This is a genomic window from Methylocella sp., assembly GCF_044226135.1.
Classification (GTDB): domain Bacteria; phylum Pseudomonadota; class Alphaproteobacteria; order Rhizobiales; family Beijerinckiaceae; genus Methylocapsa.
Genome location: NZ_JBGAHM010000008.1, coordinates 57,672 through 115,342 on the forward strand (window position 1 = coordinate 57,672; position 57,671 = coordinate 115,342).

Consider the following 57,671-nt stretch of genomic DNA (forward strand, 5'->3'; position numbering starts at 1 on the left):
CGCGAGCCAGACGCGGCCGCCCTGACGCTCGACGAGCTTTTTCACGATCGCGAGGCCCATGCCGCTGCCCTCGACCTCGTCGCGCGGGCGCAGCGTCTGGAACATGCCGAACACCCGTTCGCGAAAGCGCGTCGGAACGCCCGGCCCGTCGTCGCTCACCGAAAATTCGATCATCTCGCCGCGTTTCGTCGCGTCGACGACGACATGGCCCTGATGCGGCCGGTCATGATGCTTGATGGCGTTGCCGATGAGATTCTGCAAGGCCTGAGTGAGCGGCGCGCGCGGCGTGACGAGCGTCGGCAGGCGAGACGCGCCCGAGATCGAAAAACCTTCGGGCGGGCTCACCAGTGCGGCGAGCTCGGCGACGAGCGCGCCGACGTCGACGCTTTCGGCGCTGAGATCGCCGCGGCCCGAGCGCGAATAGGCGAGCAGGTCGTCGAGCAGGCTCTCAAGCCGCCGCACGCGGCTCTTCAAAAGCTCCATGTTCGAGGCGACGTCGCCCTCGAGCGCGCCCTCGAGGTCCTCCTCGATCCAGGTGACGAGATTCTCGATGCCGCGCAGCGGCGCCTTGAGGTCGTGCGAGGCGACATAGGCGAACTGTTCGAGCTCCTCGTTCGAACGGCGCAGGTCCTGCGTCTGGCGCGCGAGGCGCAGCTCCATCTGCTTGCGGTCGGTGATGTCGGTGAACAGGGTGACGACGCCAAGCGTCGCGCCGCCCGGCCCTTTGTGCGGCTGGAACACCGCCTCGAGCGAGCGCCAGCCCACGCCGCGCCTCAAAAGGCGGCATTCAAAGCGCGCCGCCTCGCCGCCAAGAGCCGCAGGCAGGGCCTCGTTCGCGCCCGGAAAGCCCGAAACGCCGAAGAGATCGTCGAGCGCGCGTCCGCGCGCGTCCTCGACGCGCGTCGCGCCGAAGTCGAACCAGCGCGAAAACTCGTCGTTCAGAAAGCCGACGCGCCGTTGCGCGTCGACATAGCCGACGAGCGCCGGCAGCGTGTCGGCGGTGGCGCGCAGGAGCGAGGCGCGGTCGAGCTCGATCAGCTTCAGGCGGAACACTTCGACCGCGCGGGCCATCGCCCCGACCTCGTGGTCAGCGGGTCGACGATCAGGCGACGCACGGCGAGGGCGACGAGGCCGCAGATGACGAGCACCACCAGCGCGCCGAGCACCGAGACGACCGTCGCGCGGCGGGCGACCCGCGCGACCGTTTCGCTCTGAACCGTGAGATTGCGGTTCTCGGCCCGCTCGATCGCGGCGAGCTTTTCGCGGAAGGCGTCGAAGCGGCGCCGGCCCTCGCCCGCCCGCTCGATGTCTTCGGCGAGGCCGCGCGCCTCGCTTTCGGGCGCCGCCAGAATTTTCTGGGCGACGTTGACCTGCCATGCGCGCGCCGCCGCCTCGGCCTCGGCGAAGAGCGCCGATTGCGCCGGCGCGTCGGCGAGCTTTGCGCGAAGGTCGACGACGGCGCGCTCGAACGCCGCCGCGCCGTCGCGATAGGGCTCGAGGCTGTTTGCGTCCCGGGCGAGCAGATGGCCGCGAATCCCCGCCTCCTGGTCGAGCATCGACGAGCGCAGCGCGTCGAGCGCGCGGATCATCTCGAGCGAGCGGGTGCGCGCGTCGATCGCCGCGCTCAGCTCGCGCAGCGCGCCGAAATTCGCGACGCCGGTGAGAATCACGGTGAGGGCGATCGCCGCCATGGCCGCGCCGAGCGTGCGCGAAAGGCTGAAGACTTGCGCCTGTTTCATGCCGGGGAACACCATCGCCGCACAAGGACTTCCCGCTCTACCACGCCGGATCGGGCGCGCAAGCGCGGGGCGCGCGGCAAGGCGGCGCTTGCGCTCCGTGACTACACATGTAATGTTATTACATTACATCATGCCGGAGACGCCGCCATGTCCCTCATCCGCCCTCTCTCCGTCTTCGTCCTTGCGGCAGGCGCGCTCGCGGCCGCGCCGCGCGCGGCCCTGGCCGATCCGGCGGCGGCGGACGCGATCGCGCTCGACCCTGTCGAGGTCGCGTCGCGCGAACTCGACGCCGCGCGCACGGCGATCCAGCCAAGCCTCGGCGCCGCGACCTACAGATTCGACGAAAACGACGTCAAGAACATGCCGCAGGGCGAGAACGCCGCCCTGAACCGCGTGCTGCTGCGCGCGCCGGGCGTGGTCCAGGACAGCTTCGGCCAGATCCATGTGCGCGGCGACCACGCCAACGTGCAATACCGCATCAACGGCGTGCAGCTGCCCGAGGGCCTGTCGATCTTCGGGCAGGTCCTGCAGACGCGGATCGCGCGCGAGATCACGCTGATGACCGGCGCGCTGCCGGCGCAATACGGCTTCCTGACCGGCGCGGTGGTCGACATCGAGGCCAAAACCGGCCGGTCGAACCCTGGCCTTGGCGTCACGGCCTATGGCGGCTCCTTCGCATGGGCGCAGCCGAGCGTTGAATATGGCGGGCGTCATGACAATGTCGACTGGTTCCTGACCGGCGAATACCTGCAAAACCGGCGCGGCGTCGAAAATCCCGCGCCGACCTTCGACGCCGCGCACGACCAGACCTCGCAGCTGCGCGGCTTCGCGATCATGAACGCGACGCTCGACGCGGACACGCGCGTCAGCGTGTTCGGCGGCGCCTTCAGCGGCTATTTCCAGATTCCCGCCGTCGCCGGCCTGACGCCGGAGCTCGGCTTTTCGCTCGGCGGCCGCGATTCGGCCGACAGCGCGCGCCTCAACCAGTCGCAGGTCGAGAATACGCAGTTCGGCGCGTTGGTCTACCAGAAGAGGCTCGGCGAGGTCGACGCGCAGATTTCGGCCTTCGTGCGCAACAGCGCTCTCTCCTATGCGCCGGACACGGCCGGCGAACTCCTGTTCAACGGGATCGCGCAGTCGGCGAACCGCGAGAATTTTTCGGGCGGCGCGCAGGGCGACGCAAGCTGGCGCGTCGCGCCGGACCACACGCTGCGCGGCGGATTTCTGGGCCAGGCCACGCGCGTGAGCTATGGCGCGTGGACCAACGCCTTCGCCGTCGACGCCGAGGGCGCGCAGGCCGCCGGCGCTCCGCTCGCCTTCTCGTATGGCGAAGCGCGCACGGGCGGGCTCTACGGCGTCTATCTACAGGACGAATGGCGAGTCGCGCCTCAGCTCACGCTGAACTACGGGCTGCGCTTCGACGGATTTGACGGTCCCGTGAGCGAGACGCAGCTGAGCCCGCGCGTCAACGTCGTGTGGACGCCGACGCCGGCGACGACGCTGCATGCGGGCTATGCGCGCTATTTCGTGCCGCCCGCCTTCGACCGCATTTCGTCGGGCGCGATCGCGCTTTACGCCGGCACGAGCGCCGCGCCGGCTCTCTATCTGAACGATCCGGTCCGCAGCGAACGCTCGCATTATTTCGACGCCGGAATTTCGCAGGCGCTCGCGCCGGGCCTCGCCATCGGCGTCAACGGCTATTACAAGCTCGCCCGCAACCTGCTCGACGAAGGCCAGTTCGGCGCGCCCATCATCCTGTCGGGCTTCAACTATGCGCGGGCGCAGGTCGGCGGCGCCGAATTCACGGCCAGTTATTCGGGCGAAGGCTGGACCATCTACGCCAACGCCGCGTGGTCGCGCGCGATGGGAGAGGACATCAACTCCGCGCAGTTCAACTTCGATCCGCAGGATCTCGCCTACATCGCGCAACACTACATCCATCTCGACCATGACCAGACCTGGACCGCCTCGGCCGGCGCCTCCTACGCCTTCAACGCGGACAGCCCGTTCGCGACGCGCGTCTCCGCCGACGTGCTGGTCCAGAGCGGCCTCAGGACCACCATCTCGAACGTGCCGAACGGCGCCTCGCTGCCGCAATACGCCGTGGTCAATCTCGGCTTCGTGCAGAAGCTCGGGCGCGGCTTCGGCGAGAGCGCGGAGGCGCGGCTCGACATCCTGAACGTGGGCGACGCGCGCTATCAGATCCGCGACGGCTCCGGCGTCGGCGTCGGCGCGCCGCAATGGGGCCTGCGCCGCGCCGTCCTCGCCGGTCTGACGCAGCGTTTTTAAGTCCGCCGGCAGGGCGGAACGACCGCCGCCGCATCCGACTTGTGACAGTTTTATAACGCCTTTCGCCCCGTTTTTCGTCCTGCCGCCACGGCCTGACCTCTGCTAAGAAGCGGGGCGGGCGTAACAGGCGCCAGCGGAGGGCGACATGGATTTTTATCGGCGCTTCACCTTTCTCGTCTGCGCGCCGGCCTTCGACGAGAAAGACCTCGAAGGGCTGCGCGTGCAGCAGATCGTGGCCGCGGTCGAGCGGCTCGGCATCGAGGTCGTGCGCGCGCGGCGCATCGAGGACGCGGAGCTCGCCGTGCAGACCGACGCCGCGATCGGCTGCATGGTGATCGACTGGGGCAAGAAGGGCTTTGAGGGCAAGACCGCCTCGCTGATCAACCTCATGCGCCGGCGCGGCCTTGACATGCCGATCGTCATTCTGGTGCGGCGCAAGCAGTTCGAGGACATTCCGGTCGAAGTGCTCGACTTCATCGACGGCTATGTGTTCCTTGCCGAAGAGACGCCGGAGTTCATCGCCCGCAACCTCGTCAGCCGGCTCAAGCAATACGCCGACACGCTGAAGACGCCGTTCTTCGGCGCGCTCGTCGACTACGCCGAGGAAGGCAACCAGCTGTGGACCTGCCCCGGCCACAATGGCGGCGTGTTCTACAGCCGCAGCCCGATCGGGCGCATTTTCGTCGAGCATCTCGGCGAGGCCGTGTTCCGCGACGACCTCGACAATTCCGTGCTGGAGCTCGGCGATCTTCTGACCCACGAAGGCCCGGCGCTGCGCGCGCAAAAGGAGGCGGCCGCGATCTTCGGCGCCGAGAAAACCTATTTCGTGCTGAACGGCACCTCGACCTCGAACAAGATCGCGCTCTCCGCGCTCGTCGCCGAAGGCGACCTTGTATTGTTCGACCGCAACAACCACAAGGCCGCCCACCAGGGCGCGCTGGCGCTCGCCGGCGGCGTGCCGATCTATCTCGAGACCGACCGCAACGCCTATGGCCTGATCGGCCCGATCTACGCCGAGGCGCTCGACGAAACGCGCCTGCGCGAAAAGATCCGCCTCAACCCGCTCGTCAGGGACCCCGAAGCCTGGCGGCGCGAACGCCCCTTCCGCGTCGCCGTGATCGAGCAGTGCACCTATGACGGCACGATCTATGACGCGCGTCAGATCCTGCGCCGCATCGGCCATCTGTGCGATTACATTCTTTTCGACGAAGCCTGGGCCGGCTTCATGAAATTCCACCCGCTCTACCGCGGCCGTTTCGCCATGGACCTTTCCGATCTCGGGCCGGCCTCGCCCGGGATCCTCGCCACGCAATCGACCCACAAGCAGCTCGCGAGCTTCTCGCAGGCCTCGCAGATCCATGTGAAGGACGAGCATATCAAGGGCCAGGACCGGCGCGTCGGACACCGCCGCCTCAACGAGGCTTTTTTGCTCTACGCCTCGACCTCGCCCTTCTACCCGCTGTTCGCCTCGCTCGACGTCGGCGCGCAGATGATGAAGGGCCGCTCGGGCGTGGTGTTGTGGGACGACACGATCCGGCTCGGCGTCGAATTGCGCAAGAAGCTGCGCGCGGTGCGCCGCGAGTTCATCGAGAAGGAGGTCGACCCGGCGCGCAAATGGTTCTTCGACGCCTTCACGCCGGACCGCGTGCCGGCCCCGGGCGGCGAGGGCGAGATCGCCTGGGAGGAGCTCGCCACCGACACGCTCGTCGGCGACGCGCGCCTCTGGGCCTTCGCGCCCGGCGCCCGCTGGCACGGCTTCGCCCATGTCGAGCCCGATTTCGCCATCACCGACCCGAACAAGCTGACCATCCTGACGCCGGGCTTCGACGACGCCTCGGGCGACTATCAGGCGCATGGGATTCCGGCGCCGGTCGTCGCCCAATATCTGCGCGAGAACCGCATCGTCGCCGAAAAGAACGACCTCAACTCGCTGCTCTTTTTGCTCACGCCGGGCGTCGAATCGAGCAAGGCCTGGACGCTGCTCGGCGCCCTCGTCGCCTTCAAGAAGCTGCATGACGACAACGCCCGGCTCGAGGACGTCTTTCCCGAATTCGTGCGCGCCCGGCCGGCGCGCTATGCCGGCCTGCGGCTGCGCGACCTCTGCGCCGAGATGCACGCCTTCTACCGCGCCTGCGGCGTCAGCAAGCTGCAGAAGGCGATGTTCGAGCCCGCCCGCCTGCCGACGCCGGTCCTGACGCCGATCGAGGCGACGCGGGCGCTGACGCGCAACAGGGTCGATTATCTGCCGCTCGACGAGATCGCCGGCCGGATCGCGACCACCCTGTTCGTGGTCTACCCGCCGGGCATCGCCAGCGTCGTTCCGGGCGAGCGCATTTCCGCCGATTCGCCCGCCCTCGCCTATCTGAAAATGTTCGAGCGCTCGGCCAATCTCTTTCCGGGCTTCGAGGCTGAGATCCAGGGCCTCTACCGCGAGCGGGCGGCCGACGGGACGATCCGCTTCTTCACCTATGTCGCGCGCGAATAGGCCTCAGCCCTTCAAACCGTCGCGCGAAAAAGCTAGGCTTTGGCCATGCACACACCTGTCAAAGCCTTCATCTTCGACCTCGGCGGCGTCCTCGTGCGCCATGACAACGCCCTGCTCTATGACCGGCTCGCCGCCTGCTGCCCGGACCCCGCAGGGGGGCGCGCCGCGCTGATCCGCGCGCTCGAGGACGAGGCGATCGGCACGGGCGCGCTCGGCGTGCCCGAGCTGCACGCGCGCCTTGTCGCGGAACACGGCTTTTCGCAGGGCTTTGCGCCGTTCCTCGACCTGTGGAGCTGCCATTTCAGCGCCGAGCCCGACATGGAGGATTTGCTAGGCGCGCTCAAGACGCGCTACCGCGTGTCGATCTTCTCGAACACCAACGCCGCGCATATCGAGCATATCCGCGCGCGCTATCCGGCCTTTGGCGCGGTCGACGCGGTTTACCTCTCCTATGAGCTCGGGCTCGTGAAGCCGCATGCGGCGGCCTTCCGCAAGGTGCTGGAGCTTGAAGGCCTCGCGCCGCAGGACTGCGTGTTCGTCGACGACCGCGCCGACAATACGGCGGCGGCGGCGGCGCTCGGCATGAAGGCCGTGACCTTCACCGACCGCGCCGCATTGGAGGCGGCCGTCGCCGAATTCGGCGTCGCCGTCGACGCGTGAAAAAGGCGCGGCTTCCGGCCGCGCCCCGCAGTTTTCAGACTGTCCGGACGTTTCAGACCGGCGGAGGCCGCTCAGGCCGCCGCCCGCTTCGGCGCGATCAGCTTGCGGTTGACGAGCGTCTCGGCGATCTGCACGGCGTTGAGCGCCGCGCCCTTGCGCAGATTGTCGGAGACGCACCAGAGCTGCAGGCCGTTCTCGACGGTCGGGTCCTCGCGGATGCGCGAAATATAGGTCGCGTCCTCGCCCGCCGCCTCATGCGGCGTGACATAGCCGCCCGGCTCGCGCTTGTCGATCACGAGGCAGCCCGGCGCCTCGCGCAGGATGTCCCGCGCCTCGTCGGCGGTGATCGGCTGCTCGAACTCGATGTTGACCGCCTCCGAATGGCCGATGAACACCGGCACGCGCACGCAGGTGGCGGCGAGCCTGATCTTGGGGTCGAGGATCTTCTTCACCTCGACCATCATCTTCCATTCCTCCTTGGTCGAACCGTCCTCCATGAACACGTCGATCTGGGGAATGACGTTGAAGGCCATGCGCTTGGGGAACTTCTTCGATTCGACCGGATCGGACACGAAGACGGCGCGGGTCTGGGCGAACAGCTCGTCCATCGCCTCCTTGCCGGCGCCCGAGACCGACTGATAGGTCGAGACCACGACGCGACGGATCTTCGCCCGGTCGTGCAGCGGCTTCAGCGCGACGACGAGCTGCGCCGTCGAGCAGTTCGGGTTGGCGATGATGTTCTTCCTGCCGAAGCCCGCGATCGCGTCGGCGTTGACCTCGGGCACGATCAGCGGCACGTCCGCGTCATAGCGCCAGGCCGAGGAATTATCGATCACGACGCAGTTCTGCGCGCCGATGCGCGGCGAGAATTCGGTCGAGACCGAGCCGCCGGCCGACATCAGGCAGATGTCGACGCCGCTGAAGTCGTAATTGTCGAGCACCTTGCATTTCAGGACCTTGTCGCCGAAAGAGACTTCCGTCCCGATCGAGCGCGAGGAGGCGAGCGCGATCACCTCGTCGACCGGAAAGCGGCGCTCGGCCAGAATGTCGAGCATCTCGCGGCCGACGTTTCCCGTCGCGCCGACGACGGCGACCCTGAAACCCATCTTGATCGTCTCCATGCGGCTGCGGCCGCCGTGCGCGTCAGGCCGCTCCGGCGCAAAAGCTGGAACGGCGCATGCGCGGCGCCCGCAGGCGGTCCGCGCGTCTTACGCAATAGGCATGCTCCGCAAAACTTTCAAGGTTTTGCGAAGCGCCGCAAGACGCGTCGAGGCGCGGGACGACGCGCTCAGGCGCGCGGCGCGACGCTTCCGCCGCGCCCAAGCATGGCGGCCGCGGCGTCCGGGCGGATGACGAGGCCAAGCGCCTCGCCGGTCCGGTTGAGCGCGAGCAGGCCAAGGAAGGCGGCCGCGTTGATCGCGAAGACCTGCCCCATGATCTCGGCGGTAAAAGCGCCGTGGCCGCCGCCCGTGGCGATGGCCATGGCCAGCAGCGCGGCCTCATAGACCGCGAAGGCCGCGAGAAAGGCGAGCGCGTAGCGCAACGGCTCGGGCGCCGGGAGCGCGCGCGCGGCCGCCCGCGCGGCGAAGGCGCCGCCCACGGCGCCGACGCCGATGGCGAGGCCCCAGCCGATGGAGTCGGCCGGATAATGCAGGATGAGGAAGCCGACCGCCTGGTTGGCGAACCAGACGAGGCCGATGAGCGCCAGCGCGGGCCGCGCCGGCATGGTCAGCGCGGCGAGCGCCGCGAAGGCGGCGAAGGGCGCGGCGCAGGCGAAGCCGAGGCTGAAGGCGACGCTCGCCGCGACGAGCGTCCCGATCCAGATCGGACGACGCCAGTCGGCCGAATGTTCGACGGAAAGCGGCATGATGGGGATTCCTCGCGAAGATGCTGGTTCGGCTCTCATAATAGACCATTCTGGCCGAAGGCGAACCTCACGCCTCCGAAAACGCCAAGGCCCGGCGCCTGAAACCCCAGCGGGTTCTGGTAGCGCAGGTTGAGCGCGTTCTCGATGCGCCCGAACGCCGTCAGCCCATGGCCGAAATCATAGGCGCCCGTGAAGTTGAGCAGCGTATAGCCGGGCGTCAAGATATAGCTCTCGCTTCCCGAGCGGTTCACGTCGCGCCACGGGCCCACGTAAAGCAGGTTGGCGGTCAGGAGCAGCCGCTCGGTCGCCTGCAGCGTCGCCGTCAGGCTGACCTTGTCGCGCGGGCGGCGCAGCAGGAACAGATCGTCGTCCTCGTTGATCGCCACCGTATAGGTGTAGTTGGCGACCACGCTGAAGCCGTCGAAGGGCGAAAGGCTCATGAAGCTTTCGAGGCCCTGGGTGCGCGCCTGGCCGACGTTCACATAGGACGTGAAGGTGCTGTTAAAGTCGATGAGATTTTTGATGTCGTTGTTGAAATAGGTCGCGCCGAAGGAGATGCGGCCCGGCAGCAGCGTCTGCTCGACGCCGGCGTCCCAGCCGACGCTGGTCTCGGGGCCGAGATCCGGGTTGCCGTAGAAATTGAACGCCGGATAATTATTGTAGAGCTGGTCGAGCGACGGCGCCTTGAAGCCCGTGCCGACGCTCGCCTTGAGCTTCGTGCCGGTTTCGGGAAACAGCAGCGCCGGCGCGACGCGGAAGGTGGCGCGGCCGCCGAACTGGTCGTTGGCGTCGTAGCGCACGCTGGCGGCGTTGAACAGGCGGCCGCCGAAATCGGATTGCAGCGTGACATAGCCGGCGGTGTCGCCGTTCGCCGCCCACAGCGGACTGCTGTTCGAGACGCGATTGGATTCGCGTTCGGCGCCGAAGATCAGCGTCTGCCCCTCGATCACGTTGAACCGGCCGAGATAATCGACCTTCACGCGCGAGCCGCTGTACAGGTTGCGCGAAATCGGATCGAAATTCGGGTCCATGACGTTGCGCGCGTAATCGACATAGGAGACGCCGACCGTATTGTCGAAGCGCCCGTCGAGCAGGGAGGCGTGGACGAAGACGCGGCTGAAGTTCTGGTTGGTGAAGCTGCCGGTCAGCATGCTTTGCGGGCCGACGAAATCGTCGCTCGTCGACCAGAGAGTCGCATTGGTGTAGCGCCCGACGAGACCGACGTCGAAGATCTCCGTGAGCTTCGCGCCGAGCCTGACCGAGAAGGTGCTGTTGTCATAGATGTTCGGATTGATCCCGCGCCCGGGCGGCACGAGGTTTTGCGGCGTCACCTCGACGTCGTTCGAGTAGAAATGGCCGTAGCCCAGGAAATAGCTGATGCGGTCGGTCGAGCCCGACACGCGGCCGAACTGGTTGAACAGGCCGAAGGATCCGGCCTCCGCGGTGACCTTGGCCTTCATCGGGCCCTCGCCCGGATCGGTGATGATGTTGACGACGCCGCCGATCGCGTCCGAGCCGTAAATGCCGCTCTGCGGCCCGCGCAGCACTTCGATCTGCGAGACGTCGAAATTGAGCACATGGGCGAAATCGAACGAGCCGTTCGGCGTCGACGGGTCGCTCACGTCCATGCCGTCGATCAGCACCTTGGTGTGATTCGAATTCGTGCCGCGGATGAACACCGAGGTCTGGCCGCCGGGCCCGCCAGTCTGCGCCACGTTGAGGCCTGGCAGGTCGCGCAGGGAATCCGGCAGGAGCCGCTGCTGGCGCGCCTCGATCTCTTCGGAGGTCACGACCGACACGCTGGTGCCGAGATCGCCTTTGGGCGTCGGCACGCGCGTCGCGCCGACGACCAGGATCTCCGGCAGTTCGGCCGGCTGCGCGGCCGCGGGCGCCGCGTCCTGCCGGGCGAGCGCCTGCGCGTCGGCGTCCGGCGAGACGCCTTGCGCGGCGGCGGCGGAGCCCAGGGCAAGAAGGGAGAGGGAAGATAACAGGAGGCGCCGGCGCGCGGCCGGCGAAAACAGGGAAAGACGGGTCATGGGCCTGCGGCGACGTGGTTGCGCGTCACTGCGAGCCAAGGCCGGCGCGGCGCCCTTGCGGGCGTGCGCCTGTCTCCGCCGGGGCACCCCGCCCGACGCGCCCGCGCGTGACCACGGTCGATGGCAGGTCTCCTGGCTCGCGGGTCGTCGCTTCGCGCCGCCTTCCCGGTTTCCCAGTGGCGTCCTGGCGCGTCGCTCGCCGCTTACAGTTGCGGGGGCAGCCGCGGAATTGAGCGCAAGGCCCGCACCGCGTTCCCTTTTGATCCCTTGACGGGAACCATCGAACGGATGATGGCGGAGCTTCACGGAAGCGTCAACGCGGCCGCGGCGGCGCGCCGCAAAGACGCGCGCAAGCGTGGCGCCGCGGGCACAGCGCAGGCCTTGCGCGCACCGTCATCAAGCCGTGACAAGTCCCCGGCGGCAGGGCTAGATTGACGCCGCCGCGCAAGGCGGCGCACCGAAGCTCGATCGAACGGGCCGGCGACGAAAAATGAACAGGCGCTCCTTTCTGCGGCTCGGCCTCGCCGGCGCGTTCGTCGCGGCCCGGCCGCCCGGGTTGGAGGACGCCGCAGGGAGAACGCCGGTGAAGACGCTGTTCGTCACCCATCCCGCCTTTCTCGAACACAAGCCGGGCGTCGGCCATCCCGAGCGGCCCGAACGCGTCTCCTGCGTCGAGGCGGCGCTCGCGGCCCCGGCCTTCGACGGCCTATGCCGCGCCGAGGCTCCGCTGCGCGACGACGTCGAGGCGGCGATCCTGCGCGCCCATGGCCCCGAGCATCTTTTGCGCGTCAAGGCGGTGGCGGGGGCCGGCGAATTTCCCTACGCCTTCGACGGCGACACGTCAGTTTCGACCGGCTCCTTCGAGGCCGCCTATCGCGCCGTCGGCGCCGGGCTCCTCGCCGTCGACCGGCTGTTCGACCCCGCGCGCGAGACGGTCAACGCCTTTCTCGCCGTGCGCCCGCCCGGCCATCACGCCGAGCGCGGCCGCGTCATGGGCTTCTGCCTGTTCAACAACGTCGCCTGCGCCGCGCTCTATGCGCGCAAGCGCCATGGCGTCGGCCGCGTCGCCATCGTCGATTTCGACGTGCACCATGGCAATGGCACGCAGCAGATCTTCTGGGAGGACCGCGACGTCTTCTTCGGCTCGACGCATCAGATGCCGCTGTTTCCCTATACGGGCGAAGTCTCGGAGACCGGCGTCGGCAATATCGTCAACGCGCCGCTGCGCGCGGGCGACGGCGGCGACCGTTTCCGGGAGGCGATGGCGGCGCGCATCCTGCCCGCGCTCGACGTCTTCCGGCCGGACCTGATCCTCATTTCGGCGGGCTTTGACGGACATTTCGCCGATCCGCTCGGCGACCTGCGCCTGCGCGAGGAGGATTTCGCCTGGATCACGATGAAGCTCCTCGACGCGGCCGACCGGCTCTGCCACGGGCGGATCGTGTCCTTCCTCGAAGGCGGCTACAGCCTCGACGCGCTGGAGCGCGCCAGCGCCGCCCATGTCGGGGCTCTGATGCAGGCGGGTTGAGGGCGGGGCGGGCCGCGCCCTATTCGTCGTCCTCGGGGTCGCCCTGCGGCATCAGCATCACCGCCATGGCCATCTGCAGCCCGCCGAAGGTGAAGCAGAAGGACGCGCACAGGATGAACATCCACAGCCAGCGCTGCGACGAGGTCGAGATCAGCGTGCGCAGACGCGCGACGTCGGCGACGACCAGCACGAGCACCACCGCAAGCCCGATGGCGACGCCGATCAGCGCGTGGCGCAGCAGGAATTTCACATGGTCGGGCATGACGCTGAAACCTCGTCCGCGCCGCTCGCGACGGCGGTCCGCGCCGCGCTTACGTCCCGCCGGCGCCTCAGGGTCCGTCCCACTCTAGCACGGCGCGCGCAGGCCGGCAGGGCCATGCGCGCCGCGCGCAAATGCGTTATGAGCGCTGATCGACGATCTTTCCAGGAGACCTGCGCCATGTTTATCGCCATGAACCGTTTCAAGGTGCTGAAGGACGAAACCGCCGCCTTCGAAAACGTCTGGCTGACCCGCGATTCGCACCTCAACGAAGTGCCGGGCTTCATCGCCTTCCGTCTCCTGCGCGGCCCGGAGCGCGAGGATCATGTTCTTTACGCCTCCCACACGCTGTTTGCGAGCGAGCAGGACTTTGTCGACTGGACGAAGTCCGAAGCGTTTCGCGCCGCCCACGCCCAGGCCGGCGAGCGCAAGCCGCTGACGCTCGGGCGCCCCGAATTCGAGGGCTTCAACGTCGTGCAGTCGCTGGAGAAGGTTTCGGCCTGAGGGCGCAGCGCCGCCGGCCGGTGCTCAGCCGGCTTCGGCGCGCGCTGCTGAGCGGCGTCAGCGACACGCTCGCCTCGCTGCGCTTTGCGACCATCCTGCCGATCCCCGTGTTCGCCTTCGAGCGCGCGGATGGGGCCGATCTGTGGAGCTACGCCCGGGCGCTGCGCCTGCTGCCGCTCGCCGGCGCCACGGTCGGCGCGCTCGGCGCGACGACGCTTCTCGCCGGGCTCGGGCTCGGGCTCGGGCCGACGCTCGCGGCCGCGCTCGCCGTCGCCACCCTCGCCGCGGCGACAGGCGGCCTGCATGAGGACGGGCTCGCCGACTGCGCCGACAGCTTCGGCGGGTCGACGCGCGAGCGCCGGCTCGAGATCATGTCAGACAGCCGCGTCGGCTCTTATGGCGCGCTTGCGCTCGGACTTTCGCTCATCCTGCGCGTCGCCGCGGCGGCGACGCTCGCCGAACGCGACGCGGGCCTCGCCGCCGCCGTGCTCGTCGCGGCCGGCGCGCTCTCGCGCGGGGCGGGCCTCGCCCCGCTGGCCCTTCTGCCGCCGGCGCGCGACCGCGGCCTCGCCCATTCGGCCGGACGGCCGACGCCTAGAAACGTCGCCGCGGCGGCGGCGCTCGGGGCGCTCGCCTGCGCCCTGCCCCTCGCATTCGGCGCGCCTCTGGCGCAGGCGGCGCTCGCTCTCGGTCTCGTCGTCGCCGCGGTCGCCTGCGCCTGCGCGCTCGCCCGGCGCAGGCTCGGCGGCCATACCGGCGACGTCGCCGGCGCGACGCAGCAACTGGCCGAGATCGCCACGCTCGTCGCCTTCTGCGCGCGTCCCTGAAACGAAAAACGCCGGAAAGACTCTTTCCGGCGTTCATTCAGGATCAAGGCTGGCCGCCGGCGGGGGCTCAGAGCCCCGCGAGATATTGCGTCGGATCGACCGGCGTCGCGCCCTTGCGCAGCTCGAAATGAAGCTGCGGCGAGGCGACGTTGCCGCTCTGGCCGGAACGGGCGATGACCTGCCCGCGCTTGACCGTGTCGCCGCGCTTGACCTCGATGTCGCTGTTGTTGGCGTAGGCCGAGACGAAGCCGTTCGGGTGGCGGATCAGCACGAGATTGCCATAGCCCTTGAGCTCGCTGCCGGCGTAGGCGACGACGCCCTCCTCCGCCGCCTTGACCGAGGTGCCTTCGGGCACGGCGATGTTGATGCCCTCATTGCCGCCCGGCTTGAAGTTCTGGATGATGCGCCCGCGCGCCGGCCAGCGGAATTCCGGGCCGCCGGCGGATTTGGCGCCCGTCTCCTCGGGCTCCTCGGCCCTGGTTTCCGGGGCGGCCTCGGCCTTGGCGAGCTTGACCGGCTCGGTCTTGACGCGCTCGGCTTTCGCCGTCTCGACCTTGGGCTGGACCTTGGCGGTTTCGAGCTTCGTCGCGGCGGCCTTGTCGGCCTGCGCCCTGGCGAGCTCGGCCTTGGCGGCGGCGGTTTCGGTCTTCGCGAGGGCGAGCTTTTTCGCGGCGTCGGCCTTCAGCGCGTCGGCTTTGGCGACATCCGTCCTGGCGAGCGCCTCATTTTTGGCCTGAACCGTCGTCCGGCCAAGGCTCTGGGCCTCGGCGACCGGCCTGCCGGCGGCCTTCGCCGTCTCGCCGAGCTTTTTCGGCGCCTCGGCGACGAGCGTCGTGGCGCGGCCGACCGTCGCCATGGGCTTCGCGGCCACGACATGGGCGGCGGGCAGCGGCGCGGCGGCGCGCCCGGCCTTCTGCGCCGCTTCGGCGAAATGCTGCGGCGCGGCCTGCGCCACCGCGGCGCCGGCGGCGTTATAGACCGGGATCACGAGGCGCGAGCCGGGCTGGACCTGCGCCGCCGAGGAAAAGCCGTTGGCCTTGACCAGCGCGTCGGCCGGCACGCCATAGCGCCGCGCGATGGTTTCCGCCGTCTCGCCGGGCTGAACCGAGATCGGCGTGCCTCCGGCGGCGGTCCAGCCGGGCGCGGCGGGGGTTCTGGGCGTGGCGACGGAGGCGACGGCGGGGCGAGGCGCGGCGGGCGCGAGCGGCGCGGCGACGGGACTTCCGAGCGGGCGCGCCTGCACCGGCGTCACCGGCGCCGAAATCTGCGGGGCCGGCGCGATGCTCGAGGTCGGCGCGGGATCGGTCGCCTGCGACGTCTGGAACGGATTGCTGAACGGGTCGGAGAGACGTTCCGAACCCGCGCAGCCCGCGAGCGCTCCGGCAGACGCCCCGATCAGCGCAAGCCGCAATGCGAAGCGCGAGCAAACCACCGAAGCAAAATGACTCATGACGGAACCCACCGACGCGGAAGCTATGGCGGCATTAAAGGTCGGGGCGGTTAAGGACGGGTTTAAGGTGAACGGCGCTTCAACAAAAAGGGAGAAACATTAAGCGTCGCGACGGAAAGCCGCGCGCGACGACGCCTTTTTGCTTCGCCGGGCTCAGGTTCGCTTCGCCGGACTTCAGGCTTGGGCCGAAATCACAGGAGGCGCGAGCGTCCGGGCACGATCGGCTGCAGCCGGCAGGGACAGATCGACGTCATGTCGAGGCCGCCGGCGCCCCGCGTCAGGCGCACGATGCGCCGCCGCAGCGGCGCTCCGCGCTCGGGCCGGGCCATCACCATCACGCCGTCCGGCGCGAGCGCCGCCACGAGCGCGTCGGGCGGCTCGGCGAGCGCGCCCTCGACGAGGATGCGGTCGAAAGGCCCGGCGAGCGGCCCGGCGACGAGGCCGTCGTCCCACAGCACGCGCACATTGGCCGCGCCCTGCTCGCGCAGCCGCGCCGCCGCCTCGACCGCGAGCGTCTGGAAGCGCTCGATGGTCAGGACGCGGGCCGAAAGCCGCGCCATCAGCGCCGCGGCGTAGCCCGAGCCCGTGCCGATCTCGAGCGCGCGATGCTCGGGCGACAGCGACAGCGCCTCGATCATGCGCGCCGTCAGCCAGGGCTCGGGCAAGGTCTGGCCGCAGCGCAGCGGCAGGGCGAGGTGCCGGCGCGCGAGATCCTGGTAGCGGTGCGGCGTGAAGGCTTCGCGCGGGACGCTTTCAAGCGCGCGCAGCACGCGCACGTCCTGGATGCCGCGGGCGCGCAGCTCGAGCAGAAAGGCGGCGCGGCCGGCGGCGGCGTCCGTCAATCGTCCATCAGCTCCTGGGCGTAGCGCGTCAGCGTCGGCGCGTCGGTGAGGTCGATGCGCAGCGGCGTCACGGCGATGCGGTTCTGCGAGATCGCTTCAAGGTCTGCGCCCTGCTCGGGCTCGGAGCGGCGCCGGTCGAAGGCGATCCAGTAATAGGGGTTGCCGCGCCCGTCATGGCGGGCGTCGATGTTGACGAAATAGCCGCGCCGGCCCTGCGCCGCCACCGCGACGCCGCGGGCCTCATCGGGGCGACAGGCCGGGAAATTGACGTTGACGAGCGTGTTCTTGGGCACGCCCGCCGCCAGAATCCTGCGGATCAGCGCCGGCGCGTGGACCCTCGCGCAGTCCCACGGAATCGCGTCGCGCGCGCCGCGCGCATAGGCCTGCGACAGGGCGATCGCGGGCAGGCCCAGCACCGCGCCCTCCATGGCGCCGGCGACGGTGCCCGAATAGATCACGTCCTCGGCGACGTTCTGGCCGCTGTTGACGCCCGACAGGATGACGTCGGGCGGCGCGTCGGCGAGGATGCGCCGCGCGCCCATGATGACGCAGTCGGTCGGGGTGCCCTTGACGGCGAAGCGGCGCTCGCTGATCTGGCGCAGCCGCAGCGGGTCGTTGAGGGAGAGCGAATGGGCGACGCCCGACTGGTCGCTTTCGGGGGCGACGACATAGACGTCGTCGGACAGGCGCGCCGCGATCTCCTCGAGAACGCCGAGGCCCGGCGCATGGATGCCGTCGTCGTTCGTCACCAGAATGCGCAAGCGGCCGCTCCCCCCGTCGTTCAGGACGACGTGTTTCGTGTAGAGGAGCGCGTCTGGAGCGTCAAACGCGGACGCCGCAGGCGGCGGCGGGCGACGCGGCGATGCGCCGCAGGCAGGGTTCGCCGAGCGGGACGCCCGTCAGGCGGGGCCGGCATGTAAGGAGAAACTGGTAAGGAGAAACTGGGCCGCGGGCCGGAGCCGGCGCGTCAATGGCCGCAGGGCGGCGCGCTCGAAATCTCGAGGCTCGACAGCGCGCCGGCGAGGACAAAATCGCCATAGTCGAGCTTCAGCGCGCGCGAAACGCCGTTCTGGTAGAGATCGAAGGCGAGGACGTAGCTCGGGCCTTCGTCCTTCTTGCCGGTCTCGAAATAGCTGATCGAGACGGGCCAGCGCGTCAGCCCCTCGAGCTCGGGAATCTGCGCCGCCTTTTCTTCGGGCGGGGCGGTGGTGGGGCGGCCGATGTAGGCTGTCGTCTCGAACAGTTTTTCGCCGGTGTCGGAGCCGTCGAACACCTTGAGCTCGACAAGGTTCTCCCCGGCTTCGGCGGCGGCGATGATGCGCTTCAGATGCTCGGTCGGGAAGACGACGTCTTCGCCGAGCTCAAGGGTGCCACGGCGCGGCTTGGCCAGGCTGACGCGAACCGGCCCGGCGCCCGCCGCCTTCGTCGCCTTGCCGTCGACGGTGTCGGCGGGCTCGTTGTCGACGCGGGTGCGCATCTTGAAGTCGAAGGTCCGCCCGTCGGCGTCCTCGAAGGTCGAGGACTGCATGTCGGAGACGCGGGTCGGCCCTTCGGCGGGCTGGAGCTCGGTCATCTGGCGGAAATTCTGGACATAGCCGTCGCAGGCGGAGCCGCCGAAATCGAAGGCGATGCGGCCGTGCGCGGCGGTCGGGCTTTTTGCGCCGACCGATTTCGCGAGCGTGAGGTCATAGACCGCCCGATGCGGCGCGAGGACCACGTCGGCGCCGGGACGCCCGTCGAGCCGGCCCATGCGGACGGGGCCGGATTTCGCCGCTTCAGCCGCGACGGCGCCGGCGCAGAGGCCGACGACGCAGGCCACGGCTCCAAAGGACGACAGGCGGGCGCGCAGAAGCTGCATGGCTGGTTTCCCTCCCGCCCGCGTGGCGGCGCATGTTTCGACAATCTGCTTTTGACGATCCGCGCGCGGCGGGGGATCGGCTTCCGCCGGCGTGTGCGCGGCGCGTGTTCCAACCCGGACGCGAAGACGCCAGCCGGGCCAAGTTAAGATTTATTTCACGCATCCGCAATCTACTGGACGCGCGGAGCAGGCCTGAGTTTAGACCAGATTGCGGCGAGCCTGTGACCAGACGGCGCGCCGTCTGCCTCCCACGCCTGTCGCGGCGCGTTATTTCTCAAACGGTTCCAACCTATGCTGGCGTTTGCGCGACTGGATGGCGAGTGTTGACGAATCAGCCTAATTTTACCTTAAATTTTACCCGCTTCCGCCAGCTTCGCCCCTTCGGGCTCAGGCCCATGGTGCAGATGAAAGTCCGCATGCCGCGCCCGAAAGACGCACCCTGTCTAAAGGACATGCCTTGCGCAGCGCTTGCGCGCGCCTTCGCCGCGGCCGCGGGCCGCTCCATGACGCGTGTCCGTTCGTGACGCGCGCCTTCACGCCAGCATTTCAATCAAAGGTCAGCCATGAGCAGAACGGAAGAAAAACTCAAGGCGCTCGGGGTCGTCCTGCCGACGCCGGCGACGCCGGTCGCAAATTACCTGCCCTTCGTCGTCTCCGGCGCCTCGCTGGTGATTTCGGGCCAGCTGCCTTTCGGGCCCGACGGCCGACTCGCGCCCGAACACGAGGGCAAGCTCGGCGGCGCGGTCTCGCCCGAGGCCGGCAAGGCCGCGGCGCGGCTCTGCGTCGTCAATGTGCTGGCCCAGGCGAAGGCGGCGCTCGGCGATCTTGACCGGATCGTCCGCTGCGTGCGGCTCGGCGGCTTCATGAACGCCGCGCCGGGCTTCACCGCCCTGCCCGGCGTCATGAACGGCGCCTCGGATTTCATGGTCGAAGCCCTGGGCGAAGCCGGCCGCCATGCGCGCTCGACGGTCGGCGTCGCCGAGCTGCCGCTGAACAGCGCGGTCGAGGTCGAGGCCCTGTTCGAAATCCTGAGCTGAACAGCGTCTTCGTCGCCAGAGCGCGTGCGGCGGTCATCGCGTCGTCAACGCGTTCCAACATCTTGTCTTTACGTGTTTTCTTAACGTAAAAGTCTGCAACTTTTACTGAAAATGCGCTAACGACGCCGTCAAGACGTCGCGCCAGCTTCACGACGTCGGGCGTAGCCTCGTCGACCGGCTCCGATGCGATCCGGCCGCAACCCGCCCCAGGCCGCGGCGGGGCGCTCCGCGCTCCGTCCTTGTCCGCCTGCCCGCCCCTCGCGCCCGTCCCGGGAGCCGAAGATGAAGCCGCGCTTCGACCCGCATGCGCCGTTCTGGCTCACGGCGCGCCCGATCGCCCATCGCGGGCTGCATGGGGCCGAAAAAGGCGTCGTCGAGAACACGATCCGCGCGGCGCAGGCGGCGATCGCCAGAAATTACGCGATCGAATGCGACGTCGAGCTGACGCGCGACGGCGAGGCGGTCGTGTTTCACGACGACCGCCTCGACCGCCTGACTCAGGCGACGGGCAAGGTCGGCCATTTTTCGCTGCGCGAGCTCGAAGCGCTGCCGCTGCGCGACGACGCGGCGGCGCGCATTCCCTCGCTGCCGGCTTTTCTCGCGGCGGTCGCCGGGCGCGCGCCGCTCGTCATCGAGATCAAGAGCCGCTTCGACGGAGATTTTCGCCTCGCCGCCCGCGTGCTCGAAGCGCTGTCGGCCTATGACGGGCCGGCGGCGCTGAAAAGCTTCGATCCGCTCGTCCTCGCCTTTTTGCGCGCCCGCCGCGCGACCCGGCCGCTCGGGCTCGTGGCGCAGGCGGCCTATGAGGCCGAGGACTGGCCCGAGCTCACGCCGCGCCAGCGGCGGCTTCTCGCCGCCCTGGCCGATTTCGCCGAGGCGCGGCCCGATTTCCTGTCCTTCAACGTGAAGGACCTGCCGCACGCCGCGCCGACGCTCTGCGCGCAGGCGCTGGGGCTCGCGGTGATGACCTGGACCGTGCGCGACGCCCATGACCGCGCGCGCGCCGAAGCGGCCTCCGCCCAGATCGTGTTCGAGGGGTTTGCGCCCTGAGCGGCGCGGCTCAATGGGCGAGCGCGGCGCGGGCGCTGTCGGTCAGAAGCCGGCTTTTGACGAGAAAGTTGATCGAGCGTTCGGTCGCCTCGGCGCCGTCGCCGCGGAACTGGCTCACGCCCTCGGCCAGAACCTTGCCGCTGGCGACGTCGACGATGGCGACGTCGAGCGTCGAGATCAGGCTCGAGGCCTTGTGGATGGTCGAGACCACCGCGAACCGGGCGCCGGCCTCGCGCGCGATCGGCAGGTAGCAGCCTTCGCATTTGTAGAAGGGCTCGGCGGCCGCGATCTTGTGGTCGAACATGGCGAGATCGACCGGCCGACCGACGCCTTCCGCCTCGAGCGTGCGGGCGAGGCTTTCCGTCGCGCGGCCGAGCCGCTCCGCCTCGACGACGCCGTGCGGCGGCGCGACCGTCCCGCTCGTGTCCCAGAGCTCGACCGGAAAGATTGCGAGGCATGGCGTCTCGTCGACCTGCGCATGGGCTGCGCCGGCGCAGACGATCAGGGCCCAAAACCCCGCGACGACGATGCTCGGCCTCTTCATATCTCTTCCCCGGCGCGTCGTTTCAGCCTTCAGCGAAATGGCGCGCGCGCCCGCCGGTTTCAAGCGGGCGGGCCGTTTCTCGCGCCGTTTTGAGCCGCCTGCGCGCCGGGCGAGAGGGCGCCCCCTAGCCCTCCCGGGCGGCTTCGGCCGGGCGGTTCGCGGCGCTGCGGTCGACGCGGGTATAGAGCGTATAGGACGGGTCGAAGATGAATTTCAGGAGCAGCGCCGTCCAGGAGCGATGATATTTCAGATGGTCGTAGAACTCGGGCGCCATGCGCTTGAGCGCCGGCAGGCGGCGCCACGGCACGTCCGGAAAGTCGTGATGCTCGTTGTGATAACCGATGTTGAGCGCGAGCCGGTTCAGCGGCCCGTAATAATCGAAGGTCTCCTGCGCCGGGTCATGGGTGAAATGCTCCTGCACCCAGCGCGCGCCAAGCGGATGCAGCCCGCCGATCGAGAACCAGAAGGAGGCGAGCAGATAGACGAGCGCGTTGGGGCCAAACAGCGCGACCATCAGAATGTCGAAGGCGATGACGCAGGCGGCGTTGACATAGGTCCAGCGGCCCCACATCGGCACGGTGGCGCGCAGGCGCCCGAGCCGCGCGAGCTGGAAGGGCGCGAAGAAGAACATCCAGGCGGCCTTGCCGAGCGCGCTGCGGCCGAAGGTCCGCGCCTCCCAATGGCTTGGCAGGTCGGCGTCATAATCATAGTCGCCGAGATGGGAATGATGCTTGATGTGATAATAGCGGAAGCCCATGGCGGTCGGCGCGCCGTTCGGCAGGTCGGCCAGGATGCCGACCCATTTGTTCCACACCGGCCGCGCGAAAATGGCGTTGTGGCAGGCGTCGTGGATGACGACGAACATGGCGTGGTTGGCGAAGGCGCCGACGAAGATCGCCACGAGGACCGCGAGCCACCAGTAGGAGAGGCCGAGCAGGCCCATCGTCGCCGCGATCGCGATCTGGCCGGCGACGACGCAGGCGGTGACGAGCGCCGTGAACGGGTCGTGGCCGATCAGCGCCTTGACCTCGGGGTGGGCCGCGAGAATGGCGCGGCGGCGGATCGGATGCGGGCGCGGCTCGCGCGTCTTGAGGAAGCCGTCGGGCGCGGCGTCCCGCGCGTCGCCGGCGCTGAAATCTGTCACATGCAGATTCATTCTTCTCTCCTGAAGATGGACCACGCGCAGATTTACGGCGATCCGCTTCATGTCGATCTGATCCAGCGCAGATCGGCGATCAATTCAAGCTACGGCGTTTTACTTTAAGGCCGGCCCGCGTGATCGGGCGATGCTTGAATTCTTCTAAAGGCGGGCGGTTGCGCCGCCCTTCGACACAGATGCGAAGCTTTGGCGGAACGCCGCCGGTCAGCCGTTCAACTCTTTTTCATAGATGCGATGAACCTTGTCGAGCTTGCCGCCGGCGAGCTCGATCGGCCGGCGCATGCCGACATTGTCCTCGAGCACCCAGCCGAACTCCACTTCGGCGTAGGCGCTGCCGGAGCTGCGGCGGCGGATCTCCTCGATGAAGGCGAGGATGACGGCGCCGCCCGCAGCCTTTCGCTGCAGCGCGCGGCGCAGGCCAAACAGCAGCAGCCGCCCCGAGACGAAGCGATGGCGGCGCATGCGCGCGAGCAGCCGCGGCAGGTTGAACGGCGCGAGCCGCCCGCCAAGGTCGGCCGTGATCTCATGGAGGTTGGGCAGCACGATGGCGAAGGACACGGGCGCGCCGTCGAGCTCGATCATGAAGCCGCCTTCGGGCGGCATGATGAAGCGCAGCGCGTCGGCGCTCGACATGAACTCCTCGACCGTGAAGGGGACGAAGCCCCAGTTCTCGGCCCAGGCGTCGTTGAACAGGTCGACGATGATCTTCGCCTCGGACTTGAGGTTCTTCATGTCGAAGTTGCGGATCTTCAGCCGGTCGCGCCATTCGGGCCGGTTGACGATGACCGGCTTCGACTCGCGGTCCTTGTCGGTCACGCGATAGCTGTAGGAGACGAGGTCGCGCGCCTTGACATAGCCGAGCCGCTCCAGCATCGGCCCGAGATAGGGCGGGTTCCAGGGCGAGAAAATCATCGGGCGCGTCTCGAAGCCCTCGACGAGCAGCCCGGCCTCGCCCCAGACCGAGGGCGAGAACGGCCCATGCGTCTTCGTCGCGCCGCGCGCCGCGAGCCAGCGCTCGGCGCTGTGGGTCAGCGCCGCGACGACCGCCTCGTCGTCGACGGCGTCGAGGCAGCCGAACTGCGCGCGCGAGGCGCCGACCGGGTCCGGCTGGCCGGGCTTGTAGACCTGCGCCAGGATGCGTCCCGCCGGCGCGCCGTCGCGCAGCGCGAGAAAGGCCTGATGCTCGACCTGGCGGAAATGCGGATTGAGCTTCGAGCCGAACAGGGTCCAGCGCTCGGCGTCGAGCGAGGGCGCGAAGCCCGGCCGGCCGGCGTAGATCTGGCGCGGCAGGCGGCAGAAGGCCATGAAGCGCTTCAGGCCGTCGACAGGCACGACGTCGAGTCTGGCCGTCGCGGCGGCGTGGGGTCTTGCGTCCACTGTCTCGTCCCGTGATGCGCGCGTCATGCGAAAAGGCGCGTCCGCCTCCGGCCGCGCCTTGTCAGATCCCGTCGAAGCGGGGCGTTGACGCCCGCCGGCCTCAGGGCGCGGCCGCGCCGGCCGCCGCGAGCGCCGCCGCGAGTTCGGCGCCGGCCGTGGCCGGACAGGCGGCGAGCGTGTCGATCACGCCCCTGATCTCGTCTTTCGTATGGGCGGCCGAAATGAAGAAGCGCAGGCGCGGCTGGTCCTTCGGCACGCCGATCTGGATGATCGGCGGCACGTAATAGCCGTTCTCCATCAGGTGCTGGGAGGCGGCGAGCGTCTCGAAGCTGTCGGAGAACAGGATCGGCACCACGCCGCGGCCGATCGCCGGCCCCGTGTCGAGCCCCGCCTCATGGGCGAGCGTCATGAACAGCTCGGCGTTCTCGCGCAGCTTTCCGACGCGCCAGACCTCGTCCTGCATCAGCCGGAGCGCGGTCGAGGCGGCGGCGCAGATGACGGGCGAGAGGCCGACCGAATAGACGAAGCCCGGCAGCGTGTAGCGCATCCAGTCGATCACCGCCGTCTTGCCCGCGACGAAGCCGCCGCAGGAGGCGAAGGACTTCGACAGCGTGCCGACGATGAGGTCGACGCGGGCCGGGTCGACGCCGGCGTATTCGCACAGGCCGCGCCCGGTCTCGCCGAGCACGCCGACGGAATGCGCTTCGTCGACCATCAGCCAGGCGTTGTGGCGCTCCTTGAGCTCGATCAGGCGGTTGAGGTCGGCGACGTCGCCGTCCATGCTGTAGAGGCTCTCGACCACGATCATCACGTTGCGGTAGCGGTCGCGCCGCTCGCTCAGCAGGAAGTCGAGATGGTCGAAGTCGTTGTGGCGGAAGGTCACCGTCTCGGCGACGGCGCTCTTGGCGCCGCTGACGATGCTGTTGTGCGACAGCTCGTCGATGAACAGCGCGTCGCGCGTGCCGAGAAGATGTGAAATGGTCGTCACATTGGCGAGGTAGCCGGAGACGAGCGCGAGCGCGGAGTCGGCGCCGAGGAATTTGGCGATGTCCTGCTCGAGCGCCCGATGGGTCGAGCGTTGTCCGCCGACGAGCCGCGAGGCGAGCGCGCCGACGCCGAGCGTCTCGAGCGCCGCCGCCGCCGCGGCCTTGACGGCCGGATGGGTCGAAAGGCCGAGATAGTCGTAGTTGGCGAAGCTGACGAAGCGGCGGCCGTCTTCCGCGGCTTCCCTGCGCAGGCTGTCGATAGGAGCGAAGAAAGGATCGCCATTGTCGAGATAAGCCTTGCCGGCGAGGCGGAAGCGCCGCGTGGCGTGGTCTTCAAGACTGTTGAACTTGCTCACTTAAGCCGGCTGTCCAATGATGTAGGAGTAGAATCCGCACGGCCCCGGGCCTGCGCAGCGTTCGAGCCGAGCAATAGCATCGCCGAAGCCGCGGCGCGATAGCCGAAAAGGACGAAGCGCCGCCCCCCTCGCCGCCTACCTTGATAAGGCTCCATTTTTCAAATGGTTAAAACGGCTGTCAATTCCGATTACAAAACGTAACATCGCCGGCTCCCGGCCGCTTCCGGGGACGGGCGTTTTGCCGTAAAGCTTGCGGGCGGCGAGGATGGACCAGGCTCCGCGCCGCCGATTTGGGAGGATCGTCCATGACCGACGTCGTCGTGCGCACGCCGATGCAATATCTCGACCGGGCCAATGACGCGCTGCGCGACCTCGGCCTCCTGCCCGCGAAGGTCGAGCCCGCGCCGATCAACGCCCTGCTCGAAAAGATCTCGGACCTCGACCCCGACCGCATCGCGCTGATCGCCAAGACGCTCGGCGAGGCCTCGGTGTTCAACGAGGTGGTGCGCAACGAGACCTCGGCCATGTCGATCGGCCAGCGCTACCAGGACATCGCGAAAAGCTTCGATTCGATCCGCGACGACGCGAAAACCATGGTCGACCAGCTCGACGACGGCAAGATCGACCTGTTCGAGCGCGTCAACAACGTCTGGATGAAGGTGTCGCGCGGCGACGTCGCCGGCCGCTTCGACAAGATCCGCGAGACCTATCTCGAAGTGGCCGCCGCCACCAACGACCAGATCCGGCGCGAAAGCCGCATCCTCGAGGCCTATCGCGAATTCCGCGGCGCCCTCAAGCAGGCCGAGGTGATGGCGCTCGAAGTGCAGGAGAAGGCCCAAGCGGCGCTCGAGGCCGCCAAGGCCGGGCTCAAGACCGCGGCGGACGCCGTCGCCGGCTTTTCAGGCTCGGCCCCGGCCGAGCGCGCCAATCTCGAGATGACCCGCGACGCCCACATGAACCGGGTGCAGGACGAGGAGAAGCGCTACCAGATCGCCAAGGACCTCGCCGACAATCTGACCATCAGCTACAACACCTCGGAAGTGGTGATGGCGCGGCTGATGCAGACGACCCACGCCAAGGAGCGCGTCTACGCCCAGTCGGTCAGCTTCTTCTCGACCAACGAGAGCGTGCTGACGGCGCTGAAGGCCTCCTTCACCGGCCTGTTCGGCCTGCATGAATCGACCGCCACCCTCGACGCCATGAAGGAGGGCGTCTCGAAATCGCTCGAAACCCTGTCCGAGGTCGGCGTCTCGGTGCAGGAGGCGGCGCTGCGCGCGGGCTACGGCCCGACGGTGCGCGCCGACGCCGTGAAGAAGCTTGTCGACAGCGTGGTCTCCTATCAGGAACGCGCGCTCGAAATCGTCGACGAGATGCGTGACATGGCGACCAAGAACTCGACCGAGATCCGCGACGCGGTCGAAGCCGGCAACCGCCGCCTCGCGCGGCTCGTGTCGGAAGGCCGGGCGCTCGGCGTCGATGGCTGAGGCCGCCGCGGCGCCGGCGGGCGCCGCCCTGCGCGGCGTCAGGATCGACGACGTCATGCTCGCCATGGACGTCGTCGACACGCTGCGCCGGCAGGAGGCCTTCGTCGCGCGCGAGCTCGACGAGGACGGCCGCGAGGCCGAGCTCACGGCGCGGCTGCGGCGCATCTATCGCGAACAGGGCATCGAGGTCTCGGACGAAACCATCGCCGAGGGCGTCAAGGCGCTGAAGAACAGCCGCTTCGTCTACACGCCGAGAAAGCCCGGCCTCGCCCGCAGCCTCGCGCTGCTGTGGATCGCGCGCGGCAAAATCGCCGGCTGGCTCGCCGCCGTCGCCGGCCTCTTCTTCGCGGCGCTCGCGGGCTATTATGTCTTCATCGAGCGGCCGGCCCGGATCGAGGCCGAGCGCGCGCGCATCGAGCTTGCGGCCGTTCTGCCGAAGGCGCTCGAAAGCGCCCACGCCGAAGCCTTCGCCGAGGCCAGGGACGTCGCCGGCCGGGCCAAGGCCGACGAGCTTCTGGGCGACGGCAAGCGCGCGCTCGCCAAGGGCGACGTCGAGGGCGCCCGGGCCGCGCAAAAAAACCTCGCGGCGCTGGCGCAGGAGCTGCGGCGGAGCTTTGACGTCATGGTCGTCTCGCGCCCGGGCGAGCGCAGCGGGATCTTCCGCATCCCCGAGCGCAACCCCAACGCGCGCAATTATTATCTGATCGTCGAGGCGATCGGGCCGGACGGTCGGCCGATCCCGCGCGCCGTGACCAGCGAGGAGGACGGAAAAGTCAGCACGGTCACGAAATGGGGCCTGCGCGTCGACAAGCCGCTCTATGACAGGGTCGCCGCCGACAAGGCCGACGACGGCATCGTCGAGAACCGCAAGCTTGGCGAGAAGAAGCGCGGCGCCCTTGAGATCGACTGGAGCGCGCCGGTCTCCGGCGCCGCCATAACGCAATGGTGAAACGATGATCACCGGCCAGCAGGCCCTTTGGCAGGTCGAGCAGGCGACGGCGGCGGCGCGCGCCGAAGAAGACCGCGGCAAGGCGGAGCTCGCCGCCGCCGAGGCCGAGCTCGTCCGGCTGCGCGAGGCGCGCGCCGGCCTGTTGCGCGAACTCGCCGGCGCGCGGCTCGACGCTTTGCGCCGCGAGGGCGTCACCTTTGACTATGCCTCGGCCGAGGCGCGCGCCCTGAAGCTTCTCGAACGCAGCGCCGCGCTCGACGACCTGCGCCGGCGCATCGCGCCGGCGAAGCCGCGCGCGCGGCCGAGGCCGAGCGCCGCGCCAGGGCCGAGACGGCCGGGCGCAGCCTCGCCGCGCTGGAGGAGAAGCAGGCCGGCGTCGAGGCCGGCGTGCGCGCCTCGGGCCCCTGGATCGCCGCCAGGGAGAGGCTCGAACAGACCCAGCGCACGCTGGAGGCGGCCGAACGCAAGGCCGCTTCGGCCGAGGCCGACCGCGCCGAAAAGGGCAAGCCCTATGAGGACGACCCGCTGTTCATCTATCTGTTCCGCCGCGGCTTCGGGACGTCGGCCTATCGCGCGGGGAGCCTCGCGCGCTTTTTCGACGGCAAGGTCGCGCGCTTCATCGGCTATGACGCGGCGCGCGCCAACTACCAGCTTCTGAACGAGATTCCGCCGCGCCTGCGCGAGCACGCCGAACGCCAGAAGCAGCTGCTGGCGCAGGCGCGCGAGCAGCTCGCCGGCGTCGAGAAGGCGGGCCTTGAGGCCGCGGGCCTCGGCCCCCTGATCGACGAGGCGCGGCGCGCGCAGGCCGGGCTCGCCGACACGGACCGCCGCCTTTCCGGGGCCGACGCCGTTCTGGCGAAGCTCGACGCCGAGCAGGACAAGGCGCTCGCCGCGCGCGCGCAGGAGGCCGAAGCCGAGGCGGTGCGTCTTGTCGCCGACGCCGATTCGCGCGCCTCGGTCGCCGAGCTCTACCGCAAGGCGGCGATGACCATGTCCGCCGCCGACGACGCGCTGGTGCGGCGGATCGAGGCCGGCGACAAGACGCTCGCCGCCGCCGAACGCGCCCATCTTGAGCTCGTCGGCAGGGCGCGGGCGCTCGCGCGGCGGCGCCATGAGATCGAGGCGCAGCGCGCCGGTTTCCGCCGCCGCGGCTATGACAACCCGATGGGGCGTTTCTCGAACGAGGGCGCCATCGCCGACGCGCTCGGCGGCTTCTTGAAAGGCGCGATCACCGGCGCCGTGCTCGGCCAGGTGTTCCAGCAGGGGTATCAGGAGCGCGACCGGCGCGCCGATTCGAGCTTTGGCGGCGGCGGCGGATTCAATTTTCCGGGCGCGGGCGAGCGCTGGCCGGACCCGGGCGGCTTCGACGGCTGGGCGGGCCCGGGCGCCGGCCCGCCGGCCGACCAGGGCCCGTGGGGCGGCGGCGACGGGTTTCGCACCGGCGGCGGATTCTGACCGCCCTGTGCGGATCCTGTTGAAAACTCTCGGAAAGGCCGAGAAAATACGGGAAACTGAAGCGCCCGACGCAACCTGGAGCCTGAACCGTGAGTTTGGCGCGAACCCTGCTCCTTCCGGGGCTTGCTCTAGGGATGTTCGCGGCCTTGACCATCATGTTCCGAACCCATGAGGCGCGTCTTGAGGCGGTCATGCGCCCCGCGCCCCGCGCCGACGAGGCGCTCTGCGAAGGGCGCCGCTATGTGGCGCACTCGACCGGACACGGCCCCGCGACCCATATCCGACTCGCCGTCGGCGGGACGAACGGCGCCCTGCTCGTCGATTATGGCGCGACGCGCAGTTCGCTCTCGGCGGCCGAGTTTCCGCACGCCTATTCGCCGATGATCGCCGAAGTCGACCTGCCGGGCTTTTCACACGGCTCGTTCGCGTTGCGGCGCTACCGCATGTCGCGCGAGCCCCCGGGCGGCCAGTTCGGCGTCCTTGGCACCGATTTTCTGTCCCTGCTCACGACGCAGTTTTCGGAGTCGGGCGTTCACATCGGCGTGAAGCCATGCGACGCGGCGAAGCTCAGGGCGAAGGGCTTCACGCCGATCTCGCAGGACGGCTTCTTTTCAGCCGACATCGGGCGCACCACGCGCGGGCGTCCGAACGTGCCGGTGGTGTTCGTCAGCATCGGCGGCCTGCGCGCCTTCGCCCAGATCGACACGGGCTATGACGACGCGCTCGAGCCGCACAGCGTCGACGTCAACGAACCCTTCTTCGACGAGCTTGAGCGCTCCGGCGCGACGCTGGAGCGCGGGCGCGACATCTGGGTCGCGACCTGCAGCGGACGCGAGAGCCGCAGGGTCTACAAGGTGCGCGGCCGCCCGCTCCTGATCGAGACCGAGACGGGCGCGCTCGTGCGCCGCGTCGACGACTTCACCGTCATCGTCAAGCGGCCGAACGGCTGCGGCGGCATCGCGCTGATGTCCATGCCGGCGGCGCAGCTCGGCGCGTCCTTCCTCAAGACCTTCGGGACGACGATCTTCGACCCCAAGTCGGACCGGGTCTGGATCGGGCCGGAGGGGCGCTCAGGCGAAGGCCGGTCAGACTGAAACGGTCTTTCGCCGCCGCCTTGCGGCTTCACGCCCGCGCCCGTCAGTCCTGGACGATGAGCAGAAGGAAGACGACGAACAAAATGAGATGCGAAAGGCCCTGCAGCGCGTTGGTGCGCCCGCTCGAGAAGGTGACGATCGACAGCGCGAGCGTCAGCACGAGCAGGATCAGGTCGGCGCCCTCGACGCCAAGCGCCATCGGCAGGTTGAGGACGTAAACCAGCACGATCATGATCGGCACGGTGAGGCCGATCGAGGACAGCGCCGAGCCGAAGATGACGTTGATCGAGCGCTGCAGATGGTTCGCATGGGCCGCGCGCGCGGCGCTGAGCCCTTCGGGCGAGATCACCAGAAGCGCGATGACGACGCCGCCGATGACGGTCGGCTGGCCGAGCGTCTCGATCACGTAATCGACCGGACGGGCCATCTGCTCGGCGAGATAGACGACCGGCGCGAGATAGGCGACGAGCAGGGCGAAATGGACGCGCGTCGAGCGCCCGGCTTCCGGCGCCGTGGCGTGAACGGGCGCGCCCGGCTCGTCGGCGAGCACGAAGAAGCTGCGGTGGCGCCCGGTCTGGATGGCGAGGAACACGCAATAAAGGCCGACGCAGACGGCGGCGAGGGCGAAGCGCTGCGCCGTCGAATAGGTCGGGCCCGGCGTCGTATGGGTGAAGTCGGGCAGGACGACGCAGAGCACGGCGAGCGGCAGGATCACGCCGAGATAGGCGTTGGCGCCTTGCAGATTATAGTGCTGCTCCTTGTGCCGCAGCCCGCCGATCAGCAGCGACAGCCCGACGAGGCCGTTGAGGTTGATCATGACCACGGCGAGCAGCGTGTCGCGCACGAGCGTCGGGTTGGGGTCGCCGTGCAGCATCACGGCGGAGATGCTCATGACCTCGATGAAGGTCACGGCCAGCGTCAGGATCAGCGTGCCATAGGGCTCGCCGAATTTCTCGGCGAGGCGCTCGGCGTGGCGCGCCGCGCTGAAGGCCGAACCGACGATCGCCGCAAACAGCCATAAAAAGACGCCGACGAGCGCGTCAGGCCGGCCGAGCGCCGCAAACAGGACGTCGCCCTTCGCCCAGAACAGGGCGCAGGTCGCGGCGGCGAAGCCGAACATCCATTCGGTCCGCCAGAGCGGACGCGCCGCCGCGCCGGCCGGAGAGGCGTTCATGTCGATCTTCCCCGCGCCGGCGGGCTCCGGCGCGCCAAGACCTTACTCCAGCACCATCAGAAGGTCGCGCGCGTCGATCTGCGCGCCGGGCGAGACGAGGATTTCGGCGACCTTGCCGGCGCAGGCCGCGTGCAGCGAGGTCTCCATCTTCATGGCTTCGAGCGTCGCCAGCACGTCGCCGGCCTTGACCTCCTGGCCGAGGCGCACGGCGATGGTCGAGACCGCGCCGGGCATCGGCGCCGCGACATGATGGTCGTTGCCGTCCTCGGCCTTGCGCCGCGCGACCGCCGTCACCGCCGCCGAGCGGTCCTTGATGCGGATGATGCGCTGCTGGCCGTTGAGCTCGAAGAACACCTTCTTGTGGCCCTCGTCGTCGACGTCGCCGATGGTCACGAGCAGGATGACGAGGATCTTGCCGGGCTCGATTTCGACCGCGACCTCGTCGCCGGGCTGCATGCCGTAGAAGAACACGGGCGTCGGCAGGGTCGAGACCGGGCCGTAGCGGCGGATCGTGCCGGCGAACTCCGTGAACACCTTCGGATACATGAGATAGGAGGCGAGCTCGTCGTCGGAGAGCGCGCGGCCGACGAGCTTTTCGGCCTCCATGCGCGCGGCCGCAAGGTCGGTCGGCGGCAGCAGCGCGCCGGGGCGCCCGTCAATTGGCGTCTCGCCCTTCAGCGCCTTCGCCTGCAGGGCTTTGGGCCAGCCGCCCGGAGGCTGGCCGAGATCGCCGGCGAGCATCTCGACCACCGAGTTGGGGAAGGCGATGTCGCGCTCGGGGTCGAGCACCTCGTCGGGCTTGAGGTTCTGGCTGACCATCATCAGCGCCATGTCGCCGACGACCTTCGACGAAGGCGTCACCTTGACGATGTCGCCGAACAGGTCGTTGGCCGCGCGATAGGCTTTCGCCACCTCGTGCCAGCGCGTCTCGAGGCCGAGGCTCCTCGCCTGCTCGCGCAGATTGGTGAACTGGCCGCCCGGCATCTCGTGCAGATAGACTTCGGACGTGCCGCCCTTGAGGTCGCTCTCGAAGGCGGCGTACTGCATGCGCACCGCCTCCCAGTAGAAGCTCAGCTGGCGGATCGCCTCGGCGTCGAGCCCGGCGTCGCGCGGGCTGTGGCGCAGCGCCGCCGCGATCGAGCCGAGGCAGGGCTGCGAGGTCGTGCCCGACAGGGCGTCGATGGCGGCGTCGACGGCGTCGATTCCGGCGTCGATCGCCGCGAGCACGGTCGAGGCCGAGACGCCCGAGGTGTCATGCGTGTGCAGATGCAGCGGCAGCCCGATTTCTTCGCGCAAGGTCTTGACCAGGATGCGCGCGGCGGCCGGCAGCAGCAGGCCGGCCATGTCCTTGATCGCCAGAATGTGGCAGCCGGCCTTCTCCAGCTCCTTCGCCACGCCGACATAATATTGCAGCGAATATTTCGCGCGGTCGGGATCGAGGATGTCGCCCGTGTAGCAGATCGCGCCCTCGGCGAGCTTGCCGGTCTCGGCCACGGCGTCGATCGCCACGCGCATGTTCTCGACCCAGTTCAGGCAGTCGAACACGCGGAAGATGTCGATTCCGGCGGCGGCGCGGCGCACGAAATATTTCACGACATTGTCGGGATAATTGGTGTAGCCGACGCCGTTCGCCCCGCGCAGCAGCATCTGGGTCAGAAGGTTCGGCGCGCGCTCGCGCACCAGCGCCAGCCGCTCCCACGGGTCCTCCGACAGAAAGCGCATCGACACGTCGAAGGTCGCCCCGCCCCAGCATTCGAGCGACAGGAGCTGCGGCAGGCCGCGCGCATAGGCCGGGGCGACGGCGACGATGTCGCGCGTGCGCATGCGGGTGGCGATCAGCGACTGATGCGCGTCGCGCATGGTCGTGTCGGTGACGAGCACCCGTTCCTCGTCGCGCATCCATTGCGCGAAGCCCTTCGCGCCCAGCGCCTCGAAGCGCTGGCGCGTCCCGTCGGGGACCGGATGGTCGCCGTCAAAGCGCGGCGGCACCGGCGGGCGGGCGGAGGCCGGCGGCTTCGCCCGCCCGCGCGTCTCGGGATGGCCGTTGACGCTGACGTCGGCGACCCAGCTCAGCAGGCGCGTCGCGCGGTCCTGCCGCTTGCGGAAGTCGAACAGCGACGGCGTCTCGTCGATGAAGCGCGTGGTGTAGTCGTTGGCGACGAAGGCCGGATGATTGATGATGTTGTGCAAAAAGGCGAGATTGGTGGCGACGCCGCGGATGCGGTATTCGAGCAGGGCGCGGTCCATGCGCCGGATCACCTCCTGCGGCGTCGGCGCCCAGGCGGTGACCTTTTCGAGCATCGGATCATAGAAACGCGTGACGATCGCGCCCGAATAGGCGGTGCCGCCGTCGACGCGGATGCCAAAGCCCATGGCCCCGCGATAGGCGGTGATGCGGCCGTAGTCGGGGATGAAGTTGTTTTCCGGGTTCTCGGTGGTGATGCGGCACTGCAGCGCGTGGCCCGAGAGCCTGATGTCCTTCTGCTCGGGAATTCCGGTCTCGTCGAGGACGCCGATGCGGCCGCCCTCGGCGACGCGGATCTGCGCCTTGACGATGTCGAGGCCGGTGACGACCTCGGTCACCGTGTGCTCGACCTGGATGCGCGGATTGACCTCGATGAAATAGAATTTGTTGGTGTCGGCGTCGAACAGGAACTCGACCGTGCCGGCGTTGACGTAGCTCGCCGCGCGCCCGATCTTGAGCGCCGCCTCGCACAGTTCGGCCCGCGTCGCCGCGTCGAGATAGGGCGCGGGGGCGCGCTCGATCACCTTCTGGTTGCGCCGCTGGATCGAGCAGTCGCGCTCGAACAGATGCACTAGCGCGCCGTGCTGGTCGCCGAGGATCTGGACCTCGACGTGCCGGGCGCGGCGCACCAGCTTTTCGAGATAGACTTCGTCCTTGCCGAAGGCGGATTTCGCTTCTCTTTTCGCGCTGGTGACGAGTTCGAGGAGCTTGTCCTCGCTCTCGATCGGGCGCATGCCGCGCCCGCCGCCGCCCCAGGACGCCTTGAGCATGACCGGATAGCCGATTCCGGCGGCGAGCCGCTTGATCTCTTCGGGATCGTCGGGCAGCGGATCGGTCGCCGGCATCACCGGGGCGCCGGATTTGACCGCGATGTTGCGGGCGGCGACCTTGTTGCCGAGGTCGCGCATGGTCTGCGGCGAGGGGCCGATGAAAATGATCCCGGCTGCGGCGCAGGCCTCGGCGAACTCCGGGCTTTCGGACAGGAAGCCGTAGCCCGGATGGATGGCGTCGACCTTGGCGTCGCGCGCGACGCGGATCACCTCGTCGATCGACAGATAGGCTTCGAGCGGCCCCTTGCCGACGCCGATCTGATAGGCTTCGTCGGCCTTGAAGCGGTGCAGGGAAAGCTTGTCTTCCTCGGCGTAAACCGCCACCGTCCTGATGCCGAATTCGCTCGCCGCGCGGAACACGCGAATGGCGATCTCGGAACGGTTGGCGACCAGAAGACGACGGATGCGCGCCATGGCTACTCGCTGTCGGTTTGGATCGAAGGGGCGGTGCGGGTCGAAGGGGCGTTGCGGGTCGAAGGGGCGGTGCGGGTCGAAGGGGCGGTGCGGGTCGAAAAGGCTGCTCAAAACCATGAATCTCGCGGCGGGGGAATCGCCTGCGGCGCACAGACTAAGGCTGCGCCCGCCCGGAGCCAAGGCCGGAACGGCGGGATGGGCCCGCCGCGAGGCCGCGGCCCCGTGAGAACGCGGCCCTGGCCTAGCAAGAAGCAGGCCCGCGGCCGGGCCGCTCTCGCCCTGTCGGTCTTTCTGGCGGGCGCCCCATGCCTTCTGGCAGGCGTCCCATGCCTTGCGGCCGGGGCCGCCGTCGGCCGCAAAGAGGCGGCCGCGCCCGACTGCGCCGCCCCGCAGCCGGCGCGCGGCAGGACGGCGGCCGCGCCCGGGCGCGGCGTGGTGCGCGCCGTCGACGCGCGGCTCGAGCTTCTGCTCGAGGACGGGCGCGTCGTGAAGATCGCCGGCCTCGATCCGCCGCGCCCGACGCCGGACGCGCCCGAGCTTGACGAGGAGGCCGCGCGCGAAGCCGGCGAGCGCCTCGTCGGGCGCGAAATCGTGCTTGCGCCGCTTTATACGGCGCCCGACCGCTGGGGCCGGGTCGTCGCCGAGGTTTTTGCGCCGGCGCCCGGGGGGGCGGCCACGGCCTCGATCGCGGGCGGGCTCCTGCGCGCGGGCCTCGGCCGGGTCGAGGCGGGCGCCGCGGCGCGACGCTGCCGCGCCTATCTTCTTGGCGAGGAAGCCGCCGCGCGGGCGGCGAGGCTTGGCGTTTGGGCCGATCCGTATTATGCGGTGCTGCGTCCGGCCGACCGCGCCGGCTTCGCCGAGCGGGCCGGAACGCTCGCCATCGTCGAGGGCGAAGTGGTCGGGATCGAGGTTTCGGACTTCCGGACCACGCTGACCTTCGGCGAACGGCGGGGCCAGGCGTTTTCGATCGTCGTCGCGGCGCGCAATCTGAAGCGCTTTTCCGCCGCCGGGGTCGATCTTGCCGCCCTCAGGGGCAAGATCGTGCGCGCGCGCGGCCTTGTCGATCTGCGCTTCGGGCCGCAGATCGAGATCGAAGAGCCCGGCGAGATCGAGGCGTCCGCGCCGGGCGCGGCCGACGGACGCGCGGACGCGCGGTGAACGGGGTTTGCGAGCTTGACGTCCTCTTCCGCCGCCGCACGCCCCGGCCCCGCCCGCCGCGACGCGACCGGGCGGCGCGCGCGCGCCTGCGCGGCCAAGGGCGCCCTCGCGCTGGCGCTCGTGTTCGCGCTTTCGGCCTGCGCCTCGATCGAGCCGCAGATCGAGCGTCAGGCCAGGATCGAGACGCCGCCGCCGCCGCCGCGCCCGCCGGCGGCCGAGCCCAGGGTTTCCCCGGCGCACGCCCGCATGGCCGCCCTGTTCGACGGCGAATACAAGGATCCGGCCGCCGAGCGCTTTCTGAACGACGTGCTGGCGAAGCTCGCCAAAGCGGACGACCGGCCGAGCGAGCCCTACAAGGTGACGATCCTCAACTCCCCGATCGTCAACGCCTTCGCCCTGCCGCCGCGCGACCTGTTCGTGACGCGCGGCCTGCTCGCGCTCGCCAACGACGCTTCCGAGGCCGCCGCCGTGATGGCCCATGAGATCTCCCATCTGACCGCCCGACACGCGGCGCGGCGCGAAGAGGAGGAAAAGCGCGCCGCGGTCATCAGCCAGGCCGCGAGCGTCGTGCAGGACAAGAAGACGAGCGAGGCGGTCGAGGCCACGGCGCGACGCACGATCGCCTCCTTCTCGCGCCAGCAGGAGCTCGAAGCCGACCAGCTCGGCGTCAGGACCATCGCGCGGGCGGGCTACGACCCTTATGGCGCGGCGCGCTTCCTGACCGCGCTCGGCCGCTCGGCCTCGATGCGCGGCGCCCTCATCGGCCAGAACGCCAGCGCGGAGCGGCCCGACATTCTCTCGACCCATCCGGCGACGCCGGAGCGGGCGAGCCTCGCGCGGGCCGCGGCGCGCCAGATCGGCGCGCCCGGCGTCGGGACGCGCGACCGCGCCGCCTATCTCGCCGCGATCGACGGCGTCGCCTTCGGAGACCCGGCCTCGGAAGGCGTCGTGCGCGGGCGCAAATTCGTGCATGCGCGGCTCGGCCTCGTCTTCGTCGCGCCCGAAGGCTTCGCGCTCGAGAACGCCGCCAAGGCGCTGCTCGGCGTGTCGGCCTCGGGCGACGAGGCGCTGCGCCTCGACAGCGCCAAGGTCGCGCCCGACGTCACGCTCGAAGCCTATATGGCGTCCGACTGGATGGAGGGCGTCGACAAGGCGACGATCGAGCCGATCGACCTCAACGGCTTTCCCGCCGCCATCGCCAGCGCGAAAGCCGGGGAATGGAGTTTCCGCCTCGCCGTCGTGCGCTTCGAGAAGAGCGAGGTCTACCGGCTGATCTTCGCCTTCAGGAAGCCCGGCCCCGACGCCGAACGGCTGTTTCGCGAGGCCCTCTCCTCGTTCCGCAAGGCGAGCCCCGAGGATCTGCGCGCGCTGCGCCCGCTGCGGCTCCTCGTCGTCGCGGCCCAGCCCGCGGACACGGTCGCGACGCTCGCCGCCAGAATGGCCACCTCCGAGCCGAAGGAGGAGCTGTTCCGCCTGATCAACGGCCTCGACGAGACCGAGAAGCTCGAACCCGGCGAGCGCTACAAGATCGTGGTCGAGGCGCCCTGAAGCCAGGGTCCGAAAACGCGCGATTGCATTATGGCGACTTCGGGCTAGCATGACGAAAGTCGCCGGAGAAGCGGCGATTCGAGGCTTCGCTCCTGTTCGAGGATGGCGCATGCGCGCGCTCTGGCTTCTTCTGCTCGTGCCCTATGTCGGCCTGCTGTGGGTTCCATTCTACAACCACCTCGACCCGCGGCTGTTCGGCTTCCCGCTGTTCTACTGGTATCAGCTGCTGTTCGTGCCGATCACGGCCGGCCTCACCTACATCGTCTATCTGGCGGTGAAGGACGACGCGCTCGGACGCGAGAGCGGCCCGCCCGGCGGCGGCCGTCACTGAGCCTCCGAAAAATCTCCTGAGCTCACAGCCCGACGCCGGCGCGCCGTCCATGGCCGCCCGCCATGCGCATCGACGGAGCGGACCATGACATCCGGCCTCGACATCCCGGCCCTCGTCGTCTTCACCTTCTTCTTCCTGCTCGTCACGGTCATGGGCTTCGTCGCGGCGCATTGGCGCCGCCCCAAGACGCTCGCCCATCTCGACGAATGGGGGCTCGGCGGCCGGCAGTTCGGCACCTGGATCACCTGGTTCCTCGTAGGCGGCGACTTCTACACCGCCTATACGGTGATCGCGGTCCCGGCGCTCGTCTACGCCACCGGCGCCTTCGGCTTCTTCGCCCTGCCCTACACCATCATCGTGTTTCCCTTCGTGTTCACGGTGATGCCGCTGCTGTGGAAGGTCGCGAAGGACAGGGGCTTCGTGACGGCGGCCGATCTGGTGCATGGGCGCTACAATTCGCGCGCGCTCGAGCTCGCGGTCGCGGTCACCGGCGTCGTCGCCACCATGCCCTATATCGCGCTGCAGCTCATCGGCATGGCCGCGGCCATGCACGCGCTCGGCATTCCGGGCGAGGGGCCGCTCGTCATCGCCTTCCTGATCCTCGCCTTCTACACCTATTCTTCGGGCCTGCGCGCGCCGGCGCTGATCGCCTTCGTCAAGGACATCATGATCTATATCGTGGTGTTCGTGGCGATCGCCTTCATCCCGATCAAGCTCGGCGGCTACGACGCCGTGTTCGCGGCGGCCGACGCCGCCTTCAAGGCCAAGGGATCGGGCGGGATTCTGCTCGGGCCGCACCAGTATACGGCCTACGCCACCCTCGCGCTCGGCTCCGCCCTCGCCGCCTTCATGTATCCGCACACGCTGACGGCGATCTTCGCCAGTTCGGGCGCGAACACCATCCGCAAGAACGCCGTGATGCTGCCGGCCTATACGCTGCTGCTCGGCCTCATCGCCCTGCTCGGCTACATGGGCCACGCAGCCGGGCTGAAGCTCGCCAACAACAACGAGGTCGTGCCGGCCCTGTTCAAGGCGCTGTTTCCGGGCTGGTTCGCGGGCTTCGCCTTCGCCGCCATCGCCATCGCCGCGCTGGTGCCGGCGGCGGTGATGAGCATCGGCGCCTCGAACCTGTTCGCGCGCAATTTCTGGAAGGCCTATGTCAACCCCGACGCCCCGCCGCACGAGGAGGCCAAGGTCGCCAAGATCACCTCGCTGCTCGTCAAGGTCGGCGCGCTGCTCGTGATCCTGTTCCTGCCGACCCAGTTCGCGCTCGATCTCCAGCTGCTCGGCGGCCTGTGGATCCTGCAGACCTTTCCGGCGCTGGTGTTCGGCCTGTTCTTCCGCTGGTTCGTCGCCGAAGGGCTGCTCGCCGGCTGGATCGTCGGCTTCCTCGGCGGCACCTTCCTCGCGTGGTCGGACGACTTCAAGCCGCTGCACTGGTTCGGAACGGGCGACTCGCGCTTCGCCGTCTATTCGGGGCTGATCGCGCTCGCCGCCAATGTCGCCGTCGCGGCCGCCGTCACCGCGATCCAGCGCGGGCGCGGGGCGGCGCGGGAGCAGGCGGACTTTTAAACGATCAAGAAAACTATGTTTTCCCTAAAGTTTTCCAAGGACGCCCGCGGCAGCTTTGACGTTTGCCTTGCACGCTCCTTTGGCTATGCTCAAGCGACGACAAGGAGCGCAGAAAATGGACAAGTTCGACCGCCCGCGCGAAATCATCGAATTCTGCCTGAAACCGCTGAACCTCGACGCCTCGACCGACGCCTACAAGGACGTCTATCGGCGTCTCGAACACGTCATCAAGACCTACCAGCTCATGATCATCAAGGAGAAGATGCCGGTGGTGGTCGACTTCTCCCAGATGAAGACCATCACCATCAACGAATCCGCGCACGGCGACGACTGACCTCGCGCCCCGGCGCCGACGCGTTGACGCGTTTTCGGGCTGGCCTCAGGCCGGCCCTTTTCATTCTGTCCGCTTTCGCGTCGCCCTCCTGCGGCGTCTTTCCTCCGCTGGACGGCGACGCAAGCCGCGCGCAAGCTCGCTCCGGAAAGATCGTCGTCAAAGGAGCGATTCATGCCGACGCCAGCGGACACGCCCTCCTGCGGGACGCCCTCTTCAGACGCCGTCTCACCTGAGACGTCGGGCCGGGCCGCAAAGCTCGCCTGCCGCTGCGTCGTCGTGGGCGGGGGGCCGGCCGGGCTGACGCTCGCCCTGCTGCTCGCGCGCGCCGGGATCGACGTGATCGCGCTCGAAAAGCACGCCGACTTCCTGCGCGACTTTCGGGGCGACACGATCCATCCCTCGACGCTCGAAGCGCTGAACGACCTCGGCCTTTATGAGTCGTTCCTGGCGCGCCCGCACCAGGAGATGCGCTCGTTCTCGGCCCGCTTCGGCGACGAGACGTTCAAGGCCGCCGATTTCTCGCGCCTGCCGACGCGGGCGAAATTCATCGCCTTCATGCCGCAATGGCATTTCCTCGATTTTCTGGCGCAGCAGGCCGCGGCCTATCCGCAGTTCCGGCTGCTGCGCTCGACCGAAGCGACCGGCCTTCTGTGGGAGGGCGACAGGGTCACGGGCGTCACGGCGCGCGACGCAGACGGCGATCTCGCCGTCCACGCCGACCTCGTGTTCGGCTGCGACGGGCGTCATTCCCGCCTGCGCGCGGCGGCGGGCCTTGCGCCCGAAATCCTTGGCGCGCCGATGGACGTGCTCTGGTTCCGCGTGCCGCGCGCGCCCGAAGACGTCTCGGACGCCTTTTTGCGCGTCGCGGCCGGGCGCATCCTCATTCCGATCGACCGCGGCGACTACTGGCAATGCGCCTTCGCCATCCCCAAGGGATCGGCCGACGCGCTCAAGGCGAAGGGGCTCGACGCCCTCGTCGACAGCGTGGCGCCGCTCGCCCCGTTTCCGCGCGCGCGCTTCGCGGCGCTTGCCGGGGTCGACGACTTCAAGCTGCTCACCGTCGCCGTGGACCGTCTGCCGCTCTGGCGCAAGCCCGGCCTGCTGTTCCTCGGCGACGCGGCGCACGCCATGTCGCCGATCGGCGGCGTCGGGATCAATCTCGCCATCCAGGACGCGATCGCCGCCGCCAATCTGCTCGTTCCCGTCCTCATGAGCCAGCCACGCCCCTCCGACGAGGCTTTGGCCCTTGTGCAGGCGCGGCGCGTCTTTGCGGCTCAGGCGACGCAGCGCATGCAGGTCGCGATCCAGAACCGCGTCGTCGCGCCGACGCTCGGCGGGCGCGTCCATGCGCCCTGGGAGTTGCGCCTCCTTGACGCCGTTCCGGCCCTGCGCCGCCTGACCGGCCGGATGATCGGGCTTGGCGTGCGGCCGGAGCGGCCGACGACGCCGGACGCGCCGGTCAGGCCGGCGTGAGGCCATGGACGACGACGCGCGCCATATTGTCGGCGCCAGAAACGGACAAAGTGGCGCCTGCGGCTTGGCCGTGACGCGGCGACGAAGGACGAATTCACGCAAGACGGGCGCGCAAATCGGATTGAACGCAGATCGGATTGACTCACGCCGGAGTGGCGCTTTTTTGCAACGCTTCGCCAAAAAATGAAGCCCCGCTCCGGCGTCGCGCCTGTTCGGCGCCGGGGCTCGTTAATAAATCGGATAAACTTCTCGTCGATGGTTCTGCGGAAGCTTTTTGGCGCCGCCGCGTCCCGGTCGGGTTCGGCGTCGTGCATGCGTCGCCGTTTCGGCCTCCTCATGTCGGCGTTCCCGCCTCGGCGTGCGGCCGTGTTGACGACCGGGGCCATGCGGCGTCCGGCGCATGCGTCTTCGGAGCGAAACCCGATCGGCCGGAAAGGGCCTCGCTCCGGCTCCTCGTTTAACGCGTCGGCCTCTCCGAAAGGCGCCCGGCTTTTCGGGGAGGCCGACGCTCCAAGTCCGGGACAGGCGTCAGGGATCATGACTCGCGAACCTCTTTCGCTCACGAAACCGGACGCCCCGCGCCGCGGCGCCGGCTCCAGGACGATCGTCCCGGCTCTCGCCGCCGCGCTCGGCCTGGCGTCCCTCTTCGGCGCCGGCGCGACGCGCGCCACGGCCGCGCCCTCGCTGCTGATGGATCTGCCGAGCGGCATGGTCCTTTATGAGGACGACGCGACGAGGCCCTGGTTTCCCGCCTCCCTGACCAAGCTGATGACGACCTATGTCGCGCTGAGGGCCACGCAGGACGGGCGCATCTCCATGGCGACGCCGCTGCGGGTGAGCGCGCGCGCCGCGGCCGCGCCGCCGTCCAAGATGGGCTTTCGGCCGGGCACGCTGGTCACGCTCGGCGACGCGCTGAAGATTTTGATGGTGAAGTCGGCCAATGACGTGTCGATCACCGTCGCCGAGGGGATTTCGGGATCGGTCGAGGCTTTCGCCGCCGAGATGAACGCCGAGGCCGCCCGGCTCGGCATGCGGCAGTCGCATTTCGTCAATCCGAACGGCCTGCCGAACCCGCAGCATTACACTTCCGCGCGCGACATCGCCCTTTTGGTGCGCGGGCTCTATCTCGGCTTTCCGCAATACGCCGGGCTGTTCAACATCGGCGCCCTCGAACTCGGCGGCAAGGTGATGAACAACCACAACAATCTGCTCGGGCGCTATCCCGGCGCGGACGGCATGAAGACAGGCTTCACCTGCGCCGCCGGCTTCAATGTGGCGGCCACCGCCACGCAGGGCGGGCGCAAGCTCGTCGCCGTGGTGCTCGGCGCGCCCAATGTGGCGCTGCGCACGGTGAAGGCGGCGGCGCTGTTCGACCGCGGCTTCGCCGGCGTCGACCGGCCGATGGCGCCGATCTCCGCCCTGCCGCTGCAGGGCGGCGCGCCGCCCGACATCGGCGCTTCGGTGTGCCGCAACCGCGGGCCGGCCATCGCCGCCTTTTCCGCCGAGAACGAACGGCTGATCGCCCCGCTCGAAGCCGCCTCCGCGCAGGCCTTCGCCTCGACCCAGGGCGCGTCTTTCTATGACTCGAGCGCCCTGTCGCGCGTCTCGCCGATGGCGACGCGCATCGCGTTCGTGCCGCCGCCAAGTTTCGAGCCGGTGCCGATCCGCATCGCCGGCTATGAGGCCCCGGCCCGGGGCGCGGCGGCCGAGGACGACGACGGCGCTTCGGCCGCGCGGCTTCCCGCGGCGGCCGCCGCCGCGAAGCGCGCCGCAAAGCCGGAGCCGCGCCACGCGCAGAAGACCAGGGTCCATATCGTTCCAAAGCACGCCAAGTCCAAGGCTCATGCGCCGTCGATCGTGAAGATCATCGAGGAGGACGACGCGCCCAAGGCGAAGGGCAAGGCGAAGGGAGCCGCCCACGCGAAGCCCGAGCCCGCGCCGCGCGGCAAGGCGGCCCAGGCCGTCAAGGGCAAGGGAACGGGCCAAGGAACGGGCAAGGGCGCGGCCAAGCCGACCCAGGCCTCGGCGCGGAAGCCGCAGGTTTGAGCGGCGAGGACGCCGAAGCCGCGCCCGGGGACGCCTCGCCGCTGCGGCGGCGCCCGCCGCCGCCGATCCCCCTCAGCGTGGTCACGGGCTTTCTCGGCGCGGGCAAGAGCACCCTTCTGAACCGGCTGCTGCGGGACCCCGCGCTCTCCGACGCGCTCGTCATCGTCAATGAGTTCGGCGAGATCGGCCTCGATCATCTGTTCATCGAGAGCGCCGGCGACGATCTTCTGGTGATGAGCTCGGGCTGCCTGTGCTGCTCGATCCGCGGCGATCTCGTCACGACGCTCGAGGACGCGCTGCGCAAGCGCGACAACGGCCGCGCCCCGCCGTTCGGGCGCGTCGTGATCGAGACGACCGGCCTCGCCGATCCGGCGCCCGTGCTGCACACCGTCATGAGCCACCCGTACCTCACGCTGCGCTTCCGGCTCGACGGCGTCATCACGCTCGTCGACGCGGTCAATGGCGCGGCGACGCTCGACGCCCATGAGGAGGCCGTGAAGCAGGCGGCCGTCGCCGACCGGATCGTTCTCTCCAAGACAGATCTTCTCGCCAAGACAGAACTTGTTTCGCAGGACTCAGGCGGCGCGCTGAGCGCCCTGAAGACGCGCCTCGCCCGGCTCAACCCCGGCGCGCCGATCCTCGACGCCGCCGCCGGCGAGGCGACGGCCGCCGCGCTGTTCAACGCCGGGCTCTACGACCCGCAGACGAAAAGCCTCGACGTGCGCCGCTGGCTCGCCGCCGAAGCCTATGAGCCGAAGCACGAGCACGAGCACGAGCACGAGCACGAGCACGAGCACGAGCACGAGGCCCATGGCCACGGCCATGGCCACGACGTCAACCGTCATGACGACCGCATCCGCGCCTTCTGCTTGCGCTCCGAGACGCCGATCGCGCCTGCGGCCTTCGATCTCTTCCTCGACATGCTGCGCGCCGCCCACGGCCCGGGCCTTTTGCGGGTCAAGGGGATCGTCTCGGTCGCCGACGCTCCCGAACATCCGGTCGTCATTCACGGCGTCCAGCATGTGTTTCATCCGCCCGTGCGCCTGCAGGGCTGGCCCGACGCCGAGCGCGCGACCCGGATCGTGTTCATCCTGAAGGACATCGCGCCAAGCTTCGTCGAAGGGCTTTGGGCCGCGCTCGTCGGCGCGCCGCGCGTCGACCAGCCGGACGCGGCCGCGCTGGCCGACAATCCGCTCGCGCCGCGCAAGTCGGGGCTTTTCTCATGAACCTTCGGGCGCAGGGGCGGTTGAACGGCTGACCCTTCCGCCGCCTTTCGGGGCCCGGCATGGCTGAAACCCAAAGGCTCGACAAATGGCTGTGGTTCGCGCGCGTGACGAAATCGCGCAGCCTCGCGGCGCGGCTCGTCGCGGACGGCCATGTGCGCGTCAACGCGAAGCGCGTCGACGCCCCGGCCAAGGGCGTGTCGCCCGGCGACGTCCTCACTGTCTCGCTTGAACGGCAGGTGCGCGTGCTGAGGGTGACAGGCGTCGGCGAAAGGCGCGGCCCGTTCAGCGAGGCCAAGCTCCTGTTCGAGGAGCTTGGCGCGAACGCGCCGCCCGGCTGACGGGGCCCGCGCGGGCGCGTTCATGACGCCGCATGCGCCTTTTCGCCGCTGACGCGCCAGGTTTCGCCGGAAAAGAGGCAGATTTGGCCGCATTTTTTTGCGCAGGCCCCGAGCCCTCCGGCGCTCGCCTTGATTATCGGCAGTGAAGAGGTTAGAGCGACGCGGATCAGGCGGAGCGGCGTCGCGGCCGCCGCCGCGCGCATCCGCGCATGCATGGGAATCGGGACCGCGCCTCGAACGGATCGCGGCCTTTCTCCTGACGCCGGCCGAGAGAAGCCCGCAGGAGCGCGGACGGCGTCCGCAAAGGAGCAGTTTGATGGCCTATGTCGTCCTCGAAAATTGCATCATGTGCAAATACACGGACTGCGTCGAAGTGTGTCCCGTCGACTGCTTCTACGAGGGCGAGAACATGCTCGTCATTCACCCTGACGAATGCATCGACTGCGGCGTGTGCGAACCCGAATGCCCGGCCGAAGCGATCAAGCCCGACACCGAGCCGGGCCTTGAGCAGTGGATCAAGCTCAACGCGGAGATGGCGCAGACCTGGCCGAACGTGACGGTGAAGCACGAGGCCATGCCGGAGGCGAAAGCCTTCGACGGCAAGCCCGGGAAGTTCAAGGAATTTTTCTCGCCCGAACCCGGACGCGGCGATTGAGGCCTGGCCGGCGGCGCAATGACGCAATGAAATGTGATGCGCCGGCCGCCACAAAGGTTAACGGCGCCAGGGCCAGCGCCGCCCCAAGCTTTTTGAAGCAGGCCTTCAGCTCCTGTTTCTTCAATGAGTTACAAGACCATCGCGGCGCGCTCCGCGCGGCGGCGGCGCCGTGGCGTGCGCGAATCCTTTGATTCTTTTCAATCTCTGTGTTATATAACGACGCACTGGGTTTAAGATCGGGATCAGCTTTCATCACTATCCGCTTCTGGCGTCGGCGCTGGTTCGACGTAGTTGTGCGGTCGCGCCCCTGCCGTGTGGCGGGGGCTTTCACGCCGCGGCGGATGATTCTCGCACTTCATAGCCCCTCAAGGGGCGTTCGCGAAGACGGCGATCCCGTTTTTGCGAGTTTCCATCGGCGTCGGATTCTTCCGTTTGACGCCGAGCCGATCGCTCCGTCTCCAACGCGGAGCAAAGAAGGGAGCGCCGATGACGTCCGTAAAGAAGACCTTCGCAAAGGCGAATTCGACGGAAGACGCGCGGCGGGCGCTCCGGCCTGATCATGGCCCGAAGGGCGGCGCCGCCGCGCATGACGGGCGCAACGCCGACGCCGCGGCCCGCGCCGACATGACAGGCCGCGCCGACATTCTGGGCCGCGCTGGCGACGCAGGCCGCGCCGAGGTTGCGGCCCGCGCCGGCGATGCGCCGCGCGCCTCCCGACGTCGCGCGCAAGGCGCGCGTCCCTCGCCGGACGGTCGCGCCGCAGGCGCGCGCGCGGCGAACGACAGGACGAATCATGCCGCCGTGGCGATGTCCCTCGCCGCGGCGAAAGCCGTCGCGCCCGCGTCCGCAAGCCGCGCTCCGTCGCGGGCCGGAGGCCGCGCGCAGGCGTCCGAAAGCGTTTCCAGCCGAACGGCGGCGCCGGGCCGCCCCGAGGCTTACTCCTGTTCGACCCCCGAGCCAGACGAGCGAGACATAGTGACCAAGAAAGTCGAGAAGAAAACGACCGCCGCAGCGGCGGACATCCTCTCCCCCGTCGTCGCGGCTTCCGTCGACGCGTCCGGCGCCAAGGCTCCGGCGCGTCCGGCCGAGAAGCCCGCAGCCAAACCCGTCAAGAGCGGCGCGCGTCAGGGCTTCAAGCCGCAGGAATTCATCGTCTATCCCGCCCATGGCGTCGGCCAGATCGTGGCCATCGAGGAGCAGGAGGTCGCGGGCTTCAAGCTGGAGCTGTTCGTCATCAGCTTCGTCAAGGACAAGATGATCCTCAAGGTGCCGACGCCCAAGGTGGCGAGCGTCGGCATGCGCAAGCTCGCCGAGGCCGACGTCGTGCGCAAGGCGCTCGACACGCTCGCCGGCCGCGCCCGCGTCAAGCGCACCATGTGGTCGCGCCGCGCTCAGGAATATGAGGCCAAGATCAACTCGGGCGACCTCATCGCCATCGCCGAGGTGGTGCGCGACCTCTACCGCTCCGACTCGCAGCCCGAGCAGTCCTATTCCGAGCGCCAGCTCTACGAGGCCGCGCTCGACCGCATGGCGCGCGAAGTCGTGGTGGTGCAGAAGCTCACCGAGACCGAATCGCTGAAGCTGATCGAGGCGCAGCTGCAAAAGGGCCCGCGCCGCGCCGGCAAATCTGACGACGTCGACGTCGAAGACGCCGACATCGAGGAAGCGGCCTGAGTCCGCAGGGTTCGCGCGCAGGGCGTCCCGTTCGCGGCCGCCTCCTTGAATCCGGCGCGCGGCGGGCCATATCGGCTGGACATGGGACGCCTCAGACGAGGGTCCCGGTCCATGTGAAGGCTTCGAGAGCTTCGCTGATGCCGCGCGGATCCGCTTCGCATATTCCTTTCGTCCTGGGCTTCCGGACGATCGAGCGCAGCCGGCCCGCGTCCGGCAAACCCGTGTCCGACGGTTATCCGCCCTATAACATCGAGCGGGCGGTCGGCGGCGACGGGCGTCCGCGCCTGCGCCTTGTCATCGCGGTGGCGGGATTTTCCGCAGCGCAGATCGAAATTCTCGAGCAGAACGGACAGATCGTCGTGCGCGGCCGGCACAAGGACGAGCGCGGGCGCGAGCATCTGCACCGGGGCATCGCCGCGCGCCAGTTCCAGCGGGTGTTTCTGCTGGGCGAGGCGATGCGCGTCGAAAGCGCCGCGCTGGACAGGGGGCTTCTGTCGATCGACCTCGCGCCGGCGGACGAAGACTGAGGCGCGAGGCCTCGCGTCCGGCCCGCCCAAACCCCGACCTCACGGTCGAGCGCGCCCCGCGCGCTCAAGCTTCGGGAGACTGCAGATGGAACATGAAGACATGGACGCGCTCCTGAGCGACGATCAGCTCGCGGGGCTGGGCGGCGGGCGTCTCGCCTATGTGAAGCCGATGCGCTCCGAGGAGGTGAACAGGCTTTTTCCCCAGGCGCCGGCGATGCAGCCCGGCCTCAAGCTCTTCGCCCTGCTCGCCGCCGACGGCTCGCCGATCGCGGTCACGCAGTCGCGCGACGCGGCGCTCGCCAACGCGCTCGAAAACGAGCTGGAGCTCGCAAGCCTGCATTGAGGCTCTCGCATTGACGCCTTGAGCCCGGCCCCGGCCTGCTTTGGGGCCAGGCTCGCCTTCAGGAACCTTCCGACGGAGGCCACGTTCGATCGACGCGCCATTGTTCAGGGAGCGTCAAATGGGCCGGAGTCTTCTTCTGTGGTTGATCGGCGTGCCGATTCCGATCATTATCCTTCTGTGGCTTTTCGTCTGGCGCTGACGGCGTCAGGCGCGGTCTTCTTCCCGCCGCGCCAGAATTCTTCGCTGCGCCAGAGACCTTTTCCGGGCCAATCCTTTTCGCCGCGCCGGAGCCCATGACCGCCTCGGAACCCGACGCCTCAAAACCTTCCGTCGACGCGGCCGCCTTCGACGCGCCCGGCGAGGCGAAACGTCTCCTGCGCGAGGGGCGCTCGGCGGCCCTCGCGACGCTTGCGGCCGACGGGGCGCCCTTCGCCAGCCTCGTCAATCTGGCGCTGCGGCCCGACGGCGCGCCGATTCTTCTGATGTCGCGCCTCGCCGCCCACACCCGCCATCTCGAGCGCGACGGCCGGCTGTCCCTGCTGATCGCCGAGGGCGGAGACGGCGACCCCCTCGCCCATCCGCGCCTGACCCTCGTCGGGCGCGCCGACCGCGCCGACGAGGCGGCGACGCGCGCCGCCCTGCGCGGGCGCTTTCTGGCGCGCCATCCGCAATCCGCGCTCTACGCCGACTTCACGGATTTCTCGTTCTGGAGCGTCGACGTCGCGAGCGCCCATCTGAACGGCGGCTTCGCGCGCGCGGCGAATTTTGGCAGGGGCGCGCTCATGACCCCGCTCGAGGGCGCGGAGGCGCTCGTCGCGGCCGAGCAGGGCGCGCTCGACCATATGAACGCCGATCACGCCGACGCGCTCGCCCTTTATGCGCAAGCCTTCGCGGGGCGCTGCGGCGACGGCTGGACCGCGACCGGGATCGACCCCGACGGCCTCGACCTGACGCGCGGGACGGAGGCCGCCCGCGTCGTTTTTGCGCGCCGCGTCGCGAACCCGGGCGAATTGCGCGTCCTTCTGGTCGAAATGGTCAAGACGGCCCGCGACACGCTTTCGGCCTGACTCCGTCCCTCAATCCAGCGCAAATAGTCGCCGGCCTCGCCAAGTTGAGGGACAGCACAGCCTTCGTCTTTCGCGCGCATGCGTCAAGTTGACCATGAATGACCCAAATGGGTTTCGTGATCGGTTTCCTGGCTTGACCGCCTTCGCCATGGCTCGGCCGCAGTAAAGCCGCGTCGCCTAATCGCTATGGCGGATGTCGCAGGGCTGGCGCCGCGCGTAAGCTGTGAAGGCGTCTAGCTGTCCGCATTTGGGACATTGCCCTTGCCGGAGCTGCCAGCCCTTACCGACCATTTGGCGGAGAGACAATGTCGAGATCTATTGGTTCGTTCAATCCCTCCTTCAGCGCCGACGCGTTCGGGCTGGGAGCCGCCGAAGCCGTGTTTTATAACCTTGAGGCGCCGCAGCTTTACGAAGAAGCCATCCGCCGGGGCGAGGCCCGCATCGCCAAATTCGGCCCCCTCGTCGCCGACACCGGGGCCCACACCGGCCGCTCGCCCAAAGACAAGTTCATCGTCCGCGACGCGATCACCGACAGCGACATCTGGTGGGACAACAGCGCCGCCATGTCGCCCGCGCATTTCGACGTCCTGCACAAGGACATGCTCGCCCACGCCAAGGGCCGCGAGCTGTTCGCCCAGGATCTCTACGGCGGCGCTGAGCCCGCGAACCGCGTCAGGACCCGCGTCTTCACCGAATACGCCTGGCATTCTCTGTTCATCCGCAACCTGCTGATCCGCCCGAGCAGGGAAGAAGCGCTCGCCTTCACGGCCGACCTCACCATCCTCGACCTGCCCTCCTTCAAGGCCGATCCGGCGCGGCACGGCTGCCGCACCGAGACGGTGATCGCCATCGACTTCACCCGCAAGATCGTGCTGATCGGCGGCACGAGCTACGCCGGCGAGATCAAGAAGTCGGTGTTCAGCTATCTGAACTTCGTGCTGCCGGCCAAGGGCGTGATGCCGATGCACTGCTCGGCCAACGTCAGCAAGGAAGGCAAGTCGACCCTGTTCTTCGGCCTGTCGGGCACCGGCAAGACCACGCTTTCGGCCGACGCCTCGCGCACCCTCGTCGGCGACGACGAGCATGGCTGGAGCCCCGAGGGCATCTTCAATTTCGAGGGCGGCTGCTACGCCAAGGCGATCAAGCTCTCGAAGGAGGCCGAGCCCGAGATCTTCTCGACGACCGAGCGCTTCGGCTCGATCATGGAGAACGTGGTCCTCGACCCCGAAACCCGCGCGCCCGACTTCGACGACGCCTCGAAGACCGAGAACACACGCATCGCCTATCCGCTCTATTTCATCCCCAACGCCTCGGAGACCGGCCGCGCCGGCCATCCGACCAACGTCGTGATGCTGACCTGCGACGCCTTCGGCGTGCTGCCGCCGATCGCCCGGCTCGACCCGGCGCAGGCCATGTATCACTTCCTGTCGGGCTACACCGCCAAGGTCGCCGGCACGGAAAAGGGCGTGACCGAGCCGCAGGCGACCTTCTCGACCTGCTTCGGCGCGCCCTTCATGTCGCGTCATCCGAGCGTCTACGGCAACCTGCTGCGCGACCTCGTGCACAAGCATGGCGCCAATTGCTGGCTCGTCAACACGGGCTGGACCGGCGGCAAATATGGCGTCGGCCGCCGCATGCCGATCAAGGCCACCCGCGCCCTGCTCGCGGCGGCGCTCGACGGCTCGCTCGCCAAGGCCGCCTTCCGCACCGATCCGTTCTTCGGCCTCGCCATGCCGATGGCCGTGCCGGGCGTCGACGGGGCGATCCTCAACCCCGTGGAAACCTGGGCCTCGCGCGAGGAGTTCAACGCGCAGGCGGCCAAGCTCGTCGCCATGTTCCGCGACAATTTCGTGAAGTTCGAGTCGCATGTCGACCCGGAGATCATGAAGGCCCAGCCCGCCGCCGCGGCCTGATCCCCTCCCCTCCCGCCTTGAAAGGCCGCCTCCGGGCGGCCTTTTTGTCTGCAACGCCGGCGCGTCTAAAACCGCAGCGCCTTGGCCTGCCTGACGCCGGGAAGCTTGCGCACCGCCGCGAGCACGTTTTCGGGCGTCTCGCCGTCGACCTCGACCAGCGCGATGGACGAGCCGCCCTCACGGTCGCGGCCGAGCGCGAAAGTCGCGATGTTGACGCCGGCGTTGCCGAGCAGGCTCGCGAAACGGCCGATGAAGCCCGGCCTGTCCTCGTTCGTCACATAGATCATCGACGGGCCGATGGCCGCGTCGACCTTGATGTCGTTGACCGAGACGATGCGCGGGCGCCCGTCGTTGAACACCGTGCCCGAGACGCTGAGCCGCTCGCCGCCGGCCTCGACGCTGAGCGTGACGAGCGACTCGAAATCGCTCTGCGCCGCCCGCGTCACCTCGTCCATGACGACGCCGAGGTCGCGCGCCACGGTCGGGGCCGAGACGACGTTGACCGTCGCCAGCAGCGGGCGCAGCAGCGCCGCGACCATCGAGGCCGACAGCGCCTTGATCTTGAGGTCGGCGACCGCCCCCTCATAGGTGATCGACACCTTGGCGATGTTCGCGTCGATGAGCTGGCCGGCGAAGGAGCCGAGACGGTCGACGAGCGCGATGTAGGGCTTGAGCTTGCCCGCCTCCTCCGCCGTGATCGACGGGAAATTGACCGCGTTGGTGATGGCGTCGCGCGTCAGATAGTCGGAGATCTGCTCGGCGATCTGCAGCGCCACATTCTCCTGCGCCTCCTTGGTCGAGGCGCCAAGATGCGGCGTGATGACGACGCCCGGATGGCCGCGCAGCGCCGCGTCGGCCGGCTGCTCCTTCTCGGCGAGGTCGATCGCCGCCCCCGCCACATGGCCCGAATCGAGCAGCGCCCGCAGCGCCTCCTCGTCGATCAGCGCGGCGCGGCAGGAGTTGACGATCATCACGCCGGGTTTCGTGCGCGCGAGCTTGTCGCCGGACAGGATGTTTCGGGTGTGCGGGGTCACCGGCGTGTGCAGCGAGATGAAGTCGGAGCGCGCGAGCAACTCGTCGAGCTCGACCTTCTCGACGCCAAGGTCGAGCGCGCGCTCGGGCGACAGAAACGGATCATGGGCGACGACCCGCATGCGCAGGCCGAGCGCGCGGTCGGCGACGATCGAGCCGACCGCGCCGCAGCCGATGAGGCCCAGCGTCTTGCCGGTGATCTCGACGCCGAGAAAGCGGTTCTTCTCGAAATTGCCGGCCCGCGTCGAGGCGTCGGCGGCGGGGATGCGCCGCGCCAGCGCGAACAGCAGCGCGATGGCGTGCTCGGCGGTGGTGATCGAGTTGCCGAAAGGCGTGTTCATGACGATCACGCCCCGCGCGGTGGCGGCGCCGAGCTCGATATTGTCGACGCTCATGCCGGCGCGGCCGACGACCTTCAGCCGCTTCGCCGCATCGAGCAGCTTCGCCGTCACCCGCGTCGCCGAACGCACGATCAGCCCGTCATAGGCGCCGACGCGCTCGGCGAGCGCGGCGCGGTCGCGCCCCAGCTCCGGCTCGTAATCGGCCGCGACGCCGCGCGCGGCGAAGACGGCGAGGGCGGCGGGAGCGAGGCTTTCGCAGATCAGGACGCGCGGCGTCTGCGGCTCCAAGGCGGGCTCCGTTTTGGGCTTGGCTCGGACGGGCGCCCCGGCCTTTCAGGGCGCGCGCCGCTTGTAGCGCGCCGCGCGCAGCCTGTCATGACGAAGCGCCGGCGATTCGTTTGGCGCCGGCCCCAGGGGACGCAGGCGATCTCCGCGAAATCTGCGGCGCAAGACAAAAAGCGAACGCGCCGGCTCGGCGCGGCTTTCCCTCGGCGTGGTTTGCCCTCGGCGCGGCCTGCCCTCCGCGCGGTTTGCCTTAGCGCGACTTGCCCTTGAACGTGCGCGTGCCGCCCTTGCCCGCCGTGCTGCGCGGCCGCTCCGGGGCGGGGCGGCCGGCGCGGGGCTTGGCCTCGCCGCCGCCGAAATTATGCGGGCCCATCTCGTCGTCGGTCGGCTTGTGCGGGCGGCTCGCCGGCAGATTGGCGGCCGCGCCATATTTGCGCTCGCCGCGATAGCCGCCGCCCGCCGCCTCGACGTCATGCTGGCGGGCCATCGGATCGGCGCCGACGGCGAGCTCGGCCGCCTGGAGCCGCTTCAGCTCGTCGCGCAGCCGTGCCGCCTCCTCGAAGTCGAGGTCGGCGGCGGCGGCGCGCATGCGTTTTTCGAGGTCCGCCACGGTCGCCTGAAAATTATGGCCGATCAGCGCCTCGGGCGCGACGAGGCCCGAATCGACCGTCACATGATCGCGCTCATAGACCGAGCCAAGAATGTCCCTGATGCCGCGCCGGATCGACTCCGGCGTGATGCCATGCTCGGCGTTATAGGCCATCTGCTTTTCGCGGCGGCGCGCGGTCTCGGCCATGGCCCGCCGCATCGAGCCGGTCTCATGGTCGGCGTAGAGGATCACCTTGCCGTCGACGTTGCGCGCGGCGCGCCCGATGGTCTGCACCAAAGACGTTTCGCTGCGCAAAAACCCTTCCTTGTCGGCGTCGAGGATGGCGACGAGGCTGCATTCGGGGATGTCGAGCCCCTCGCGCAGGAGATTGATGCCGACCAGCGCGTCGAAGGCGCCAAGGCGCAGGTCGCGGATGATCTCGATGCGCTCGATCGTGTCGATGTCGGAATGCATGTAGCGCACGCGAATCCCGTGCTCATGCAGATATTCGGTCAGGTCCTCGGCCATGCGCTTGGTCAGCACGGTGACGAGGGCGCGATAGCCCTTGGCCGCGACCATCTTCACCTCGTCGAGCAGGTCGTCGACCTGGCTGCGCGCCGGGCGCACCTCGACCGGCGGGTCGATGAGGCCGGTCGGGCGGATGACCTGCTCGACGAACACGCCGCCGGTGCGCTCCATCTCCCAGGACCCGGGCGTCGCCGAGACATGCACCGTCTGCGGCCGCATCGCCTCCCATTCCTCGAAGCGCAGCGGACGGTTGTCGAGGCAGGACGGCAGGCGGAAGCCATATTCGGCGAGCGTCGCCTTGCGCCGGAAGTCGCCGCGATACATGCCGCCGATCTGCGGCACGGTGACATGCGATTCGTCGGCGAACACCAGCGCGTCGTCGGGCAGATATTCAAACAGGGTCGGCGGCGGCTCGCCGGGGAGGCGCCCGGTGAGATAGCGCGAATAATTCTCGACGCCGGCGCAGGAGCCGGTCGCCTCGAGCATTTCGAGGTCGAACAGGGTGCGCTGTTCGAGCCGCTGCGCCTCGAGCAGACGGCCGGCCCCGTAAAGTTCAACGAGCCGCTGCTTCAGCTCGGCCTTGATGCCCTTGATCGACTGCAGCAGCGTCGGGCGCGGCGTGACGTAATGCGAATTGGCGTAGATCTTGACGAATTCGAGGTCCTGCGTCTTCCTGCCGGTCAAGGGGTCGAACTCCGAGATGGAGTCGATCGAATCGCCGAAGAAATTGATCCGCCAGGCCCGGTCCTCGTAATGGGCCGGAAACAGATCGACCGTGTCGCCCCTGACGCGAAACACGCCGCGCGAAAAATCGCCGGCCGAGCGCTTGTAGTGCAGCGCGACGAGATCGGCGATGAGCTGGCGCTGGTCGATCGTCTCGCCGGCCTTCACCGTGAAAGTCATGGCTGTGTAGGTCTCGACCGAGCCGATGCCGTAGATGCACGAGACCGAGGCCACGATGATGACGTCGTCGCGCTCCAGCAGGGCGCGCGTCGCGGCGTGGCGCATGCGGTCGATCTGCTCGTTGATCGAGCTTTCTTTCTCGATATAGGTGTCCGAGCGCGGCACATAGGCCTCGGGCTGGTAGTAGTCGTAATAAGAGACGAAATATTCGACCGCATTGTCGGGAAAGAAGCTCTTGAACTCGCCGTAGAGCTGCGCGGCCAGCGTCTTGTTCGGCGCGAGGATCAGCGCCGGGCGGTTTGAGCGGGCGATGACGCTCGCCATGGTGAAGGTCTTGCCCGAGCCGGTGACGCCGAGCAGCACCTGGTCGCGTTCGCGCGCCTCGAGCCCGGCCACGAGTTCGTCGATGGCGGCGGGCTGGTCGCCCTTGGGCTCGAACTCCGAGACGAGCCTGAAGGGCACGCCGCCTTCGCTTTTTTCGGGGCGCGGCGGGCGATGCGGCGTCCAGGGCTTCTTTTCGCGCAGATTGGGATCGCCGCGCTCCAGAAGGTCCTTCAGCGATTCGATGGTGGCGACGGCGCCGGACAGACCGTCGCCGCGCGCCTGCGCCTTCGCCGGCGGATCGAGCGGCTTCAGCCCGAGGCTTGCGGCGAGGCTCGCGTCAACGCCGGCGCTCACGCCCGTGTGATAGGCCGCGGCGGTCTCGGCGACGCCGCCCGGGCGCTGGTTCAGCGCCGGATTGAGCAGGGCGGCGAGATGTTCGTCGAGCGGCCGAACCTCGGGCTTCGACGCTTTGGCGCGCGAGACGCGCGCCTTCGTTTTCGCGGGCGCGGCGGCGGAGGAGCGGGGCGGCTTCGGCATGGGCTCAATATGGGGCCGAACGCGCCGCGTGGAAAGGCGTGGCCGCGCGCCGCGCGTCAGAGCCGGCGCGAGACCACCCCGGCGAGCAGCGCGCCATAGGCGATGGCGAGCGCCCAGAAGCGGTTTGGCGCGACGTGATTGCCGATGAACGGAATGCGCCAGTAAAGGCTTGCGACGGCGAGGCCGGCCAGACTCATGGAGACGAGCAGGATCGGCCAGCCGGGCGGCGAGAGCTTGAGCAAGACAGGTCTTCCCTCGAATGAGCGGTGGGGAAGTTTTGGCGCCAAGCGGTTAAGAAAGGCCGCCGCCGTCGCCGGCCGCGTCGCCCGCCTCTTCGCCGATCTCCTGCGGCCGCCAGGCGTTTCGCGCCGCGCCGCGCCCTTCGGCGAGGAAGGAGGCGAGCGCCAGCAGCGCGAAGCCCGCGCCGGCGGCGCAGGCCGCGGGCCAGCCGCCCCAGGCGTAGGAGGCCGTCGACAGCGCCGAGCCGACCGCGCCGCCGCAGAAGAAGGACGCGATGAACAGCGCGTTGAGGCGGCTGCGCGCCGTCTCGCCGAGCGAGAAGAGCAGGCGCTGGCTCAGGATCAGATTGGCCGAGACGGCCATGTCGAGCACGATCGCGGCGGCCGCGAGGAGCAGGAGCGAGCGCAGCGCGACGCCGAGGAAGGCGAGCGCGAAGGCGAGCGCGCCGGAGAGAATCGCCGCGCCCATCAGCGGACGCGGCGGGCCTTTCGTCCGGCCGACGATCGGCGCCATGACCGCGCCGCCCGCGCCGATCAGCGCGAACAGCGCGACGCCCTGCTGCGTGAGGCCGAAGGCCGGGCTCGTGAGCGCCAGCGGAACCGCGGTCCAGAACAGGCTGAAGGCGGCGAACAGCGGCGCCTGCGCGCCCATGCGCCAGCGCAGCGCCGGCGTCTCGCGCAGGAGCCGGACGAGCGAGCGCATGGCCGCGCCATAGCTCAGCTCGGCTTTCGGCGCGCGGCGCGGCGCGGCCATGAAGAACACGGCGGAGAGCGTCGCCATGACGAGTCCCGAAGCGAGGAACACCGAGCGCCAGCCGAACCAGTGCGCATGGGCGCTCGCCGCCGGCCGCGACAGCATGATGCCGACCATGAGGCCGCTCATCACGTCGCCCACGACCTGTCCGCGCGTCGTCTCCGAAGCGAGCGAGGCGGCGAAGGGCACGATGATCTGCGCCGAGGCGCAGAACACGCCGACGAGCGCGGCGAAGGCGAGCGCGGTTGCGGCGGTGGGCGCGAGCGCAAGGCCGATCAGCGCCGCCGACGACGCGGCGAGGCAGGCCGAGACGAGGCGCCGGTTCTCGATGCCGTCGCCGAGCGGCGCGAGGAAAAGGAGCCCCGTCGCATAGCCGATCTGGGTGAAGGTGACGAGCAGGCCGACCGTCGCGGGCGACATGCCGAGGTCCGCGCCCATGTCGGCGGCGATCGGCTGGGCGAAATAGAGATTGGCGACGATGAGCCCGCAGGCCGCCGCGAAGAAAAGGGTGAGGCGGCGGGTCATCGGGCGCGCCGCGCCGGCAGGGCGGCTTCGACGGGATCGGCGTGGGGAGAGGCCATGGCGCGAATTATCGCCGAAACGCATTGCGGCGCAATATGGCCGCAGCCGCGCCCGGGCTCAAAACAGCTCGGGTTCGTCCATCGCCGCGGGCGTCTCGGCCGCGCCGCCGGCGAGCCGCGCGGCGAGGCCTGCGAGCGGAACGGCCGCGAGCGCCGCGCCTGCGTCGAACGCGCAGGCCGGCGCGTCGGCCGAAAGCCGCAGCAGAAACGCGCCAAGGGCGCCCGCCGTCTGGCGCATGGGGTCGAGATCCTGCAGGCCGCGCACGGCTTCGGCGCGCAGGCCGCCGCCGCCCGGCGCCGCAGTCTCGCCGACCGCGATCTCGCCGACATGGCCTTCGAGCGCGGCCAGCCGGTCCGCGAGGCGTTCGAGCTCCTCGCCGCAGCGGCGCAGCAGCGCGTCGAGCGGCGCGGCGGCGCCCGCAGGCCCGTCCGGCGGACGGCAGTCCGGGCGCAGGGCGCGTTCCTGGCGCGGGGCGCGCATGGTCATATCGGCCGTCGGCTCCAGCATGACAGGCCCCGCGCGCGTCAGAAGAACTCGACGGCGCCCGCCGCCTCATGGCGGCGCGGCGGCGCGGGGCGTGGAACCTCGGCCCGGTCGATGAAGCTCTGGCGCGCGCGCCCGCTCGTCGGCCAGAACTGGAGCCGCCGTCCCCTGTCCCCGCCAAGGCTGCCGCCGACGACGCGGACGCCCTCGCGGGCGAGGAAGCGCAGCGCGAAACCGGCGTTACGGGCGCCGACGTCGGACAGGCCGTCGAGCGGGCGGCCGCCGCCGAAGAGCTTGGCTTCGAGCCTTTCGCGCTTCGCGCCCTCGCGCAGCAGGCCGTTGACGAGCAGCTCCATCAGATGGACGGCGTC

General features: G+C 69.1%; 49 protein-coding genes and 1 riboswitch (2 of these 50 cut by a window edge). Of the genes, 27 read left to right on the forward strand and 22 right to left on the reverse strand.

The features are described 5' to 3' along the window. Both ACILRB_RS05855 and ACILRB_RS05860 read right to left on the reverse strand, forming a co-directional pair. Positions 1–1,071: the 5' portion of an ATP-binding protein gene (locus tag ACILRB_RS05855; protein WP_395665356.1), read on the reverse strand. It extends 90 nt beyond the left edge of the window; the window shows 1,071 of its 1,161 coding nt (coding positions 1–1,071); the start codon lies at positions 1,069–1,071; its stop codon lies beyond the left edge, outside the window. Then, on the reverse strand, positions 1,041–1,739 hold the full coding sequence (locus ACILRB_RS05860; protein ID WP_395665357.1) for a CHASE3 domain-containing protein: 699 nt from the start codon (positions 1,737–1,739) through the stop codon (positions 1,041–1,043). Before ACILRB_RS05860 ends, ACILRB_RS05855 begins: the two co-directional genes overlap by 31 nt. Positions 1,740–1,886: 147 nt before the next feature. Here ACILRB_RS05860 and ACILRB_RS05865 point away from each other — a divergent pair, with 147 nt between their 5' ends. From ACILRB_RS05865 to ACILRB_RS05875, 3 genes are all read left to right on the forward strand, one after another. Beyond that, entirely contained in the window at positions 1,887–4,028 is a 2,142-nt protein-coding gene (locus ACILRB_RS05865; RefSeq protein WP_395665358.1) for a TonB-dependent receptor, read from the forward strand. A gap of 145 nt (positions 4,029–4,173) precedes the next feature. After that, positions 4,174–6,513, forward strand: a complete 2,340-nt coding sequence (locus tag ACILRB_RS05870; protein WP_395665359.1) for an Orn/Lys/Arg decarboxylase N-terminal domain-containing protein — start codon at positions 4,174–4,176, stop codon at positions 6,511–6,513. A gap of 45 nt (positions 6,514–6,558) precedes the next feature. Then, positions 6,559–7,173 (forward strand): HAD-IA family hydrolase, encoded by a 615-nt coding sequence (locus ACILRB_RS05875; protein WP_395665360.1) that lies wholly within the window; start codon positions 6,559–6,561, stop codon positions 7,171–7,173. 71 nt (positions 7,174–7,244) lie between these two features. On the opposite strand, the gene ACILRB_RS05880 is transcribed toward ACILRB_RS05875, so the two are convergent. The 3 genes from ACILRB_RS05880 to ACILRB_RS05890 form a co-directional block, all read right to left on the reverse strand. After that, entirely contained in the window at positions 7,245–8,279 is a 1,035-nt protein-coding gene (locus ACILRB_RS05880; protein ID WP_395665415.1) for an aspartate-semialdehyde dehydrogenase, read from the reverse strand. 182 nt (positions 8,280–8,461) lie between these two features. Next, positions 8,462–9,040 carry a hypothetical protein gene (locus ACILRB_RS05885; RefSeq protein ID WP_395665361.1) on the reverse strand — a complete coding sequence of 193 codons (579 nt, stop codon included), beginning with the start codon at positions 9,038–9,040 and terminating at the stop codon, positions 8,462–8,464. Positions 9,041–9,075: 35 nt separating this feature from the next. Next, positions 9,076–11,076 carry a TonB-dependent receptor plug domain-containing protein gene (locus tag ACILRB_RS05890; protein ID WP_395665362.1) on the reverse strand — a complete coding sequence of 667 codons (2,001 nt, stop codon included), beginning with the start codon at positions 11,074–11,076 and terminating at the stop codon, positions 9,076–9,078. Between the two features lie 104 nt (positions 11,077–11,180). Continuing rightward, positions 11,181–11,373: riboswitch (cobalamin riboswitch) on the reverse strand. Positions 11,374–11,566: 193 nt separating this feature from the next. On the opposite strand from ACILRB_RS05890, the gene ACILRB_RS05895 reads away from it, so the two are divergent. Next, positions 11,567–12,604: a histone deacetylase family protein gene (locus tag ACILRB_RS05895; RefSeq protein ID WP_395665363.1), complete on the forward strand. Its 1,038-nt coding sequence runs from the start codon at positions 11,567–11,569 to the stop codon at positions 12,602–12,604. A 19-nt stretch (positions 12,605–12,623) separates the two neighbouring features. Here the strand turns inward: ACILRB_RS05895 and ACILRB_RS05900 are convergent, their stop codons facing one another. After that, positions 12,624–12,866 (reverse strand): hypothetical protein, encoded by a 243-nt coding sequence (locus ACILRB_RS05900; RefSeq protein WP_395665364.1) that lies wholly within the window; start codon positions 12,864–12,866, stop codon positions 12,624–12,626. Positions 12,867–13,043: 177 nt separating this feature from the next. Between ACILRB_RS05900 and ACILRB_RS05905 the strand changes: the two genes are divergently transcribed. Further along, positions 13,044–13,367 (forward strand): antibiotic biosynthesis monooxygenase family protein, encoded by a 324-nt coding sequence (locus tag ACILRB_RS05905; RefSeq protein ID WP_395665365.1) that lies wholly within the window; start codon positions 13,044–13,046, stop codon positions 13,365–13,367. A 20-nt stretch (positions 13,368–13,387) separates the two neighbouring features. Further along, the gene (locus tag ACILRB_RS05910; protein WP_395665366.1) at positions 13,388–14,194 is read left to right on the forward strand and encodes an adenosylcobinamide-GDP ribazoletransferase; all 807 of its coding nucleotides are present in this window, start codon (positions 13,388–13,390) and stop codon (positions 14,192–14,194) included. Positions 14,195–14,261: 67 nt separating this feature from the next. On the opposite strand, the gene ACILRB_RS05915 is transcribed toward ACILRB_RS05910, so the two are convergent. From ACILRB_RS05915 to ACILRB_RS05930, 4 genes are all read right to left on the reverse strand, one after another. Beyond that, complete coding sequence (locus tag ACILRB_RS05915; RefSeq protein ID WP_395665367.1) at positions 14,262–15,644, reverse strand: peptidoglycan DD-metalloendopeptidase family protein; 1,383 nt, start codon at positions 15,642–15,644, stop codon at positions 14,262–14,264. Between the two features lie 191 nt (positions 15,645–15,835). After that, positions 15,836–16,486 (reverse strand): protein-L-isoaspartate O-methyltransferase, encoded by a 651-nt coding sequence (locus tag ACILRB_RS05920; RefSeq protein WP_395665368.1) that lies wholly within the window; start codon positions 16,484–16,486, stop codon positions 15,836–15,838. After that, on the reverse strand, positions 16,483–17,247 hold the full coding sequence (gene surE / locus ACILRB_RS05925; protein WP_395665369.1) for a 5'/3'-nucleotidase SurE: 765 nt from the start codon (positions 17,245–17,247) through the stop codon (positions 16,483–16,485). The genes ACILRB_RS05920 and surE overlap by 4 nt, the downstream gene beginning before the upstream one ends. Positions 17,248–17,453: 206 nt before the next feature. Continuing rightward, positions 17,454–18,344 (reverse strand): cell envelope integrity EipB family protein, encoded by an 891-nt coding sequence (locus tag ACILRB_RS05930; RefSeq protein WP_395665370.1) that lies wholly within the window; start codon positions 18,342–18,344, stop codon positions 17,454–17,456. A gap of 563 nt (positions 18,345–18,907) precedes the next feature. On the opposite strand from ACILRB_RS05930, the gene ACILRB_RS05935 reads away from it, so the two are divergent. Then, positions 18,908–19,381, forward strand: coding sequence for a RidA family protein (locus ACILRB_RS05935; RefSeq protein ID WP_395665371.1), 474 nt, complete (start codon positions 18,908–18,910; stop codon positions 19,379–19,381). Positions 19,382–19,663: 282 nt separating this feature from the next. Beyond that, positions 19,664–20,431, forward strand: coding sequence for a glycerophosphodiester phosphodiesterase family protein (locus tag ACILRB_RS05940; protein WP_395665372.1), 768 nt, complete (start codon positions 19,664–19,666; stop codon positions 20,429–20,431). Between the two features lie 10 nt (positions 20,432–20,441). On the opposite strand, the gene ACILRB_RS05945 is transcribed toward ACILRB_RS05940, so the two are convergent. From ACILRB_RS05945 to ACILRB_RS05960, 4 genes are all read right to left on the reverse strand, one after another. Continuing rightward, positions 20,442–20,975, reverse strand: a complete 534-nt coding sequence (locus tag ACILRB_RS05945; RefSeq protein WP_395665373.1) for a DUF3280 domain-containing protein — start codon at positions 20,973–20,975, stop codon at positions 20,442–20,444. Between the two features lie 124 nt (positions 20,976–21,099). Continuing rightward, positions 21,100–22,131 (reverse strand): fatty acid desaturase, encoded by a 1,032-nt coding sequence (locus ACILRB_RS05950; RefSeq protein WP_395665374.1) that lies wholly within the window; start codon positions 22,129–22,131, stop codon positions 21,100–21,102. 207 nt (positions 22,132–22,338) lie between these two features. Continuing rightward, the gene (locus ACILRB_RS05955) at positions 22,339–23,511 is read right to left on the reverse strand and encodes a hypothetical protein (protein WP_395665375.1); all 1,173 of its coding nucleotides are present in this window, start codon (positions 23,509–23,511) and stop codon (positions 22,339–22,341) included. A gap of 100 nt (positions 23,512–23,611) precedes the next feature. Beyond that, complete coding sequence (locus ACILRB_RS05960; RefSeq protein WP_395665376.1) at positions 23,612–24,853, reverse strand: aminotransferase class I/II-fold pyridoxal phosphate-dependent enzyme; 1,242 nt, start codon at positions 24,851–24,853, stop codon at positions 23,612–23,614. A 305-nt stretch (positions 24,854–25,158) separates the two neighbouring features. Between ACILRB_RS05960 and ACILRB_RS05965 the strand changes: the two genes are divergently transcribed. The 4 genes from ACILRB_RS05965 to ACILRB_RS05980 all read left to right on the forward strand — a co-directional run bounded on the left by ACILRB_RS05965 (position 25,159) and on the right by ACILRB_RS05980 (position 29,835). Beyond that, positions 25,159–26,337 carry a cell surface protein gene (locus ACILRB_RS05965; protein ID WP_395665377.1) on the forward strand — a complete coding sequence of 393 codons (1,179 nt, stop codon included), beginning with the start codon at positions 25,159–25,161 and terminating at the stop codon, positions 26,335–26,337. Beyond that, positions 26,330–27,286 (forward strand): DUF6384 family protein, encoded by a 957-nt coding sequence (locus tag ACILRB_RS05970; protein ID WP_395665378.1) that lies wholly within the window; start codon positions 26,330–26,332, stop codon positions 27,284–27,286. The genes ACILRB_RS05965 and ACILRB_RS05970 overlap by 8 nt, the downstream gene beginning before the upstream one ends. Positions 27,287–27,673: 387 nt before the next feature. Then, positions 27,674–28,741 carry a hypothetical protein gene (locus ACILRB_RS05975; RefSeq protein ID WP_395665379.1) on the forward strand — a complete coding sequence of 356 codons (1,068 nt, stop codon included), beginning with the start codon at positions 27,674–27,676 and terminating at the stop codon, positions 28,739–28,741. A gap of 146 nt (positions 28,742–28,887) precedes the next feature. After that, on the forward strand, positions 28,888–29,835 hold the full coding sequence (locus tag ACILRB_RS05980) for a hypothetical protein (protein WP_395665380.1): 948 nt from the start codon (positions 28,888–28,890) through the stop codon (positions 29,833–29,835). A 43-nt stretch (positions 29,836–29,878) separates the two neighbouring features. Here ACILRB_RS05980 and ACILRB_RS05985 read toward each other — a convergent pair whose 3' ends face one another. Further along, entirely contained in the window at positions 29,879–31,009 is a 1,131-nt protein-coding gene (locus ACILRB_RS05985; RefSeq protein ID WP_395665381.1) for a calcium:proton antiporter, read from the reverse strand. Between the two features lie 42 nt (positions 31,010–31,051). Continuing rightward, on the reverse strand, positions 31,052–34,498 hold the full coding sequence (locus tag ACILRB_RS05990; RefSeq protein WP_395665416.1) for a pyruvate carboxylase: 3,447 nt from the start codon (positions 34,496–34,498) through the stop codon (positions 31,052–31,054). 435 nt (positions 34,499–34,933) lie between these two features. Here ACILRB_RS05990 and ACILRB_RS05995 point away from each other — a divergent pair, with 435 nt between their 5' ends. From ACILRB_RS05995 to ACILRB_RS06065, 15 genes are all read left to right on the forward strand, one after another. After that, on the forward strand, positions 34,934–35,656 hold the full coding sequence (locus ACILRB_RS05995; protein ID WP_395665382.1) for a thermonuclease family protein: 723 nt from the start codon (positions 34,934–34,936) through the stop codon (positions 35,654–35,656). A 15-nt stretch (positions 35,657–35,671) separates the two neighbouring features. After that, a complete protein-coding gene (locus ACILRB_RS06000; protein WP_395665383.1) occupies positions 35,672–37,204 on the forward strand; it encodes a M48 family metalloprotease in 1,533 nt (510 codons plus the stop codon). 109 nt (positions 37,205–37,313) lie between these two features. Then, the gene (locus ACILRB_RS06005) at positions 37,314–37,535 is read left to right on the forward strand and encodes a DUF3311 domain-containing protein (protein WP_395665384.1); all 222 of its coding nucleotides are present in this window, start codon (positions 37,314–37,316) and stop codon (positions 37,533–37,535) included. An 84-nt stretch (positions 37,536–37,619) separates the two neighbouring features. Further along, the gene (gene mctP / locus ACILRB_RS06010; RefSeq protein WP_395665385.1) at positions 37,620–39,107 is read left to right on the forward strand and encodes a monocarboxylate uptake permease MctP; all 1,488 of its coding nucleotides are present in this window, start codon (positions 37,620–37,622) and stop codon (positions 39,105–39,107) included. A gap of 115 nt (positions 39,108–39,222) precedes the next feature. Further along, positions 39,223–39,441: a hypothetical protein gene (locus tag ACILRB_RS06015; RefSeq protein ID WP_395665386.1), complete on the forward strand. Its 219-nt coding sequence runs from the start codon at positions 39,223–39,225 to the stop codon at positions 39,439–39,441. Positions 39,442–39,612: 171 nt separating this feature from the next. Continuing rightward, the gene (locus tag ACILRB_RS06020; RefSeq protein ID WP_395665387.1) at positions 39,613–40,914 is read left to right on the forward strand and encodes an FAD-dependent oxidoreductase; all 1,302 of its coding nucleotides are present in this window, start codon (positions 39,613–39,615) and stop codon (positions 40,912–40,914) included. 537 nt (positions 40,915–41,451) lie between these two features. After that, positions 41,452–42,960 (forward strand): D-alanyl-D-alanine carboxypeptidase family protein, encoded by a 1,509-nt coding sequence (locus ACILRB_RS06025; protein WP_395665388.1) that lies wholly within the window; start codon positions 41,452–41,454, stop codon positions 42,958–42,960. Next, a complete protein-coding gene (locus tag ACILRB_RS06030; RefSeq protein ID WP_395665389.1) occupies positions 42,957–44,186 on the forward strand; it encodes a CobW family GTP-binding protein in 1,230 nt (409 codons plus the stop codon). Before ACILRB_RS06025 ends, ACILRB_RS06030 begins: the two co-directional genes overlap by 4 nt. A 59-nt stretch (positions 44,187–44,245) precedes the next feature. Further along, a complete protein-coding gene (locus tag ACILRB_RS06035) occupies positions 44,246–44,524 on the forward strand; it encodes an RNA-binding S4 domain-containing protein (RefSeq protein ID WP_395665390.1) in 279 nt (92 codons plus the stop codon). 316 nt (positions 44,525–44,840) lie between these two features. Further along, complete coding sequence (fdxA, locus tag ACILRB_RS06040) at positions 44,841–45,179, forward strand: ferredoxin FdxA (protein ID WP_395665391.1); 339 nt, start codon at positions 44,841–44,843, stop codon at positions 45,177–45,179. Between the two features lie 975 nt (positions 45,180–46,154). Beyond that, the gene (locus ACILRB_RS06045) at positions 46,155–46,853 is read left to right on the forward strand and encodes a CarD family transcriptional regulator (protein WP_395665392.1); all 699 of its coding nucleotides are present in this window, start codon (positions 46,155–46,157) and stop codon (positions 46,851–46,853) included. Positions 46,854–46,990: 137 nt separating this feature from the next. After that, positions 46,991–47,380 carry an Hsp20 family protein gene (locus tag ACILRB_RS06050; protein ID WP_395665393.1) on the forward strand — a complete coding sequence of 130 codons (390 nt, stop codon included), beginning with the start codon at positions 46,991–46,993 and terminating at the stop codon, positions 47,378–47,380. An 85-nt stretch (positions 47,381–47,465) separates the two neighbouring features. Then, complete coding sequence (locus ACILRB_RS06055) at positions 47,466–47,723, forward strand: DUF1150 family protein (protein WP_395665394.1); 258 nt, start codon at positions 47,466–47,468, stop codon at positions 47,721–47,723. A 293-nt stretch (positions 47,724–48,016) separates the two neighbouring features. After that, positions 48,017–48,790 carry a HugZ family protein gene (locus ACILRB_RS06060; protein WP_395665395.1) on the forward strand — a complete coding sequence of 258 codons (774 nt, stop codon included), beginning with the start codon at positions 48,017–48,019 and terminating at the stop codon, positions 48,788–48,790. 305 nt (positions 48,791–49,095) lie between these two features. Beyond that, positions 49,096–50,703, forward strand: a complete 1,608-nt coding sequence (locus ACILRB_RS06065) for a phosphoenolpyruvate carboxykinase (protein ID WP_395665396.1) — start codon at positions 49,096–49,098, stop codon at positions 50,701–50,703. 65 nt (positions 50,704–50,768) lie between these two features. Here ACILRB_RS06065 and serA read toward each other — a convergent pair whose 3' ends face one another. From serA to ACILRB_RS06095, 6 genes are all read right to left on the reverse strand, one after another. Further along, entirely contained in the window at positions 50,769–52,364 is a 1,596-nt protein-coding gene (gene serA / locus ACILRB_RS06070) for a phosphoglycerate dehydrogenase (RefSeq protein WP_395665397.1), read from the reverse strand. Positions 52,365–52,611: 247 nt separating this feature from the next. Then, the gene (uvrB, locus tag ACILRB_RS06075) at positions 52,612–55,242 is read right to left on the reverse strand and encodes an excinuclease ABC subunit UvrB (protein WP_395665398.1); all 2,631 of its coding nucleotides are present in this window, start codon (positions 55,240–55,242) and stop codon (positions 52,612–52,614) included. Between the two features lie 56 nt (positions 55,243–55,298). Continuing rightward, a complete protein-coding gene (locus ACILRB_RS06080; protein WP_395665399.1) occupies positions 55,299–55,484 on the reverse strand; it encodes a hypothetical protein in 186 nt (61 codons plus the stop codon). Between the two features lie 49 nt (positions 55,485–55,533). Then, positions 55,534–56,760 carry an MFS transporter gene (locus tag ACILRB_RS06085; protein ID WP_395665400.1) on the reverse strand — a complete coding sequence of 409 codons (1,227 nt, stop codon included), beginning with the start codon at positions 56,758–56,760 and terminating at the stop codon, positions 55,534–55,536. A gap of 114 nt (positions 56,761–56,874) precedes the next feature. Further along, entirely contained in the window at positions 56,875–57,303 is a 429-nt protein-coding gene (locus ACILRB_RS06090; protein WP_395665401.1) for a hypothetical protein, read from the reverse strand. A gap of 38 nt (positions 57,304–57,341) precedes the next feature. After that, positions 57,342–57,671 carry the 3' portion of a chemotaxis protein CheD gene (locus tag ACILRB_RS06095; protein ID WP_395665402.1) on the reverse strand. Its footprint extends 246 nt past the window's final position, so 330 of the gene's 576 nt are visible here — the last part of the coding sequence; its start codon lies off the right edge, out of view; the stop codon is at positions 57,342–57,344.

Coding starts and splice junctions, on each gene's coding strand:
- ACILRB_RS06020 (WP_395665387.1), top strand. CDS start 39,613: ATGCCGACGCCAGCGGACACGCCCTCCTGCGGGACGCCCTCTTCAGAC.
- ACILRB_RS06015 (WP_395665386.1), top strand. CDS start 39,223: ATGGACAAGTTCGACCGCCCGCGCGAAATCATCGAATTCTGCCTGAAA.
- ACILRB_RS05990 (WP_395665416.1), bottom strand. CDS start 34,498: ATGGCGCGCATCCGTCGTCTTCTGGTCGCCAACCGTTCCGAGATCGCC.
- ACILRB_RS06005 (WP_395665384.1), top strand. CDS start 37,314: ATGCGCGCGCTCTGGCTTCTTCTGCTCGTGCCCTATGTCGGCCTGCTG.
- fdxA (WP_395665391.1), top strand. CDS start 44,841: ATGGCCTATGTCGTCCTCGAAAATTGCATCATGTGCAAATACACGGAC.
- ACILRB_RS05945 (WP_395665373.1), bottom strand. CDS start 20,975: ATGAAGAGGCCGAGCATCGTCGTCGCGGGGTTTTGGGCCCTGATCGTC.
- ACILRB_RS05885 (WP_395665361.1), bottom strand. CDS start 9,040: ATGCCGCTTTCCGTCGAACATTCGGCCGACTGGCGTCGTCCGATCTGG.
- ACILRB_RS05930 (WP_395665370.1), bottom strand. CDS start 18,344: ATGCAGCTTCTGCGCGCCCGCCTGTCGTCCTTTGGAGCCGTGGCCTGC.
- ACILRB_RS05985 (WP_395665381.1), bottom strand. CDS start 31,009: ATGAACGCCTCTCCGGCCGGCGCGGCGGCGCGTCCGCTCTGGCGGACC.
- ACILRB_RS05890 (WP_395665362.1), bottom strand. CDS start 11,076: ATGACCCGTCTTTCCCTGTTTTCGCCGGCCGCGCGCCGGCGCCTCCTG.
- ACILRB_RS05965 (WP_395665377.1), top strand. CDS start 25,159: ATGACCGACGTCGTCGTGCGCACGCCGATGCAATATCTCGACCGGGCC.
- ACILRB_RS05905 (WP_395665365.1), top strand. CDS start 13,044: ATGTTTATCGCCATGAACCGTTTCAAGGTGCTGAAGGACGAAACCGCC.
- ACILRB_RS06085 (WP_395665400.1), bottom strand. CDS start 56,760: ATGACCCGCCGCCTCACCCTTTTCTTCGCGGCGGCCTGCGGGCTCATC.
- ACILRB_RS05880 (WP_395665415.1), bottom strand. CDS start 8,279: ATGGGTTTCAGGGTCGCCGTCGTCGGCGCGACGGGAAACGTCGGCCGC.
- ACILRB_RS05860 (WP_395665357.1), bottom strand. CDS start 1,739: ATGAAACAGGCGCAAGTCTTCAGCCTTTCGCGCACGCTCGGCGCGGCC.
- ACILRB_RS06090 (WP_395665401.1), bottom strand. CDS start 57,303: ATGACCATGCGCGCCCCGCGCCAGGAACGCGCCCTGCGCCCGGACTGC.
- ACILRB_RS06025 (WP_395665388.1), top strand. CDS start 41,452: ATGACTCGCGAACCTCTTTCGCTCACGAAACCGGACGCCCCGCGCCGC.
- mctP (WP_395665385.1), top strand. CDS start 37,620: ATGACATCCGGCCTCGACATCCCGGCCCTCGTCGTCTTCACCTTCTTC.
- ACILRB_RS05970 (WP_395665378.1), top strand. CDS start 26,330: ATGGCTGAGGCCGCCGCGGCGCCGGCGGGCGCCGCCCTGCGCGGCGTC.
- ACILRB_RS05935 (WP_395665371.1), top strand. CDS start 18,908: ATGAGCAGAACGGAAGAAAAACTCAAGGCGCTCGGGGTCGTCCTGCCG.
- ACILRB_RS05895 (WP_395665363.1), top strand. CDS start 11,567: ATGAACAGGCGCTCCTTTCTGCGGCTCGGCCTCGCCGGCGCGTTCGTC.
- ACILRB_RS05900 (WP_395665364.1), bottom strand. CDS start 12,866: ATGCCCGACCATGTGAAATTCCTGCTGCGCCACGCGCTGATCGGCGTC.
- ACILRB_RS05875 (WP_395665360.1), top strand. CDS start 6,559: ATGCACACACCTGTCAAAGCCTTCATCTTCGACCTCGGCGGCGTCCTC.
- ACILRB_RS05870 (WP_395665359.1), top strand. CDS start 4,174: ATGGATTTTTATCGGCGCTTCACCTTTCTCGTCTGCGCGCCGGCCTTC.
- ACILRB_RS05940 (WP_395665372.1), top strand. CDS start 19,664: ATGAAGCCGCGCTTCGACCCGCATGCGCCGTTCTGGCTCACGGCGCGC.
- uvrB (WP_395665398.1), bottom strand. CDS start 55,242: ATGCCGAAGCCGCCCCGCTCCTCCGCCGCCGCGCCCGCGAAAACGAAG.
- ACILRB_RS06055 (WP_395665394.1), top strand. CDS start 47,466: ATGGAACATGAAGACATGGACGCGCTCCTGAGCGACGATCAGCTCGCG.
- ACILRB_RS06060 (WP_395665395.1), top strand. CDS start 48,017: ATGACCGCCTCGGAACCCGACGCCTCAAAACCTTCCGTCGACGCGGCC.
- ACILRB_RS06035 (WP_395665390.1), top strand. CDS start 44,246: ATGGCTGAAACCCAAAGGCTCGACAAATGGCTGTGGTTCGCGCGCGTG.
- ACILRB_RS05950 (WP_395665374.1), bottom strand. CDS start 22,131: ATGAATCTGCATGTGACAGATTTCAGCGCCGGCGACGCGCGGGACGCC.
- ACILRB_RS05865 (WP_395665358.1), top strand. CDS start 1,887: ATGTCCCTCATCCGCCCTCTCTCCGTCTTCGTCCTTGCGGCAGGCGCG.
- ACILRB_RS05915 (WP_395665367.1), bottom strand. CDS start 15,644: ATGAGTCATTTTGCTTCGGTGGTTTGCTCGCGCTTCGCATTGCGGCTT.
- ACILRB_RS06050 (WP_395665393.1), top strand. CDS start 46,991: ATGCCGCGCGGATCCGCTTCGCATATTCCTTTCGTCCTGGGCTTCCGG.
- ACILRB_RS06065 (WP_395665396.1), top strand. CDS start 49,096: ATGTCGAGATCTATTGGTTCGTTCAATCCCTCCTTCAGCGCCGACGCG.